Source organism: Thalassolituus sp. UBA675, assembly GCF_002297765.1.
Classification (GTDB): Bacteria; Pseudomonadota; Gammaproteobacteria; order Pseudomonadales; family Oceanobacteraceae; genus Thalassolituus.
Map to the genome: position 1 here is coordinate 1 of NZ_DBNJ01000020.1, position 56,860 is coordinate 56,860.

The 56,860-nt window shown below is 51.7% G+C and carries 61 protein-coding genes and 4 tRNA genes (1 of these 65 cut by a window edge); 25 read left to right on the forward strand and 40 right to left on the reverse strand.

Annotated features, from left to right (window positions below; translation table 11 throughout):
* On the forward strand, positions 1-220 hold a 220-nt coding region (locus B3007_RS08230; RefSeq protein ID WP_301378723.1), incomplete at its 5' end, for a YnfA family protein.
* Positions 221-232: 12 nt separating this feature from the next.
* Here B3007_RS08230 and B3007_RS08235 read toward each other — a convergent pair.
* A complete protein-coding gene (locus B3007_RS08235) occupies positions 233-1,261 on the reverse strand; it encodes a site-specific integrase (protein ID WP_035458165.1) in 1,029 nt (342 codons plus the stop codon).
* On the opposite strand from B3007_RS08235, the gene B3007_RS08240 reads away from it, so the two are divergent.
* Entirely contained in the window at positions 1,256-2,515 is a 1,260-nt protein-coding gene (locus B3007_RS08240; RefSeq protein ID WP_245820078.1) for a DNA-binding protein, read from the forward strand. The two genes, B3007_RS08235 and B3007_RS08240, sit on opposite strands and share 6 nt — an antisense overlap.
* Before the next feature lie 126 nt (positions 2,516-2,641).
* Here B3007_RS08240 and gorA read toward each other — a convergent pair whose 3' ends face one another.
* The 13 genes from gorA to B3007_RS08305 form a co-directional block, all read right to left on the reverse strand.
* Complete coding sequence (gene gorA, locus B3007_RS08245; protein ID WP_297533561.1) at positions 2,642-4,000, reverse strand: glutathione-disulfide reductase; 1,359 nt, start codon at positions 3,998-4,000, stop codon at positions 2,642-2,644.
* A 121-nt stretch (positions 4,001-4,121) separates the two neighbouring features.
* Complete coding sequence (locus B3007_RS08250) at positions 4,122-4,640, reverse strand: type II secretion system protein M (RefSeq protein ID WP_301378725.1); 519 nt, start codon at positions 4,638-4,640, stop codon at positions 4,122-4,124.
* Positions 4,637-5,821 carry a type II secretion system protein GspL gene (gene gspL / locus B3007_RS08255; RefSeq protein WP_297533558.1) on the reverse strand — a complete coding sequence of 395 codons (1,185 nt, stop codon included), beginning with the start codon at positions 5,819-5,821 and terminating at the stop codon, positions 4,637-4,639. The genes B3007_RS08250 and gspL overlap by 4 nt, the downstream gene beginning before the upstream one ends.
* Before the next feature lie 22 nt (positions 5,822-5,843).
* On the reverse strand, positions 5,844-6,833 hold the full coding sequence (gene gspK / locus B3007_RS08260; RefSeq protein ID WP_297533556.1) for a type II secretion system minor pseudopilin GspK: 990 nt from the start codon (positions 6,831-6,833) through the stop codon (positions 5,844-5,846).
* Positions 6,826-7,530, reverse strand: a complete 705-nt coding sequence (gene gspJ / locus B3007_RS08265) for a type II secretion system minor pseudopilin GspJ (protein WP_297533555.1) — start codon at positions 7,528-7,530, stop codon at positions 6,826-6,828. The genes gspK and gspJ overlap by 8 nt, the downstream gene beginning before the upstream one ends.
* Complete coding sequence (gene gspI / locus B3007_RS08270; protein WP_297533554.1) at positions 7,530-7,916, reverse strand: type II secretion system minor pseudopilin GspI; 387 nt, start codon at positions 7,914-7,916, stop codon at positions 7,530-7,532. The genes gspJ and gspI overlap by 1 nt, the downstream gene beginning before the upstream one ends.
* Complete coding sequence (gene gspH / locus B3007_RS08275; protein ID WP_068438698.1) at positions 7,909-8,478, reverse strand: type II secretion system minor pseudopilin GspH; 570 nt, start codon at positions 8,476-8,478, stop codon at positions 7,909-7,911. Before gspH ends, gspI begins: the two co-directional genes overlap by 8 nt.
* A gap of 5 nt (positions 8,479-8,483) precedes the next feature.
* Positions 8,484-8,927 (reverse strand): type II secretion system major pseudopilin GspG, encoded by a 444-nt coding sequence (gene gspG, locus B3007_RS08280; RefSeq protein WP_068438701.1) that lies wholly within the window; start codon positions 8,925-8,927, stop codon positions 8,484-8,486.
* Between the two features lie 10 nt (positions 8,928-8,937).
* Positions 8,938-10,155: a type II secretion system inner membrane protein GspF gene (gene gspF, locus B3007_RS08285; RefSeq protein ID WP_301378730.1), complete on the reverse strand. Its 1,218-nt coding sequence runs from the start codon at positions 10,153-10,155 to the stop codon at positions 8,938-8,940.
* Between the two features lie 3 nt (positions 10,156-10,158).
* The gene (gspE, locus tag B3007_RS08290) at positions 10,159-11,682 is read right to left on the reverse strand and encodes a type II secretion system ATPase GspE (protein WP_297533552.1); all 1,524 of its coding nucleotides are present in this window, start codon (positions 11,680-11,682) and stop codon (positions 10,159-10,161) included.
* An 8-nt stretch (positions 11,683-11,690) separates the two neighbouring features.
* Positions 11,691-12,971, reverse strand: coding sequence for a UDP-glucose dehydrogenase family protein (locus B3007_RS08295; RefSeq protein WP_068438707.1), 1,281 nt, complete (start codon positions 12,969-12,971; stop codon positions 11,691-11,693).
* A 174-nt stretch (positions 12,972-13,145) separates the two neighbouring features.
* Complete coding sequence (locus B3007_RS08300; protein WP_068438710.1) at positions 13,146-14,075, reverse strand: FAD-binding protein; 930 nt, start codon at positions 14,073-14,075, stop codon at positions 13,146-13,148.
* A gap of 14 nt (positions 14,076-14,089) precedes the next feature.
* Positions 14,090-14,839, reverse strand: coding sequence for an electron transfer flavoprotein subunit beta/FixA family protein (locus B3007_RS08305; protein WP_297533550.1), 750 nt, complete (start codon positions 14,837-14,839; stop codon positions 14,090-14,092).
* Positions 14,840-15,123: 284 nt separating this feature from the next.
* On the opposite strand from B3007_RS08305, the gene B3007_RS08310 reads away from it, so the two are divergent.
* The gene (locus B3007_RS08310; RefSeq protein ID WP_301378733.1) at positions 15,124-16,764 is read left to right on the forward strand and encodes an electron transfer flavoprotein-ubiquinone oxidoreductase; all 1,641 of its coding nucleotides are present in this window, start codon (positions 15,124-15,126) and stop codon (positions 16,762-16,764) included.
* A 104-nt stretch (positions 16,765-16,868) separates the two neighbouring features.
* Here the strand turns inward: B3007_RS08310 and B3007_RS08315 are convergent, their stop codons facing one another.
* The 10 genes from B3007_RS08315 to B3007_RS08360 form a co-directional block, all read right to left on the reverse strand.
* Complete coding sequence (locus tag B3007_RS08315) at positions 16,869-17,729, reverse strand: DUF6160 family protein (RefSeq protein ID WP_301378735.1); 861 nt, start codon at positions 17,727-17,729, stop codon at positions 16,869-16,871.
* Between the two features lie 164 nt (positions 17,730-17,893).
* The gene (locus B3007_RS08320) at positions 17,894-18,412 is read right to left on the reverse strand and encodes a DUF1285 domain-containing protein (RefSeq protein ID WP_068439443.1); all 519 of its coding nucleotides are present in this window, start codon (positions 18,410-18,412) and stop codon (positions 17,894-17,896) included.
* 9 nt (positions 18,413-18,421) lie between these two features.
* Positions 18,422-19,264, reverse strand: coding sequence for a radical SAM protein (locus B3007_RS08325; RefSeq protein ID WP_301378737.1), 843 nt, complete (start codon positions 19,262-19,264; stop codon positions 18,422-18,424).
* Between the two features lie 101 nt (positions 19,265-19,365).
* Positions 19,366-19,452: transfer RNA gene (locus B3007_RS08330), tRNA-Leu, on the reverse strand.
* Positions 19,453-19,486: 34 nt separating this feature from the next.
* Positions 19,487-19,560: transfer RNA gene (locus tag B3007_RS08335), tRNA-Cys, on the reverse strand.
* 106 nt (positions 19,561-19,666) lie between these two features.
* Positions 19,667-19,742 (reverse strand) — tRNA-Gly (locus B3007_RS08340).
* Positions 19,743-19,833: 91 nt separating this feature from the next.
* On the reverse strand, positions 19,834-20,376 hold the full coding sequence (pgsA, locus tag B3007_RS08345; protein WP_068439446.1) for a CDP-diacylglycerol--glycerol-3-phosphate 3-phosphatidyltransferase: 543 nt from the start codon (positions 20,374-20,376) through the stop codon (positions 19,834-19,836).
* Between the two features lie 8 nt (positions 20,377-20,384).
* Positions 20,385-22,211, reverse strand: a complete 1,827-nt coding sequence (gene uvrC / locus B3007_RS08350) for an excinuclease ABC subunit UvrC (RefSeq protein ID WP_301378739.1) — start codon at positions 22,209-22,211, stop codon at positions 20,385-20,387.
* Entirely contained in the window at positions 22,211-22,861 is a 651-nt protein-coding gene (gene uvrY, locus B3007_RS08355) for a UvrY/SirA/GacA family response regulator transcription factor (protein ID WP_068440446.1), read from the reverse strand. Before uvrY ends, uvrC begins: the two co-directional genes overlap by 1 nt.
* 55 nt (positions 22,862-22,916) lie before the next feature.
* Positions 22,917-25,631, reverse strand: a complete 2,715-nt coding sequence (locus tag B3007_RS08360; RefSeq protein ID WP_068440442.1) for a GNAT family N-acetyltransferase — start codon at positions 25,629-25,631, stop codon at positions 22,917-22,919.
* Positions 25,632-25,704: 73 nt separating this feature from the next.
* On the opposite strand from B3007_RS08360, the gene B3007_RS08365 reads away from it, so the two are divergent.
* Complete coding sequence (locus B3007_RS08365) at positions 25,705-26,628, forward strand: histone deacetylase family protein (RefSeq protein ID WP_068439816.1); 924 nt, start codon at positions 25,705-25,707, stop codon at positions 26,626-26,628.
* Between the two features lie 138 nt (positions 26,629-26,766).
* Entirely contained in the window at positions 26,767-26,919 is a 153-nt protein-coding gene (locus tag B3007_RS08370) for a hypothetical protein (RefSeq protein WP_301378740.1), read from the forward strand.
* Positions 26,920-27,004: 85 nt separating this feature from the next.
* Here the strand turns inward: B3007_RS08370 and B3007_RS08375 are convergent.
* A tRNA-Ser gene (locus B3007_RS08375) sits at positions 27,005-27,095 on the reverse strand.
* A 134-nt stretch (positions 27,096-27,229) separates the two neighbouring features.
* Between B3007_RS08375 and tusD the strand changes: the two genes are divergently transcribed.
* From tusD to B3007_RS08400, 5 genes are read left to right on the forward strand one after another with little or no spacing between them, the layout of a single operon-like run.
* Entirely contained in the window at positions 27,230-27,616 is a 387-nt protein-coding gene (gene tusD / locus B3007_RS08380) for a sulfurtransferase complex subunit TusD (RefSeq protein WP_068439949.1), read from the forward strand.
* On the forward strand, positions 27,616-27,960 hold the full coding sequence (locus B3007_RS08385; protein WP_068439947.1) for a DsrE family protein: 345 nt from the start codon (positions 27,616-27,618) through the stop codon (positions 27,958-27,960). The genes tusD and B3007_RS08385 overlap by 1 nt, the downstream gene beginning before the upstream one ends.
* A 2-nt stretch (positions 27,961-27,962) precedes the next feature.
* Positions 27,963-28,229, forward strand: coding sequence for a DsrH/TusB family sulfur metabolism protein (locus B3007_RS08390; protein WP_068440393.1), 267 nt, complete (start codon positions 27,963-27,965; stop codon positions 28,227-28,229).
* Position 28,230: 1 nt separating this feature from the next.
* Entirely contained in the window at positions 28,231-28,554 is a 324-nt protein-coding gene (locus B3007_RS08395) for a TusE/DsrC/DsvC family sulfur relay protein (protein ID WP_068438666.1), read from the forward strand.
* Complete coding sequence (locus B3007_RS08400) at positions 28,551-29,519, forward strand: glycosyl transferase family protein (RefSeq protein WP_068440390.1); 969 nt, start codon at positions 28,551-28,553, stop codon at positions 29,517-29,519. The genes B3007_RS08395 and B3007_RS08400 overlap by 4 nt, the downstream gene beginning before the upstream one ends.
* On the opposite strand, the gene cysG is transcribed toward B3007_RS08400, so the two are convergent.
* Genes cysG through B3007_RS15580 form a run of 6 tightly spaced genes read right to left on the reverse strand, consistent with a single transcriptional unit; the run spans position 29,508 to position 37,229 of the window.
* Positions 29,508-30,887, reverse strand: coding sequence for a siroheme synthase CysG (cysG, locus tag B3007_RS08405; protein WP_301378745.1), 1,380 nt, complete (start codon positions 30,885-30,887; stop codon positions 29,508-29,510). The two genes, B3007_RS08400 and cysG, sit on opposite strands and share 12 nt — an antisense overlap.
* Positions 30,884-32,197, reverse strand: a complete 1,314-nt coding sequence (gene serS, locus B3007_RS08410; RefSeq protein ID WP_301378747.1) for a serine--tRNA ligase — start codon at positions 32,195-32,197, stop codon at positions 30,884-30,886. Before serS ends, cysG begins: the two co-directional genes overlap by 4 nt.
* Before the next feature lie 8 nt (positions 32,198-32,205).
* Positions 32,206-32,580 carry a fluoride efflux transporter CrcB gene (gene crcB, locus B3007_RS08415; protein ID WP_076517717.1) on the reverse strand — a complete coding sequence of 125 codons (375 nt, stop codon included), beginning with the start codon at positions 32,578-32,580 and terminating at the stop codon, positions 32,206-32,208.
* Between the two features lie 2 nt (positions 32,581-32,582).
* The gene (locus B3007_RS08420; RefSeq protein ID WP_301378749.1) at positions 32,583-33,902 is read right to left on the reverse strand and encodes a replication-associated recombination protein A; all 1,320 of its coding nucleotides are present in this window, start codon (positions 33,900-33,902) and stop codon (positions 32,583-32,585) included.
* Positions 33,892-34,530 (reverse strand): outer membrane lipoprotein chaperone LolA, encoded by a 639-nt coding sequence (lolA, locus tag B3007_RS08425; RefSeq protein WP_301378751.1) that lies wholly within the window; start codon positions 34,528-34,530, stop codon positions 33,892-33,894. The genes B3007_RS08420 and lolA overlap by 11 nt, the downstream gene beginning before the upstream one ends.
* 23 nt (positions 34,531-34,553) lie before the next feature.
* On the reverse strand, positions 34,554-37,229 hold the full coding sequence (locus B3007_RS15580) for a DNA translocase FtsK (RefSeq protein ID WP_414716220.1): 2,676 nt from the start codon (positions 37,227-37,229) through the stop codon (positions 34,554-34,556).
* Positions 37,230-37,294: 65 nt separating this feature from the next.
* Here B3007_RS15580 and aat point away from each other — a divergent pair, with 65 nt between their 5' ends.
* From aat to infA, 3 genes are all read left to right on the forward strand, one after another.
* Positions 37,295-37,990: a leucyl/phenylalanyl-tRNA--protein transferase gene (gene aat / locus B3007_RS08440; RefSeq protein WP_301378753.1), complete on the forward strand. Its 696-nt coding sequence runs from the start codon at positions 37,295-37,297 to the stop codon at positions 37,988-37,990.
* Positions 37,987-38,694, forward strand: coding sequence for an arginyltransferase (locus B3007_RS08445; RefSeq protein ID WP_297533531.1), 708 nt, complete (start codon positions 37,987-37,989; stop codon positions 38,692-38,694). Before aat ends, B3007_RS08445 begins: the two co-directional genes overlap by 4 nt.
* Positions 38,695-38,761: 67 nt before the next feature.
* Positions 38,762-38,980, forward strand: coding sequence for a translation initiation factor IF-1 (gene infA, locus B3007_RS08450; protein WP_028292799.1), 219 nt, complete (start codon positions 38,762-38,764; stop codon positions 38,978-38,980).
* A gap of 27 nt (positions 38,981-39,007) precedes the next feature.
* Here infA and clpA read toward each other — a convergent pair whose 3' ends face one another.
* Positions 39,008-41,266 (reverse strand): ATP-dependent Clp protease ATP-binding subunit ClpA, encoded by a 2,259-nt coding sequence (gene clpA, locus B3007_RS08455; RefSeq protein ID WP_301378763.1) that lies wholly within the window; start codon positions 41,264-41,266, stop codon positions 39,008-39,010.
* A 14-nt stretch (positions 41,267-41,280) separates the two neighbouring features.
* Entirely contained in the window at positions 41,281-41,631 is a 351-nt protein-coding gene (gene clpS, locus B3007_RS08460) for an ATP-dependent Clp protease adapter ClpS (RefSeq protein WP_297533607.1), read from the reverse strand.
* A gap of 221 nt (positions 41,632-41,852) precedes the next feature.
* Here clpS and cspD point away from each other — a divergent pair, with 221 nt between their 5' ends.
* Positions 41,853-42,110: a cold shock domain-containing protein CspD gene (cspD, locus tag B3007_RS08465; protein ID WP_301378765.1), complete on the forward strand. Its 258-nt coding sequence runs from the start codon at positions 41,853-41,855 to the stop codon at positions 42,108-42,110.
* A gap of 66 nt (positions 42,111-42,176) precedes the next feature.
* On the opposite strand, the gene B3007_RS08470 is transcribed toward cspD, so the two are convergent.
* Complete coding sequence (locus B3007_RS08470) at positions 42,177-44,405, reverse strand: NADP-dependent isocitrate dehydrogenase (protein ID WP_297533528.1); 2,229 nt, start codon at positions 44,403-44,405, stop codon at positions 42,177-42,179.
* 215 nt (positions 44,406-44,620) lie between these two features.
* On the opposite strand from B3007_RS08470, the gene B3007_RS08475 reads away from it, so the two are divergent.
* From B3007_RS08475 to dusA, 5 genes are all read left to right on the forward strand, one after another.
* A complete protein-coding gene (locus tag B3007_RS08475) occupies positions 44,621-45,250 on the forward strand; it encodes a pseudouridine synthase (RefSeq protein WP_297533527.1) in 630 nt (209 codons plus the stop codon).
* Positions 45,251-45,343: 93 nt separating this feature from the next.
* The gene (locus tag B3007_RS08480) at positions 45,344-45,796 is read left to right on the forward strand and encodes an NUDIX hydrolase (protein WP_297533526.1); all 453 of its coding nucleotides are present in this window, start codon (positions 45,344-45,346) and stop codon (positions 45,794-45,796) included.
* A complete protein-coding gene (mnmA, locus tag B3007_RS08485) occupies positions 45,797-46,891 on the forward strand; it encodes a tRNA 2-thiouridine(34) synthase MnmA (protein WP_297533525.1) in 1,095 nt (364 codons plus the stop codon).
* The gene (gene hflD / locus B3007_RS08490; protein WP_297533524.1) at positions 46,891-47,526 is read left to right on the forward strand and encodes a high frequency lysogenization protein HflD; all 636 of its coding nucleotides are present in this window, start codon (positions 46,891-46,893) and stop codon (positions 47,524-47,526) included. Before mnmA ends, hflD begins: the two co-directional genes overlap by 1 nt.
* Positions 47,526-48,491: a tRNA dihydrouridine(20/20a) synthase DusA gene (dusA, locus tag B3007_RS08495; protein WP_301378769.1), complete on the forward strand. Its 966-nt coding sequence runs from the start codon at positions 47,526-47,528 to the stop codon at positions 48,489-48,491. The genes hflD and dusA overlap by 1 nt, the downstream gene beginning before the upstream one ends.
* Position 48,492: 1 nt before the next feature.
* On the opposite strand, the gene B3007_RS08500 is transcribed toward dusA, so the two are convergent.
* On the reverse strand, positions 48,493-48,813 hold the full coding sequence (locus B3007_RS08500; RefSeq protein WP_301378771.1) for a rhodanese-like domain-containing protein: 321 nt from the start codon (positions 48,811-48,813) through the stop codon (positions 48,493-48,495).
* Between the two features lie 131 nt (positions 48,814-48,944).
* On the opposite strand from B3007_RS08500, the gene tal reads away from it, so the two are divergent.
* From tal to B3007_RS08515, 3 genes are read left to right on the forward strand one after another with little or no spacing between them, the layout of a single operon-like run.
* Positions 48,945-49,892, forward strand: a complete 948-nt coding sequence (tal, locus tag B3007_RS08505) for a transaldolase (protein ID WP_301378772.1) — start codon at positions 48,945-48,947, stop codon at positions 49,890-49,892.
* Entirely contained in the window at positions 49,889-50,317 is a 429-nt protein-coding gene (locus B3007_RS08510; protein WP_301378774.1) for a TerB family tellurite resistance protein, read from the forward strand. The genes tal and B3007_RS08510 overlap by 4 nt, the downstream gene beginning before the upstream one ends.
* On the forward strand, positions 50,307-51,161 hold the full coding sequence (locus B3007_RS08515; protein ID WP_301378776.1) for a DNA replication terminus site-binding protein: 855 nt from the start codon (positions 50,307-50,309) through the stop codon (positions 51,159-51,161). The genes B3007_RS08510 and B3007_RS08515 overlap by 11 nt, the downstream gene beginning before the upstream one ends.
* A gap of 87 nt (positions 51,162-51,248) precedes the next feature.
* Here the strand turns inward: B3007_RS08515 and sthA are convergent, their stop codons facing one another.
* The 3 genes from sthA to B3007_RS08530 all read right to left on the reverse strand — a co-directional run bounded on the left by sthA (position 51,249) and on the right by B3007_RS08530 (position 53,999).
* Entirely contained in the window at positions 51,249-52,640 is a 1,392-nt protein-coding gene (sthA, locus tag B3007_RS08520) for a Si-specific NAD(P)(+) transhydrogenase (protein ID WP_068441039.1), read from the reverse strand.
* A gap of 66 nt (positions 52,641-52,706) precedes the next feature.
* Positions 52,707-52,940, reverse strand: a complete 234-nt coding sequence (gene nqrM / locus B3007_RS08525; protein ID WP_068435307.1) for a (Na+)-NQR maturation NqrM — start codon at positions 52,938-52,940, stop codon at positions 52,707-52,709.
* A gap of 27 nt (positions 52,941-52,967) precedes the next feature.
* A complete protein-coding gene (locus B3007_RS08530) occupies positions 52,968-53,999 on the reverse strand; it encodes an FAD:protein FMN transferase (RefSeq protein ID WP_297532709.1) in 1,032 nt (343 codons plus the stop codon).
* Between the two features lie 217 nt (positions 54,000-54,216).
* Here B3007_RS08530 and B3007_RS08535 point away from each other — a divergent pair, with 217 nt between their 5' ends.
* Positions 54,217-54,552, forward strand: a complete 336-nt coding sequence (locus B3007_RS08535; protein WP_084189078.1) for an ArsR/SmtB family transcription factor — start codon at positions 54,217-54,219, stop codon at positions 54,550-54,552.
* 8 nt (positions 54,553-54,560) lie between these two features.
* Here the strand turns inward: B3007_RS08535 and B3007_RS08540 are convergent, their stop codons facing one another.
* Positions 54,561-55,457, reverse strand: coding sequence for a DUF4062 domain-containing protein (locus B3007_RS08540; protein WP_301378779.1), 897 nt, complete (start codon positions 55,455-55,457; stop codon positions 54,561-54,563).
* 24 nt (positions 55,458-55,481) lie between these two features.
* Positions 55,482-56,423 (reverse strand): AEC family transporter, encoded by a 942-nt coding sequence (locus B3007_RS08545; protein WP_068441050.1) that lies wholly within the window; start codon positions 56,421-56,423, stop codon positions 55,482-55,484.
* Between the two features lie 77 nt (positions 56,424-56,500).
* On the opposite strand from B3007_RS08545, the gene B3007_RS08550 reads away from it, so the two are divergent.
* Together B3007_RS08550 and B3007_RS08555 are read left to right on the forward strand one after the other, a co-directional pair.
* Entirely contained in the window at positions 56,501-56,839 is a 339-nt protein-coding gene (locus B3007_RS08550; RefSeq protein ID WP_068441053.1) for a hypothetical protein, read from the forward strand.
* Positions 56,839-56,860 carry the 5' end (the start) of a class I SAM-dependent methyltransferase gene (locus B3007_RS08555; protein WP_068441056.1) on the forward strand. Its footprint extends 1,067 nt past the window's final position, so only the first 22 of its 1,089 coding nucleotides appear in the window; the start codon lies at positions 56,839-56,841; its stop codon lies off the right edge, out of view. The genes B3007_RS08550 and B3007_RS08555 overlap by 1 nt, the downstream gene beginning before the upstream one ends.

Consider the following 56,860-nt stretch of genomic DNA (forward strand, 5'->3'; position numbering starts at 1 on the left):
TTTGCTGCCGGCAGCGTTCAGCCTGGCGCTGTTTGCCTGGCTACTGTCTCTTCATCCAACCACCGCGGGCCGGGTTTATGCCGCCTATGGCGGCGTCTATGTTTCGACAGCCATGCTGTGGCTATGGGGTGTGGATGGGATTCGCCCGCACCTATGGGATTTTGTTGGCGTGGCCGTCACTCTGGTAGGGATGGGCATTATCATGTTCGCACCGAGATGATTTCGATCCTGTTTACTTTCCCTTTTTTGGAGATTCAGCGTTCAGCAGCAAACTCATTTTTTCCATCAGAATGACTGACGCGTTATTGTTGAACTGCTGTCCTTCCTCAATGTACTCCCAAACGGTAGCATCACTTTTCCAACCTCCTTGCTTTTTAATCAGTTCATAGTCCACGCGTTCCCGAGCCGCCGAGGTAGAGAGGCCGCGACGAAAACTGTGACTGCTCAGTTCGGGGACAAAATCGAACTGACAGGCTTTACCAAGGGTTTTGAGCACATCATTGATTGCCCCAGGATTCAATTGCCTGGCTTGAACCTGATCCCAGCGATTGACCGGCCGAAACAGCGGACCAATCGCTATATCAGCGGTATCCATCCATTGCTTTATTGCTCTGGCTGGACAACAGGTTGGATTCCCTGCAAAAGGCAGGGCTCGCACTAAGCCAGTAGCTTGCTGATCGGTCTTGGAACGGGGCAGCCGAATGATCAAGCCCTCAGGCTCCCACACCAGGTCCGTGACTTGTATTGCGAGCAACTCGCTGCGACGAAACGCCCCGAAGAAGCCCGTTAGCACCAGTGCGATATCCCGATACTTCTTCTTGCTATCTGGTAGTTGCTGGAGATGCTTTACCATCTGTGCGATGTGCTCCAGGCGCAGCGCCTTGGCTTTGCGTTTGGGTTGGCCGTGAGTGCGGCGGATGCCTTCCATCGTTTTGCGCACGAGAGGATCTTTTACTGGATCAGCGACTCCCTGGTAGTAGTGCCATTGGCCGATGGCCGTCAGGTGGAGATCCAGTGTCCGAGGGTTGAGAGATTCAGCTTTGATCAGTAGATAGCGCACGACAGTATCCCTGTCGGTAGGCAGTCGGCCACCCCATTTTTCGAATTGGCGAATGGCCGAGCGATACGCTTTGCGCGTGTTGTCAGAGGTGGCTGCCTGGAGATAGTGACGCAGCGCTTCGGATTCCCGATGGGCAATCTGATATGATCGCTCATTACGTAATGATAAGTCAGTGGTCAATTTGGGTGGTTTGCTGTGCATGAATCGAATTCCTATCGCGGTCGCTCAAAAGGCGGCTATGTACCGGCGTTACAAGTGAAAAAATTATGCCTGATTATCATAACCAACGATAATGGTCATTATCGTTGGTTAGAATTTGAAATTCAATCGTATTTGAAAAACATCAATATAATGTTATTTTACGTGTTACATAATACGTTATTAAATAATCTGAGAGGAATCCACATGGCCCGTGCCGGTGTCACTTACCACGACGTTGCCAAAGCCGCTGAAGCGATCAAAAGTCAGCGCCAAGAACCTACTGTAGACCGGGTGCGTGAACACCTCGGAACCGGCAGCAAAAGCACCATCGCACCACTGCTCAAACGTTGGCGATCAGATAACGGAGAGGCGGCCGATATCGGCGGGCTACCGAACGACTTAATCGAAGTGGTAAAGTCGCTGTATGAGCGGGTACAACAAATGGCCGACCATCGTATCGAGCAGGCCCGTCAGGAATTTGAAGGTTTCAATAACGAGCTTCGTAAAGAGTTGACCGATTCCAAAAACACAATCGCGCAGCTTACTGCTCGACAACAAGATCTTGAAAGCCAGATTGAGCGGCAAAACAAAGAAAAAGGTGAGGAAAAAAAGTTTCTGGAAGGTGCGCGTATCAGCCTGGTTAAAGCCGAGTCCCAACGAGACGAAGCGATTGCGAGGACTACTGAACTGAAGGGAAGCGTTGCTGAACTCAAGCAGGAAAACAAGGATATTCGAGAGCACTTTGAACACTATCAGCAGCGCACAGCGGAAGACCGTCAGCAGGAGCGCGAACAGTTTCGCACTGTTATTCAGGGATTAAAAGATCAGATTCGTGATCTGCAACACCGGCTCACCCAAGCCGAGTCCAAAGCGTCTGAGTTATTTGATGCTAATGCACAGTTACAAAGCAACGCCGGTAAACTTGAACAAGCCAATGCAACGCTAAACAGGGAGCTAAACGGAAAGATAGAAGATATCCAGGGTCTGAAGCGCGAGCTTGAAGACGCCGTGACGAAGTATCGGGATTCCCAGCATAAAAATGAACAAATGGCGGAAAACATGGCAGTGATCACCACCCAAAAAGCAGATGTGAGCAAGGAATTGGCTGTGTCAGCTCAAGTATTGGAGACCACCAAAGCCGAACTAAAAGCCTGCCAGGACAAGATTGCATTTCTGACTGACGAGAACAAGGTAATACTTCAGGAAAAGGCGATGATCCAGGGGCAGTTTAAGCAACTCCAGGGCTCGCTATGATCGTGTTAGAGCCAAACTTGTCAAATTTGTCGGTTCTTCCACAGAACCCCTTGAAGGGTTGGGGGCTTCGTTGTAGCAGACGGGACTGGGATGTCCCGGCTTGAGATAACGCAAGCCCGGATACGATCAAAGCTCTCTAGTGACAGACCTCATCGTTACAAACTCTTCCGCTCCGGTTGGATGAATGCCCAGGGTGGCGTCAAACTGAGATTTAGTTGCGCCAGCCTGCATTGCAATCGCGATTCCCTGTATGATTTCACCTGCTTCATCGCCAACCATGTGGGCGCCGAGAATACGGTCTTCAGAACGTTTAACGACAAGCTTCATGAGTGTGCGCTCAGACGAGCCGCTCAGGGTATGCTTAAGTGCCCGGAACTCAGACGTGTAAACGTCGATATCACCAGGATAGCGCTCCCCTGCTTCCTCTTCAGAAACGCCGACAGTACCGATGTTGGGCTGGCAGAATACCGCCGTAGGAATCAGCTCGTAATTCAGAGTGCGTTTACCTTCTCCGAACTGCTGGTCAACAAAGATCATGCCCTGTTCAAGAGCAACCGGAGTGAGAGCGGGTGTGTCGATCACATCTCCTAAGGCGAAGATGCCGGGTACGCTGGTTTCAAATCGCTCATTGGCGACGATGCTGCCGTTCTTGCGAAGCTCAACACCGGCTTCCTCAAGGCCAAGATTTGACGTCTTTGCCTTGCGCCCAGTTGCCATCATCACCAGGTCGCAACGGAGTATTGAGCCATCAGAGAGGTGGCAGATTTTTTCATCACCATCTTCTTCGATTCTTTCTACATCCGTCTGGGTGCGGATTTTTACGCCAGCCTTGGCGACTTCCTGTGTGACAAAGCGCCTGACCTCATTGTCAAAACCCCGAAGTATCTGGTCACCACGATACAGCAGCTGAGTGTCACAGCCGAGGCCGTTAAAAATACCGGCGAACTCGACGGCGATATAGCCACCCCCAACAACGACAATGCGCTTTGGCAGCGTGTCCATGGCGAAGACGTCGTTTGAATCCATGGCCAGATCGCCGCCCGGAATCTCCGGTTTGAATGGCCAGCCGCCGGTAGCGATCAGAATTCTCTTTGTCTCGAGTATTTTGCCGTTAACTTCGACCTTTCCCGGACCGGCAACCCTACCCCTCCCGCGAATAATTTCAACGCCAGGGCCTTCAAGAATATTTTTATATATCCCGTTTAAGCGATTGATTTCATTATCTTTATTGGATTTTAGTGTCGACCAGTCAAAACCGTTGAAACTGGCATCGACACCGAAGCCGCTCGCGTGCTCAATATGCCCTTTGAATTGACTCGCATAGACAAACAGCTTCTTAGGCACACACCCGACATTGACGCAGGTGCCGCCAAGGAACATATCTTCAATGACCGCGACTTTTGCTCCTGTTGCAGCAGCCATCCGGCTTGCCCGAACGCCTCCAGAACCCGCCCCAATAACCACCAGGTCATATTGTTCAGACATGTTTTGTACCCTTGTTTAAATACCTTGGTTGCTCTTACTTCGAGCGGTTCATTCTGTGTGTTCCTCTCAGTAGTAACTACTGAGAGCGAGACGCCCGAACGGCAGCTGTGTTCTGAAGCATCTACTTAGAAAAGGTTGCACGAATATTTACGCGGCCAGCATCGCCTATCCGATCAATGTTGACCTGTGTCGCTCTGACGCCAAACTGACGTCCGAGTTCTTCCATCCAGGTTATCGCCTCATCAAAAGCTGCACCGTCGACCCAGACACGTAGAGAATCCCCGTCCTGCTCGTATCGGGTCAGTGTCACACCGCTTTTGCGAGCCTGCTGGCTTACGAGGGCAAGAAGTGGCGTGTTCGAAGCCGCTGCACTGGCACCTCGCCCCTGCGCAAACCGCCCCGCATTATCAGCCATGGTATTGTAAAAACTCATTTTGGCATTCAGTGTCGTCGAGAGCTGAGTATTCTGCTGTATGAGGGGCAGCACCAGAATCAGGAATACCAGGCTAAGAGCAAACAGGATCGCCACGCCTCGAACAATAAGCTGGTCGCGAGGTGTTTGGGTGTGATACCAGTCCTTTGCCTGCTGAATCCGCGGGTCGCTTTCGAATGATGAACGTAATTTGTCGAGTGCTTTCATGCGGCACCTCCCACCTTAACGCGTCCTTTGACAATGTCCTTGTCTGCCTTCGCTGACGAAATTTCAGCCGTTAGCCCGCGTGCCTCGATAGCCGCCTTAAATGCCTGTAGGTCAGACTGCTGCTGTGCATCTATATCGATTAAAAACTCTCCAATCCGCTCAGAGTAACGAATGCTCTGAATGGATATGCTGCCTTTGCTCTGATCCAGGCCTGCCCATGCGGCTGCAACATTACCCATCAAACTATCAAAGCCCGCACTGTCCGTTGCGTCACCATCACTGCGTAATTTTCGTCTGAAGCGCGATTCGTAATTGCTAGTGGACTCTCCCGGGAACCATTGCTTATAAAGTTTCTGACTGCTGTTTGAAACCATATCAATCTGTTCAGCGGTACGGTGGTTGTCGACAATAAGAAAACCACACGCGAATACAGCGAAGATCGCTGCGAAGCTGGCAATGCCTGTCCACCATGGCGCAGGCTTCTTCTCACGTCCGGCGCTGGCTGCCTTACCCTGAAGAAGAGATATCGCGTTCTCTTTGGTTTCTGGCTTGGATGTGCTGACAGAGATGCTGTCAAAGGAATCTGGGTAGCCGCTTGATATGGTGGTCTTGAGCAGATTGCCCTCATCCATAGAGGATGCGCTGATAGTGAGTTCTTCACCCTGGACTTTATCGCTGACGCCCTCAAGTACGGCTGGCAGAGCAGCATCTGGAACCCAGCCTTCGAACACACCCTCGAGACTGACAATCCATCCTGACTTTGAGCGTACGATCTGGCTTCCGGCATATCCTGCGGTTTCAGGATGCAGAGCACTTAAACGCAAATGGTGAATTGCCAGCAATTCGATCAATCGATCGACCAGATCAGATTCCACGACATAGGCTTTATGCTTACCACCCAGGCTACCACCAGGCACGACGGTGTAGTCGCTGACGTCTCTGATCAATACTTCCTCAAGAGCGAAAGGCAGTGCACGATTCAGGTGGCGCCCCTTGACTCCAGGTAATGACACCCAGTGCGTTGCATAGTTGGTCGCAGAAAGCACCAGCGAGACGCTGCTCATCTCCGCCTGCTCTTCCGCCCAGTCTTCAAGGTTACGTGGTGGGTTGCCTGCGGTTTCTGTGATTAGCCAGATACCTTGATCTGCAGCCCACTCAACCCGGTTATTTTTGCTATTCATCGGTCACTCTTACGCGTGCATATCACCAGGCTTCGCGTGCAGCCCGGCGTGAAAAATCTCTTCTGATGGTATCCATCTTACCATCGGCTATATTTCGCCGTATCAAGGCCTCTACAGTACCTATGCGACCGTTAAGATCAATACGTGCGAACATCTCAAAATACTCTGTAGTGACAGAGAAATCAGTTTCAACTAACGGAGTCACCGCATCCTGCCTGCCTGTTCCATCATCAGCTGGCGACTCTGTACGGAGGTTGCTGACCGGAGCGGACCCCAGAAAATCCTGAACACTCCGGTAACCTTCGCCGCCTCGCCCTGCAATGATCTGTTCCGCATCAGTTAACGTCAGGCGACTGTCCAGTGCAGCAAGAACAAAATCAGGCGCTGTATTTACGTTGAGCTGAACCGCTGCAGGCAAACACGTTATATAGGGCTCAAGCTTGGCGTAGACATCCAGATCAACGCCTTCAATAAGCATTAGCTCACTGCTATGGCTACAGGCCTGGTAAGCGGGCCTGTAGCCGGGGTCCATCGACAGGTACTTGCTGTCGACGTTGCTTTCCTGATTCAGCCACTTGGCCCAGTCGCTGGCGATGCTTACCTCGAGACCCAGCAAGCTAAGCAGGTTGCGGAAGCGCTGTTCGTAAACAGTGGCATTGCCCCCCGGCAGAAGACTGTTGAGGTTAAACCGCCCTTGCGCATCCTGTATTCGGATGGTGATCACGCCCGGATCAAGCGGAAACGTCCTTTCAATGTTCCACTCTTCGGCTGCGTGGTCAATTCCGCTATCGGCCTCCCAGTCCATAAACAGGCCAGTGCGCGTTGCCGATTCTGCACCCAGGGCGTACAGGCGCGCCTGTTGTTGGGTAAAAAGAGTCTGAGAGCGTTCAATATCAATCGCCTGCCGCTCTATCATCGAGGTCGCAAGGATGGCGACAACCGAGAATATAAGGAGCACCATCAGCAGTACCATACCGCCCTGACCGGATCGCAGAGTAGGATAACTATTCATGACTGACCGGCCACTGTCGCATTATTTCTCCATACCCGGGCGCCGTGTAGAATACCTTGATCGCAGCGATGCGAGCGTCTTCTACCTCTGTGACCGGGGGCCAGTAGTCGACGGAGTTGAGTTCTGGAATGTCGGTGGTGGACGGTGTCGCCACAACGGCTTCGAACCGAACGTCTTCGATCAGGTCGTAAACGACTTGAGACAGTGGATCTGACACATCGCCGCGGTCGAGGACTTTCCAGTAATAACGAACCAGACACTCGCCCTCAACGTCAGCATCATCCGGATCCAGGCCCTGCTCGTACGCAATTCTCTCCAGTGCGGGTTCGCAGGGCTCAGAAAAAATGTCTTCGCTCCGATAGGCTATGCGTTGCAGAGTGGCTCTCGGGTCTTCTGTCACCGGATTGTTTCTCCAGCCTGCAATCGTCAACTCTATTGGGTAATCACCCGAACCGACCATGAGTGCTGGGATAGTGTCTCCGTACTCGTCGCGTATTGAGCGATTGATGTATTGGCCCAGATCGCGACCCATTACCTGGTTCAGTCGCTGAAGAGCAGCCAGATCATCGGCCTTCTCAATAGATGCTTTATTTACACCTGATATGTTGCTGAGAAGCTGCACAGCTGCAATGCCGACGGTTGCAGATATGGCGACAGCAACCAATACCTCAAGGAGCGTAAAACCGCGGGAATTCATCAGTTCGGCCCCATGATCGTCGACAGAGTAATGACGGGGTTGTCCGGACTGATCTCTGGTGCGACCGCAACATCAATGCGCACCAGTCCGGGGAACTGAGTCTTAGTGACTTCAGTAAAAAGGTGCCATTCCTGGCCTGCCATCTCGACGATATCGTTGGTTTCCCCAGCTTGCGGTGGCACACCCGCAAGGCGTATATCGGTCAGGCGGTTTTCAGCAACGAAAGACGCCAGTGTCATGGTTCGCATGCTCAACAGGTTGTTTACGCGCATGCTTGCTGTATCGGAAATCGTAATCGCAATACCAGCGAAGATGGCGACCGCGACCATAACTTCGAGCAGCGTGAATCCGGATTGACGTGACCCTGAACGATGAAAATCAGACATCCAGACGCTCCATCCGGCGCCTGATGGGGCCGATCCCGTCTCCGATGAGCCGTATTACAAAACTTTCATCATCAGGGTGCGTGAGCTCAACAACGAAAGGAATGTATTCGTCTGAAGACAGAAAGATCAGAGCAGGAATTGCTCCGTTCTCATCGGGCTCTTCTGGCGGATCAAGTTCCTCATCGTTAACCAGAATGCGGATCTCTACTGTTTCAGGAATGCTCATGGATTGAGCCAGAGCGGCATCAATGGGAGCCCATGGATTTTCTGAGAGTCGTGATAGTTCTTCTTCGGTCAGGCCTTCGGCAACACTCTTCAGTCGGAGATCGTAAAACCCCACCAAATTGAACTCGCCAGGAACCCAGGCAACACCGAGATCCAGATTCTGAAAGACAGCTTCTTCTCTGTATCTGTTGAAAGCAACATCCAGCTTCTGGGCAAACTGTTCGGTTTCCTGCTGAGCAGCGCGGTCACTGAAATTAAGGTTCACCATGGAAAGGAGCAGGCCAACAATGACCAGCACCACCATAACCTCAACCAGTGTAAAACCGCGCTGCCTCATGCCAATCAGATATCCAGATTGCTGATGTCTGCAGCATCGCCTTCGCCGCCTTCAGCCTGATCCGAACCCAATGAAATGATTTCGTACTTGCCTTTGTCTTCGAAGTACAGGAATTCGTTATCCCACGCATCGACAGGCATTTTGCCACCTTTCAGGTAGCCGCCATTCTGGTAATTCTTTGGTTCTGGCGATGAGGACGGTTTCTGCACAAGTGCTTCAAGACCCTGCTCTGTGGTTGGGTAACGGAAGTTATGTAGCTTGTACATATCCAGCGCACCTTCAATGAGCTTAATCTGGTTCTTGGTGGTATCCACACGAGCCTGATCAGCCGAGCCGATAATGTTGGTGGCAACCATGGCGAGGATGCCGCCGATGATGGCGATTACGACCATCACCTCAATCAGGGTGAAGCCGCCTTGTTTTTGTTTCTTAGCTAGAGACTGACGCATGAATTAACTCCTATTGCACCATTTGTTGTAATTCGAGAATCGGTAACATGATCGCAGCAACAATGAGCGCCACGACACCACCCATAAATAAAAGCATGATAGGTTCAAAGATCGATACCAGTCCTGAGACTGTGCTCTCCAGGGCCTTTTCCTGCTGTTCTGCGGTACGGGCCAGCATGCTGTCCAGTTCACCACTGCTTTCGCCGCTGGCAATCATGTGCAGCATGATGGGTGAAAAGTATCGTGTTTCCTGAAGCGACTTATGCAAGCTCCCCCCTTCGCTAACGCGAACCGTCGCCTCACTCAGTGAGCGGTTAATAGGGAGATTCAGCACGACGTCACTGGCTATCCGCATGGCTTCAACAAGAGGCAAACCACTGCTGGTAAGAATGGCGAGAGTACTGCCGAAACGCGCGGTGTTTACATCACGCACAAATCGCCCGATGAGGGGGGGTTTCAGAATGAGGTGATGTACTTTGCTTCTGAAATTCTCTTGTCGCATCAGCTGTGCAAACGTAACTAATGCCAGCACCATAGCCGCAGCGAGATAGATGCCGTAGTTGCTGAGAAAATAACTGGCGTCCAGCATGGCTTGCGTCAGACCGGGTAGTTCCTGCCCGTTCTTCACAAAGACTTCGACAATATCGGGAACGACATAGGTAAGCAGGCCAATAACCAATGCGGTGGCTACGAACGTAAGCAGCACTGGATAGATCGCCGCATTGCGGATGTTCTGGGCAGACTCATGTGAGCGCTCGGAATAATCTGCAAGACGAATCAATACGGGCGCAAGATTGCCTGAATGCTCACCGGCACTGACCGTTGAACGGAACAGCAGAGGAAAAGCACGAGGATACTCCTCAAGTGCCTTCGCAAGTGTGTAGCCTTCCAGAACCTTTGCGCGAATGGCCAATACCATGGCTTTGGTTTTCTGGCGTTCGGTCTGATCGGCAAGCGCTTTCAGTGACTCATCAATCGGCAAGCCTGCGCCAATAAGGGTGGCCAACTGTCGGGTAAGCAACGCACGATCCGAAACGGATAACGAGGGCCCTCGATTAAACAGGCTGAAGCCCGTACTGGCCTGCTTCTCTGTTGTGGGTGACACCTCGAGCGGCATCCACCCCTTTTCGCGCAACTGCTGGCGAATCTGGCGCGCACTATCGCCCTCCAGAACGCCCTTCTTCTGGCGACCCTTAACGTCCAGAGCCTGATATTCAAACGCTGCCATGCATTAACCTTTTGCTACCCGCAGAAGTTCTTCAATTGTGGTGTGACCACCCAGAACTTTGCGTATGCCATCCTGGCGAATGCTTGGCCCAAGGCGTCGAGCATGGGCTTCGAGCTCCTGCTCGCCGACCTGGTCGTGAATTCGGGTCTTCATACCTTCATCCACTTCAATGATCTCGTAGATCCCCTGACGACCGCGATAACCGAGTTGATTGCACTTGTCGCAGCCCTTTGCGTGATAAATAACGGGGGCTTCGGATTCCGGTATACCGAGCAGTTCACACTCTGCACTATCCGCTACTGCAGGTACTTTGCAGTCGTCACACAGAACACGAACGAGGCGCTGAGCAATAACGCCGATTACAGAAGATGACAGCAGGAAAGGTTCCACGCCCATGTCCTGTAGTCGGGTGATGGCGCCTACAGCGGTGTTTGTGTGTAGCGTCGACAATACAAGGTGACCGGTAAGAGAAGCCTGAATGGCAATCTCAACGGTTTCCAGGTCACGTATTTCACCAATCATTACGACATCAGGGTCCTGGCGCAGTATCGCACGCAGCCCCTTCGCAAAGGTCATATCGGCCTTCAGGTTTACCTGAGTCTGTCCAATACCCGGAAGACTGTACTCTACCGGATCTTCTACAGTCAGGATGTTGCGACTGGTATCGTTAAGGTCGCTGAGTGCTCCGTACAGCGTCGTGGTCTTACCCGAGCCCGTGGGGCCAGTCACCAGAATAATGCCGTGAGGCTTGCTGATGATGTTACGCATCGTCTGAAGATCACGGGACGACATGCCAAGCTGACCAAGACTCAGTCGTCCTGCCTGCTTATCCAACAGACGCATAACTACACGTTCGCCATGACTTGAAGGCATGGTAGAAACACGAACATCGACTTCCCGTCCGCCAATGCGAAGCGCGATCCGACCGTCCTGAGGGACACGCTTCTCGGCAATATCGAGTTTTGCCATGACTTTGATCCGGGAGACGAGCAAGGCGGCCAGTGCTCTCTTCGGTTGAACCACCTCACGTAATACGCCATCCACACGGAAGCGCACAACAAGGCGTTTTTCGTAGGTTTCGACGTGAATATCTGAGGCGCTTTCTTTGACGGCTTCAGTAAGCAAAGCATTAATCAGGCGCTTGATCGGCGCGTCGCCTTCCTGCTCAAGCAGATCTTCCGTTTCAGGGACCGAGTCTGCAAGGCTGGCGAGGTCCATATCATCACCGAGGCCTTCAACCATCTCCATCGCTTCGGAGGAGTCGCTCTGATAAGCAAGCCCTAGTCTACGATCGAATTCGTCGTCTGGAATTGCTTCAAGGTTGTAAGGACGGCCCAGATGTCGCTGAACTTCCATTAACGCTTGGGGGTTCAACCCCTCCTTGTGAAGTACGTGCAATGTATCGCTGCTGGCGTCGACCAGAACGCCATAACGTTTTGCAAAACTGAAAGGCAGGCGCACTGCCAGGCTACCGCCTGATACAGCCTGACTCTGTTCCGGTTGTGTTTCTTCTGGTACTGCAGTCATGTCTCTAATTATTCTCTGTTACCACGGCCAACGCCGCGGTAAGTAAAGCCAGCTTGTTTCAGTGCGGCAGAATCATATTGATTGCGGCCATCAATAATAACCGGTTGTTTCAGAAGCTTTCCGATCGCATTGAAATCTGGTTGGCGGAACGGTTTCCACTCTGTCATCAGTACCAGCGCATCGGAATCCGTCAGCGCATCGTATTGGTGGCTGCAGAAGGTCACGCCAGCTTGCTCTCCGAGAACCTTATTCGCGGCCTCCATTGCCATGGGATCATACGCCGCGACAGTCGCGCCAGCATCAAGCAGTTGACGAATCAATACAATGGCAGCCGATCCGGACACATCTGCGGTTTCCGGACGGAATGCCAGCCCCCAGACAGCAATCTGTTTACCGCGCAGATTGCCGAGGCAGTCTCTCAGAGCAGATGCAGCCCATTCCTGCTGCATGCTGTTCCGCTGTAATACGGCATTAAGCAAAACGGGTTGTATGTCTTTGCTGGCCGCTTCATTGACGAGCTCGTTAATATCGCCAGGAAGGCAAACCCCGCCGTAGCCTACACCAGGATACAGGTAAGAATAGCCGATCCGTGAATCTGCTCCTATACCACTGCGAACAGCCTCAATATCAGCTCCAAATGACTCAGCGATCGCAGCAATTTCGTTCATCAATGAAATCCTGGTCGCCAGCATCGCACTGGCCGCAAGGCGGGTCAGTTCCGCATCACGGATACTCATGGGTGTAACCCGATCCTTTTGACGGCTGAACGGTCTCAGGAGCGACACCATGACAGATCGGGCTTCGTAGCTCTCTGTGCCAAGAATAATGCGGTCAGGTCTCATGAAATCTTCGACCCCTTCCCCTTCTTTCAGAAAGACGGGATAGCAGACGATGCTCACCGTGTTTCCTGAAGACTGAGCGGCTTCGAGCATTTTCTCTGTTACTCCCAGCGACGTCGGGCTTGAATTTACCAGAATCGTTTCGCTGTTAAGTGCAGCCCCAAACTCAGTAGCAAAGTCTAATGCCTGTTCGTCAACGGTGTCGGCGTGCCCCAAAGCAAGGATGCATAGGTCACAGTCACTTGCGAGGGAGATGTCATCTGAGAACGAAAGCCGTCGAGCAGAAACGTTACTTTCGAGCATGGCCGGCAAGCCTGGTTCATGGAAACTCAGGTCGTGAACGTTAGTCGGGGGAGTCTGAGAATAATGGGTGATGACATTGCCCATTTCAGCGAGACAGGCGCTGATGACAAATGACTCGTAACCCGAGCCAGCAACGGTGACTTTCAAAGGGACATCCTATGTAATTGTCAGTAAAACACGACCAACTCTCTCCGAGCGGTTGTGTAAAGTACCCTATTACAGATAAATGACAAGAGCATGACAAGACACTTGTTCAGCTGAATATGGCCAAAACGAAAAAGCCCGGCAATAGCCGGGCTTTTTTCTAAGGCTTAATAAACCTTAGAGAGCAGATTCCAGTTCAGGAATCGCGTCGAACAGGTCAGCAACCAGACCGTAGTCTGCAACCTGGAAGATAGGAGCCTCTTCGTCTTTGTTGATAGCAACAATGACTTTAGAGTCCTTCATACCTGCAAGGTGCTGAATAGCACCAGAGATGCCGACTGCAACGTACAGATCTGGAGCAACGATTTTACCCGTCTGACCAACCTGCATGTCGTTTGGAACGAAGCCAGCATCAACTGCAGCACGAGATGCACCAACAGCAGCGCCGATCTTGTCTGCAACTTTGTACAGCATTTCGAAGTTGTCGCCATTGCCCATGCCGCGACCACCAGAAATAACTACGCTTGCCGCAGTCAGTTCAGGACGGTCAGACTTGGCCAGTTCTTCGCTTGCGAAAGCAGAAACGCCAGCGTCTTTTGCAACATCAACAGACTCAGTCGCAGCTGAACCACCTTCTGCAGCGGCTGCATCAAATGCAGTGCCACGAACAGTCATCACTTTGATGCTGTCAGAAGACTTAACAGTAGCGATTGCGTTACCAGCGTAGATTGGGCGAACGAATGTATCTTCACCTTCAACACCAATAACTTCAGAGATCATGTTCACGTCCAGCAGCGCTGCTGCGCGTGGCAGGAAGTCTTTGCCTGTCGTGGTAGCAGCTGCCAGGATGTGGCTGTAGCCTTTGCCAAGCTCAGCAACCAGTTCGCCCATATTTTCAGCAAGCTGATATTCGTAAGCAGCGTTGTCCGCTACCAGTACTTTTGCAACACCAGCTACTTTTGCCGCAGCTTCTGCAGCAGCACCACAACCAGAGCCTGCAACCAGAACTTCAACATCGCCACCAATCTTGGTGGCAGCAGTGATAGTGTTCAGGGTAGCGCCTTTCAGAGTGGCGTTATCGTGTTCTGCGATTACTAAAATTGCCATTACACCAACCTCTCTCAGAGCACTTTCGCGTCGTTTTTCAGTTTATCAACCAGCGTAGCAACGCTGTCGACCTTGATACCAGCAGAGCGTTCGGCTGGTGGAGTCACTTTAACCAGAGACAGGGTTGATTTAACTTCAACACCGAGATCTGCAGGCGTAGTGGTATCCAGCGGCTTGCGCTTAGCTTTCATGATGTTAGGCAGTGACGCGTAACGTGGTTCGTTCAGACGCAGGTCAGTCGTAACGATTGCTGGCAGGTTCAGAGCTACAGTACGCAGACCGCCGTCAATTTCACGAGTAACGTTTACTTTATCGCCATCTACAGCAACTTCTGAAGCGAACGTGCCTTGCGGCATGCCAGTCAGAGCGCCCAGCATCTGGCCAGTCTGGTTGTTATCGCTGTCAATGGTCTGTTTACCCATCAAAACGATCTGTGGCTGTTCTTTCTCAATAACGCCTTTCAGCAGCTTAGCAACTGTCAGCGGCTCGAGCTTCTCTTCTGTTTCGATCAGAATGCCGCGGTCAGCACCCAGTGCCAGAGCAGTACGGATTTGCTCCTGAGCTACTTTAGGACCGATAGATACAACAACGATCTCAGAAGCAATGCCCTTTTCTTTCAGGCGAACCGCTTCTTCTACGGCAATTTCACAAAATGGATTCATAGCCATTTTGACGTTAGTCAGATCAACATCAGAGTTGTCTGCTTTTACGCGTACTTTGACGTTGTAGTCGATAACGCGTTTTACAGCGACAAGAACCTTCATAGATTCCTCGTATTCTCTAGTGGATGATTAAAGGGTGATTTGCAGCTAAAACATTGCCCGATACCCTTTCCAGCGGGCCACATTATTGGGATTGTGACACTTGAGGTCAAGTGTGAGCTATTCTCAATACTGATTCAGGCCAGTAATTACGGCACGTCTGCCTTTAAATAAGTTGCCTGACTGTCTTCTGGCCGTATAATGGCCACCATTTTTTCGAACCGGGCAATCCGGTGAAGCAACGACCGCGAATGCGGCACTCCCATCGTGATTTGAGGAGATCATCTATGCAACGTGACGTAATGGAATACGACGTAATCATCGTCGGCGGCGGCCCTTCCGGCCTGTCGGCAGCTTGTCGTATCAAACAACTGGCAGAAGAAGCAGGCCAGGAAATCTCAGTGTGCCTGGTTGAAAAGGGTTCTGAGATTGGTGCACACATTCTTTCTGGTGCGGTCATTGAAGATCGCGCACTGACTGAACTCTTTCCGAACTGGAAAGAGATGGGTGCTCCGCTGAATACGCCAGTCAAAGGTGATGAGGTTTACTTCCTTACTTCCGATGAAAAATCTGTCAAAACTCCACACTGGGCGATTCCTAAGCCGATGCACAACGATGGAAACTACATCGTATCTCTCGGTAATGTGTGCCGCTGGCTGGGCGAACAAGCCGAAGCTCTCGGTGTAGAAATCTATCCGGGCTTCCCAGCAGCTTCCCTGATCATTGAAAATGATGCCGTTAAAGGTGTTGTTACGGGCGATATGGGCGTTGCAGAAGATGGCTCACAAAAAGATAGCTACATGCCTGGTATGGAGCTGCGTGCGAAATACACCGTATTTGCAGAAGGTTGCCGCGGGCATCTTGGTAAGGAACTGATCGCTAAGTTCAACCTTGACGCTGGTAAAGACCCTCAGCATTACGGCATTGGTATCAAAGAGCTGTGGGATATTGATCCTGCCAAACATCAGGAAGGCCTCGTTCTTCACGGCGCAGGCTGGCCACTCAGTGAGTCCGGCTCAACCGGTGGTTTCTTCCTGTATCACACTGAAAACAACCAGGTTGTTGTCGGCCTGATTACGGATCTGTCGTACAGCAACCCACACGTCAGCCCGTTTGATGAATTCCAGCGCATGAAGCACCACCCAGTACTGAAGCAGTACCTTGAAGGTGGTAAGCGTGTTTCTTATGGCGCGCGCGCGATCGCCAAAGGCGGCCTGAATTGCCTGCCTAAGATGACCTTTCCGGGCGGTCTGGTGATTGGTTGTGACGCGGGCACGCTGAACTTCGCCAAAATCAAGGGTACTCACACCGCGATGAAGAGTGGCCTCGTGGCAGCAGAAGAAATGTTCAAGGCGCTTCAGGCTGATCGTGCCAATGACGAAATCAACGAATACACTGCAGCCTTTGAGGCATCATGGGCATGGGAAGAACTGCATCGCAGCCGTAACTTTGGCCCTGCAATGCACAAGTTCGGTACATTCGGTGGTGCAGCCTTCAACTTTATCGATCAGAACATTTTCCCGATTCCTGTCACGTTGCATGACAAGACGGCGGATCATGAAATGCTCAAGCCAGCAGCTGATTGCAAGAAGATCGACTACCCGAAACCAGACGGCAAGCTCAGTTTTGATAAGCTCGGCTCTGTCTTCGTGGGTAACGTAAACCACGCAGAAGACCAGCCTTGCCACCTGAAGTTGACGGATGCGTCGATTCCTTTATCTCAGAACCTGCCTAAGTACAATGAACCTGCGCAGCGCTACTGCCCTGCCGGTGTTTATGAAGTGGTGGAGGATGAGAATGGTCAGCGCTTCCAGATCAACTCTCAGAACTGCGTGCACTGCAAGACCTGTGATATTAAAGATCCTGCCCAGAACATCACCTGGGTTACGCCAGAAGGCGGCGGCGGTCCAAACTATCCAAATATGTAAGACAATAAAAAGGGCCGAAAGGCCCTTTTTTATTGTCTTGATAGTGACGTTTTAACCAAAAGGGCCCGATAGCCCTTTCTTGTTTAGGGGCGCCATATTGCGACTCAGCGGCCCGACACAACCATCGATACGCCACGGAACTGAAAGTCATCAATTACAATGCTGCCCAGTTGACTGCCTCCAACACTGACGCTAGGCATGCGAACGTCGATAACATTCTCATCATCAAACGGAGATGCAAAATCAAACCTTACACCATCTGCAACATCTGTACTCATGTTCACATACAGTTTGGCGACACGGTCGCTAGCATCAGGCGTGCGATTTGCAGCCAACTTTTCATTGTATGAATTACCTGCAACAACAGCATCTTCAATAACAATTCCGAAAGAAGACGACATGTCGATATCGAGATCCTCAATGCCAATTGCAGTGTAAAACTCGATGTCGTTAGTTGCACCATCGACGCGCATTTCAAGAGCAAGCGCGCCACCGTACATGCTAATACTATCAACGAGAACATGTCGGTTGATGCCGCCTGCACCTTCAACAGCTATCTCACCGGTGGTCAAGAGGATGTCAACAACCCCTACACCGCCAGAGGTGGGCTCACCAAGAACAAGTAAGGAGCCATCCTGGTCGATGTCAATCTTAAATCTGAGATTGTTCAGGTTGGCGGTGTTGCCAGGATTGCTGAAGCCAAAGAGAGTGTTACGATCCTCCCCGCCACCGATGTAAACGTCTGAAATAGTCAAGCTGCCTCCGTCGCCATCGCTGACGCCGCCAACGACCTCCTCCGTATCGGTGTAGCGAATCTCTCCAACTTGCACACCAACATCTAGCTCGATGTCTACACCGGCCTGGCCAGTAACGTTATGCAGCTCAAACTCAGACATAGGCGAGAGTTCAGCCTGAGTACCTGCGGTAGCGAGTGCTATGCAGCCCGCGAGTAGTGATTTCTTCATGATAGGCGATCCATCAAGTTTTTATTGTAGTTACATCAGTTTACGTCCGGCACCATACTTGTGCAACTGACACTCAGTAGCAAACTACCTTGTTACAGCCAATACACAAGGGTTTATGAGGCCCTCAATAGCAACGTGGCACAATATGACGTATCAGCCTTCGCTTACAAAGTGAAGGAAACCGAGCTCTGACCCGAGCGCATCGAAAAACCGCCCTCTGTAAGCTCGCCCATTTCTAAGAGCTGGTAATAGGCTGACCTCAAAAAGCGTGCAGTTAGTCCTTGCGCTGTCGTTATAACTGGAATGTCATTCTCATCCAGTTTGGTCAATGTAATCCCGCTATTGCTATCGAGAAGCTCCACCTGGCCATTCGATAAAACCGCACTAACCCCAGCATCAGGCTCCCCAACCAGTGAAATCACATGAAGGGGCGTGTCTTCTACTTTTATGCGCCACTTCTCAACCGGCGTAACGAGGAAAAATTCATTGCCTTCTTGTTTTACAAGAGATGCAAAGAGCCTCAGCAAAGGCTTGCGGCTGATTTCGCCACCTTCGTGAAACCACCTGCCATCTTTCGCTACCCGGATGTCTATATCCCCAGACAAATCGGGAGTCCATTTGTCTAATGGGTATGCCTGCACTTTGTCGAGATCGAAAGCCTTGCTTATATCATCTAAGTTCATCGGCCTGCCTTAAAGTCCTCTTTGCCACTCCTGTCGCAACCTGATGGAGTCTGGTTTATTGATCGCAGTATCAAGCTGGGCGAGTAATGCCTGCTTATCCGCCCCGAGATTCCCCTTGAGAGGGAGGTAGTTAGACGCGTGATCACTACGGAATACTGTATCTTTCAAATCCAGACTGTCGATAAAGGTACGGAGTTCAACAAAAAGTTCGTGCTGGTCCGGCAATTCGTAGTCGAAACCTGCTTCTTCGAAACCCTGTTCGACACGTTTCTGGCCAAGCGGGTAGCTCACTACCAGGGTTGAAAGAAACTCCGGCTGAGCCTCTGTCATCAGCTTTGCTGTGTTGACTGCATGCTGGTGACTCAGTGAGCGCCCTCCCATACCATTTAGTACCATGACTGATGAGCTGATGCCGGCTGCTTTCAGCTTAAGGAGCGCCTCCAGGGTGGACTGGTATGTCTCCCCCTTTGCGATGGCCTTAAGAACGTCGTCGTCTCCACTTTCAGCTCCAACGTAAGCGATGCCAAGCCCCAGCTCTCTCAGGTGCTGCAAATCCTCAACAGACTTCTTTCTGATGTTCCGCGGCAGGCAATAGGCACCTACACGCTTAACCCAGGGGAGACTCTCTCTGATCTGCTGAAGAATGTTTTCGAGGCGCCGAACAGGGAGGACAAGTGCATCGCCATCTGCCAGAAACACCTTTTCAAATCTCGGGCCGACCGCTGCCGCATTTTTAATTTCTGCGAGCACCTCATCCTCGTTGCGGGCCCTGAACTTCTTCTGAGGCTGAGTGTACATATCGCAGAAGGTGCAGTTGTTCCAGGAACACCCGTTGGTAACCTGAAAAATCATAGATCGCCCTTCTGAGGGCGGGCGAAAAACCGGCTCGATATAATCTGGGAACATAGTTATTGGATACGATTGCTTTACGTAGAGGGTGTGGGGCTATGATATGGTGCCCGGAGCCGGAATTGAACCGGCACGACCATAAGGTCGGGAGATTTTAAATCTCCTGTGTCTACCAATTCCACCACCCGGGCGAACGGGCTTCTGACAGAGGTGTCAGAAAGTAAGTGGAGGCGCGAGCCGGAGTCGAACCGGCCTACGTGGATTTGCAATCCAGTGCATAACCGCTTTGCTATCGCGCCGTATTCTGCCAAACAGGAGCTTGGCGGTTGCACTGGAGCCAGTGCACTTACATAAACAGCGCTCTAGTGACGCGCTTTGATATTCATTTCTTAGGGTAAGAAAGAATGGAGCGGGAAAGGAGGCTCGAACTCCCGACCCCAACCTTGGCAAGGTTGTGCTCTACCAACTGAGCTATTCCCGCTTAAGTGCTGCGCATTTTAAATAATACGTGTAACCAGTCAAGCCTTTTTTCTTACTTTTTAACAACTTAGAGAATTATTTTCCCGAAATTGTTAGCGTCTCAGCTCAGGCCACGCGGCCTTAAGATAGATCAGCATGGACCAGAGAGTCAGAATCGCCGCTCCGTAAAGTGCGTAAATCCCAAGAACCTCCAGCAGGCTTCCCTCTGATGCACCCAGCAGCACGGTTATAGAGACCATCTGGAGTGCAGTTTTTATCTTACCCAACTGACTGACAGCGACATTGGCCCGCTTTCCAAGCTCTGCCATCCACTCACGAAGTGCCGAAATTACGATTTCTCTGCCAACGATCACCATTGCCGGAATCGTTAACCAAGGGTGTGCAAAATGCTCCACGAGCAGTACCAGAGCAACCGAGACAATCAGCTTATCTGCGACCGGATCAAGAAACGCACCTAGCGCCGACGTCTGGTCAAGTTTTCGTGCGAGATAACCATCCAGCCAGTCAGTGACCGCAGCCGCCGCGAATAACAGGGATGCCCAGACGCGGCCACTCTCCCCTAACCAGTAAAAACATACCACCATCAGCGGAATCACCAATATCCGCCCCATAGTCAGTATATTAGGTATGTTCATTGCCGGTACTACTCCTGTTCTTCACCATGGAGCGCAGCGAAAATCTGCCCTGCCAATGCTTTACTGATACCCGGGACTTTTTCGAACTCAGCCCGCGGCGCACCGCGCATATTACGCAGACTGCCGAAGTGAAGCAAAAGCTCTCTTCGCCTTTTTGGTCCCACTCCGGGTAATTTCTCAAGATCCGACTGCCCGCGCTTCTTAGCCCGCTCTTTTCTATGGCCGGTTATAGCAAAGCGGTGCGCCTCGTCGCGAACGTACTGCAGAAGGCGAAAGCCTGCATCATGAGCATCGGGAAGAATAGGTTTCGCGGTCTGCGGTCGCCACAAGTATTCCCACCCTGACTTTCGGGTCGCCCCCTTTGATATGCCAAGTAAGTACACATCGGCAATCTGTAGCTCATCCAGGACCTGATCAATCCTTGAGACCTGACCTTTGCCGCCATCAATCAAAAGAATATCCGGGAGGTCATTCTGCTCAAGCATGCGCGTGAGATGCCTGCGGACAGAATCTTCAAGTGCTGCGTAGTCATCCCCTGCAGTGACGTTTTTCACCGAGAAACGCCGATAGCGTGACTTGTCCAACCCTTCTTTGCCATAGACAACGCAAGATGCGTACGCAGCCTCACCCTGAGCATGACTGATATCGAAACACTCTATCCGGGCCGGAACAAAATTCAGTTTCAGAAGATCAGCGACTGCATCGAGCTTGCTTTGCGCTGCCTGTCGGCCCGACATGACAGACTGTATACCCGCTCTGGCGTTCTCTTCAGCCATTGCCAGCCATTGTCGACCGTCGCCTCGCACACCTCTCTGGTGCTGCAACGAGAGGCCTTGCTCTTTAAGTGCTGACAGCATAGGTGCAAGCACATCGGATTCTATGTCAGCAATGAGAACTTCGGGCAAGGTATCACTCGCATGACCTCCCAGATAGAACTGCTCGATATAGGAAACAAACAACTCCTCAAGTGGCACCCCAATTTTATCTTCCGGAAAAAAACTCTGGGAGTTGGTGAGGCGCCCTTTACGAAAGGTGAGGCGTTGAACGCAGATCATTGCCTGCCACTCAATTGCGACCCAGACGTCCGCATTTTTCTCTCCAGACTCTGCCATCTGGCGTTCCTGGATACGCCTCAGTAGCTCTACTCTATCTCTGAACTCAGCTGCCTTCTCAAATTGAAGATCCTCCGCTGCCTGCTCCATTCCAGCCTGAAGGTCAGAGATAAGTTCGCGGGATTTACCCTCGAGAAACATTCTTGCGCGCTGAATGTCCCGCTCATACTCTTCTTTCGATATATGACCGACACAAGGAGCCGAGCAACGATGAATCTCATACTGCAAACAAGGGCGGCTACGGTGATTAAAGTAGCTATCTTCACAGTTGCGGAGAAGAAACAGTCGCTGCAGATAGTTCTGCGCCTCACGAGCAGCACCGGGGTTCGGATAAGGACCAAAATACAGGCCCTTTTTCCTGCGTCGCCCCCGGGCGTATGATAGAAGCGGATAAGGGTGATCTGAGATGTGCAGGTAAGGATATGACTTATCATCCTTGAGCAGGATATTGTACGGCGGGCGATGCTTCTTGATCAGAGTCTGCTCAAGAATGAGCGCTTCGACTTCACTGCCCGTGACTGTGACATCGATATGATCAATCCGACTGACCAAAGCGACGGTCTTTGCGTTAAGACCTCGGGCGCGGAAGTAACTCGAAACCCGGTTCTTCAGGTTTTTTGCCTTTCCTACGTAGAGTAACGACTTGTCTTTGTCGTACATCCTGTAGACACCAGCCCTCTGGGTAAGCGACTTCAGGAATGCCTTAATATCGAAGTCAGGCATTAATTCACTTCGTTGGCGTCAATCAGTCCGTGCCGTAAGGCTAAATGGGTTAACTGCACGTCACTCTTTTCTATACCGAGCTTTTCAAAGATGCGATAGCGATAACTATTGACCGTTTTAGGGCTCAGAAACAGTGCTTCACCAATTAATGGGACACGTTGGCCTTTCGCAATCATGATGGAGATCTGGAGCTCTCTTTCAGACAAGGTCTCGAAGGGTGATCCAGCATCATCCTGAAATGGGCGTAATGCCAACTTCTGAGCAATTTCAGGACTGATATATTTCTGGCCGGAATTCACTTTAACGATCGCTCTCAGCATTTCATCAAAATGTGCACCTTTGGTCAGGTAACCAGAGGCACCAATTTTCAGGAGTCGCGATGTGTAGGGGTCGCCGTCGTAAACAGTCAGCGCAATAATCTGAATCTCGGGCTGACGCTGAAGAATCTTCTGGGTAGCCTCAAGGCCACCGATGCCCGGCATGTTAATATCCATAAGGACAACATCAGGCTCCAGGTCGCGCGCTTTCTGCACGGCCTCTTCGCCACTGGCAGCATCGCCGACAACCTCAACCTGCTCAGCATCGGCAAGCAAGCGACAAATACCTGATCGAACCAGATCCTGATCATCAACTACTAGGACTCGAATCAAAAAAACATCTCCAGAATTGGCTGGCTGCGATAAGGTGTGAAATATACCAAAGCAACTACACCGGGTACATGCGCTTCGATTGCCACGCGTACTTTTCACTGTTCAACATCATTGCCACCTCAACAACACCGTCAGCAGTATTCAACCGGTTCGAGAAGCCGAGACGCTGAGCCAGTTTCAGCATTGGCCCGTTCTCGGGCAGAACTGATCCGTAGATCTGCAGAACGCCGCGATCTTTCAGGTACTCGATAATACGGCTCATCAGGTGGAATCCAAGACGCTCGCCCCTGGAATTATCATCAACGATTACAGAGAACTCAGCGGTTACGTCGTCAGGATCGATCCAGACTCTCACGACGCCGAATATTTTACCGTCACACCAGGCTACGAAAGCCATTTCCCGGTCGTAATCTATCTGTGTAAGGCGAGCCAACTCGGTATGATCAAAGCGCCGGCGAGCAGAGAAAAAACGCAACCTGAGACTTTCTGCGCTCAGTCGATGATAAAAGGCATCAAGCTGCGGCTCATCCTCTCCGCGGATAGGCCGAACAAGATATTCAATGTTATTTGGCGAGGTGTAGCTGCCTGACAATTCTGTCGGGTAAGGAAGGATTGCACATTTAACTGGCTCTCCGACTTCAGCAGCCACACCAATCACGCGGTACCGACCAATCTGCTGGCGGATTGCATTCACTTCAAGCCCCGAGAGCCATGGGTGATTCAGAGCGAGATGAGACAATGCGACCAGCCAACGTTCGAGTGTCAGTAAGTCTTTTTCAGGGTATTCCGAGCGTTCCTGAAGAACCTCATAAAAATGGGATTTGCGGATCAACTTTTCGGCAAGGTTTGCATTCAGAGGCGGGAGCGCCACCTGGCGATCGACGAGAATATCGGCGGTACTGCCCCCGCCGCCAAAGAAGATGAACGGGCCAACCTCGTTGTCACGACCAATGCCGAACGAAAACTGAAGATTATCCAGTGCCCGGTGCATGGTCTGTACCGTGTATCCCAATATCGGACTCTCCGGGAATCGCTCAGTAATAACCTGAGAAAGCGAGTCGATCGCTGGCAATAGCTCCTTCTCGTTGTGCAGATCGCGAACCACGCTGCGAATACGCTCACGAGGGTTCGTGCCGTAGGCAAAAGGATACAAATAATCCTTGTGATGGACTCGCAGAACCCAGGGCTTGGGAATTGCTTGAGCGTCCTTAATCAGCTTATTTGGGGTGGTCCTGAAAATGCTATCAGCGCAGGAGTAGCCGTACGCTTTGAGTAATTTGTAGGCATCCGGTGGCGATAGATAGTCCCCTGCCTTGTAAGAGCTACGAATCTCTTCATCCAGTCCGGCGTGCTGCGCAGAGACAGGGATCTCGATACTTTCCGGGGTTTCGCGTAACAGGTCCTGTGTCCTCTGGTGCTGAACCATGTACATGTAGGACTTGATAGCATTGTCCGGCGTATCAAATGTCGGGATTTTTGCGCGATCAAAACTGGCCCTCGCGCCTTCTACCGAATATTCACCGACCCAGCTCGTGAGCACCATTTTCTGGGTATGAGCAGCGACCTCTATCAGGGCCTCTGCGTTTGCTTGTGCGTCTGTTCCCAATCCTGGTGTGAATATAACCAGCAGTGCGTCGACATTACGATCCGTGAGAACTGTTTTAGCAACAGCGCTCAACTGCTCGGGCTTCAGCTCAGGATTAAGAAGCAACGGATTTTCGGCTTTGACATAGTCTGGAAGCTGGCTCTTCAGTACCTGCGATCCATCCTTCGTAAAGGTCGCAAGCTCACCACCGTCGTGTAGTAGTCGATCCATCGCGATAATCGCAGGGCCTCGACCGTTCGCAATAACGGCAAGCCGGGGTCCGAAGCGTTCGCGGCGATTACTCAGGGCGTCCACGCAATCAAACAGTTCATCCGTTGCATTTACCCTGAGAACCCCTGCTCTGGCTAAAACCTCATCAATCAGGTCGTCGCGGCGAGACAATCCTTTAGGAGAAGACACAGGATTGAGAGGGCTGTCAGAAAAACGGTTATTCTTTACTGCCAATACAAGCCTGTGCCTGGAAGCTGCGCGCAGAGACCGAACCAGCGCCCGGCCTGAGCGAATTTCATCAAGCTGGATGAGCAATGTCCGGGCCTTAGGTTCCTGAGATATGTAATCGATCAGATCCGGAAGTGTCACGTCCTCGCTGCGACCCAGCGTTGCGACATGAGAGAACCCAATTCCCCTGCTGTAAGCCCAGTCCATTACGCCAGAGGCGAGCGTTCCCGACTGCCCTATGTAGGCAATACTACCCTGCCTGACAGGGACATGAAGGAAGCTTGCATTGAGCTTCCTGTGTGGGATAACGATACCAAGACAGTCAGGGCCCAGAATCCGCATCCGGGTCTGTTTAACGATGCGGTCGATTTTTTCCGAGTTAGGCCGGAACTGCCGCGAACGTGTGCGCGCCATCCCGCCCGTGAGCACCATGGCGGCCTCGACACCAATAGCGTGCAGCTGCTTTATTACACGCGCAACGGAGTCCGCAGGGGTACAGATAATAGCCAGGTCGGGAGGGTTCTTCAGCTGACTTATTTTTGCCACCGCCGGCAAGCCATAAATCTCTTTATAGCCCTTGCTGTTAACAGGCTGGATTTTGCCTTCGTACCCTGCCTCCAGGAGGTTTCTGACAATTGCACCGCCAAGACTGCCCTGCCTGTCAGATGCACCAATCACAGCGATCGACTCGGGCTGCACAAAGCGTTCAAGAGATCGGGTACCCATCAAACCTCCATTGGTTTTTTGTGTTTGTGCCAGTCGAGAGTACACTGAGCAAAAACAAGACGGTCAGGAACAGATGCCATTAGCGTATTACACGTCGGAAGAGCACTTCTCGCACTTTACGGATGAAGACCATCCCGAACACGCCATGCGAATCATGGCCATAGAGCAGGAGCTTAAATCTCAGGGCATCTGGGAGCAACTGATTCATGTCAATGGTCGGTCGGCTGATATGCCAGACATCCTTCGGGCGCACAGCAAAGGCTATGTTGAACAGCTCCACCTGATACAACCTAAGCATGGCCATATCTACGTTGACGAAGATACCGCCATGTCACCCGGCTCACTCAATGCCGCCTTGTGGTCGGCAGGGTCCTGTACAGCAGCATTGGATGACCTTGCAAAAGGCGAACAGTCGCGTGCCTTCGTTGCAACGCGCCCGCCGGGTCATCATGCAGAACACCGCAAGGCCATGGGGTTCTGCTTTTTCAATAACGTTGCCATATCAGCGCTCAGGGCTGCTGACGTCCACCACTTTCAGCGGATAGCCCTTCTCGACTTCGATGCCCATCAGGGCAATGGCACTATAGATATTCTTGGGAATGATCAGCGTTTTCTCATCTGCTCCAGTTTTCAGCACCCTTTTTACCCATACACTCACTACGAGCAGTCAAAGTTCAATAACCTGATCAATGTTCCGCTTGAGTCTGGCACCGGCAGTGCAACCTTCAGGGCTATGATCGAAGAGCACTGGCTGCCAGCGCTGAAGTCGTATGCGCCTGAGCTTATTATCGTTTCCGCGGGTTTTGATGGCCACAAAGATGACCCAATGGCGGAATTGAATTTACTGGATTCAGACTATAACTGGCTTGGCTGTTTGATTGATAACATTGCAGCAACAAGAAACACTCCCGTACTGAGTATTCTGGAAGGTGGATACGACCTCAACGCCCTGGGTCGTTCCGTCGCTGCATACCTGACAGGCCTGCAGTCAAACTAGCGCGCTTTATTTTCACAATCCCTGTCACACTCTGGAGTGCAAAACTTACCGTCTGTCACAGAAAGCCACAGAGGTACGCACGATTTTCCCGATTGCAGATGGCATGATTTCAGCAGTTCCAACAAACAGGATACTGCTATGAGACCAAAGCAAGAAACTGGAGTTATTTACGCAATTGTTGCTACACCAGAATCGCTGTCACGCGTAACAAAGGCAGAGATGGCGCTGATTGCATTGACGGCATGTGTGAGCACATCCGTCCTGATCGCTGCAGCCCGATCTTTGTTTTAGAACGGTATCTGTACAGATCAATACGAAAACATGAATTCAAAAACAAAAAAGCCCAGCAATATGCTGGGCTTTTTTATGAAATAAGTGGCGGAGGGATAGGGATTCGAACCCTAGATAGGCTATTAACCTATGCCGGTTTTCAAGACCGGTGCTTTCAACCGCTCAGCCATCCCTCCGAACGGCGCTTATATTACCTCTCTCATTTTCCACGTCAACTTCTTTTTTAAAATCAATTCGTTACCGCCTTACCTTTAGAGCTGACAGTACTCAACCACAGGGCTATCATGGGTGGTAAATCTTGGGGGCTTCAGTGAACTACACCATACTCATATCCAGCTCACCTTTTCAGGGAAGCCAGCATCAATTGGCCATGCGGTTTATACGTGCGACTCTGGAAAGTGATCATTCGATAAAGAGGATATTTTTCTACGGCGATGCTGTACTCGCTGCAAATCGCCTTCAGACCCCACCGCAGGGGCAGAAATCGATTGCGCAAAGCTGGGCGGAGCTTGCAGAAGAAATCTCTATCCCTTTACACGCCTGCATTGCTAACAGCGTACGCAGAGGGATTGTTGATGAGCGGGAAGCTGAGCGCTATAACCTTGGCGTATCATCGATACACCCCTCATTCACGCTCACCGGGCTTGGGGAAATGGCCGAGGTTGTTCATGACAGTGAGAAAATGGTGCAATTCTGATGAGCTCTTCCATTCTGATTAACATCACTCGTCCACCGACGCCTGACTGCGAGGCGCTGGAGTATGCACTGGCTATGGCGGCTTTTGATATCGAAGTGAAAATTCTTTTCTCAGGTCGCGGCATTGATTGGCTTAACGCGGGCCAGGCTTCGCGCAAACCCGGAGGAAAGTCCCCGGCTAAGCTACTTGCGGCACTCCCGATGTACGGTATTGATGACATTGCTGTAGCTGGCGGACCGGCAACCTCAGACGAAAGCCCGAAAACTTTCGATACCTGCCAGACTATTTCGCAGCAGGAAGCGGCAAACTGGGCCAGAGATGCCCATCATGTGGTATCTTTCTGATCATGATTGTTCACACCCTATTTTCAGATTCGCCTGACACACTGAGCCAGGTCAAAGCCGCACTATTGCCGGGGGATGCAGTCCTGCTCGCAGGAGACGGCTGCTACCAGATCGAGAGAGCAAAGCAGATCAGCTCAGACGCTGATCTTTTTATGCTGACAGAGGACGCTCAGGTCCGCGGAATCAATGAGACTAATGCTCGTCTGATCAGCGATCCCGAGTGGGTAACCCTGACGGCAGATAGCCAGCAAGTAATAAGTTGGTTCTGAGATGGCGTCCCTCAATGACCTGACACTGGATAAAGACGGCTTTCTGGTTGAACTTAACGACTGGAATGCGGATGTTGCTGCAGTGCTTGCGCAAGATGAAGGTATCATCCTTACAGACGCTCATTGGGAAATCATCAATGCCATTCGCGCCTTCTACGCCGAGTTTGACCTCGCGCCAGCGATGAGACCCCTCTCCCGCTATATTAAGCAGACACTCGGTGCTGACAAAGCAGGGAGTATTTACCTGATGACATTATTTCCTGAAAGTCCGGCGAAAAAAGCCGCAAGAATAGCTGGCCTTCCAAGACCGGAGAATTGCCTGTGACACAACACGCCCTGGCTGATTACGTGCGCATCCTTGCCAGAGGAAAGAACGCCAGCCGAAATATGACGTTCGAAGAAGCGCGATTTACGATGGGCGAGATGCTCGCAGGTCGTTATGAAGATGTTCAACTCGGTGCAATATTTATGCTGCTGCGGGTACTTGAAGAAACCCCTGATGAAATAGCCGGGTTTGCGTCTGCAGTTAATGAGTACTGGCCCGAGCCAGCTGGACATTTTGACCTGGTCTGGTCGAGTTATGCAGGCAAACGGCGCCAGCCGATGTGGTGGGTGCTAGCTGCGCTACTGCTTGGTCAGATGGGGCATCGTATCCTTGTACACGGCACTTTGGCTCACACTCTGGGTCGGGTTTATGCCCATGAAGTTTTTCAGGAGCTTGGCTTACCTGCCGCAACCAGAGATTCCCTGGGTACGATTACCGCTCCATTAGTCTACCTGCCCTGCTCTGAGGTGCACCCAACGCTACAACAGTGGCTTAGTCTTAAGTCAGTCCTGGGGGTGCGTTCACCGATCAATACGGTGCTTAAAACAATCGCTCCGGCAGGCGTGCCTTCTGTGCAGGGCATATTCCACCCGGATTACCGGACGACTCACTCTATGGCGGCAAGTATTAATCAGGATACGGCTGCCATCATCAAGGGTGAAGGTGGCGAATTTGAGGTAAATCCTGAGCGTCCCTGTCAGGTGACAGTGGTTGTTGAGGGTGAAGAAGCCCAGTTTCGGATTGCCAATGATTCATCCCACTATGATGATAAAGCCGCAAGCCCGAACACCGAACATCTCATCAAACTCTGGCAAGGCCAGGACCACTCGCAATATGGTCACGATGCCGTGCTACGTACAGCCGCCCTGGCCCTGTGTGCCATGCTCAAGTCAACAGACTACGTATCCGCTTTATCGCAATGCAGCAAAGCCTGGGCAGAGCGGGATAAAAGCTTACTGGCCTGAGCGCCAGTTAAGCGTAGAGTGAAGGCTGACAACGCTCCCCACAATCGTGAGCGTAGGGGCTTGAATCTTCCGGCCAGCGACGTATTCAGGCATGGAAGCGAGCGTACCCGTGTGCACTTGCTGGTCCGGTAAGGTGCCCTTCTCGATCAACGCAATCGGTGTTTCTGCAGGCATGCCGTGCGCGATCAGCTGATTGCAGATCTCCGGCAAACCAACCAATCCCATATAGATTACAAGTGTCTGCTGTGGATGAATCAGTTCATCCCATGGCAGATTACAGGTGCCGTCCTTCAAATGCCCTGTTACGAAACGTACGCTTTGTGCATGATCTCGATGAGTAAGCGGGATGCCAGCATACGATGAGCAGCCGCTTGCAGCGGTAATTCCGGGCACAACCTGAAATGGAATACCTGCCTCTGCTAACTGTTGAATTTCCTCACCGCCACGACCAAAAATAAAGGGATCTCCACCCTTGAGCCGCAGCACTCTTCGACCTTTCAGAGCTTCATCAACCAATCGCTGATTGATTTGATCCTGAGGGACAGCATGGTCGCTCCTCGCCTTGCCAACGTAATGCCGCTCGCAATCATCGGGTAATAGGCTGAGTATGGCTGGACTGACCAAACGATCGTAGAAGACAACGTCTGACATCTGAATCAAACGCAGAGCCCGAAAGGTCAACAAGTCAGGATCACCGGGGCCCGCGCCTACAAGAAATGCCTCTCCGGCAGAGATATTCTCACCAGAGAGCAATCCCTCGACTATCTTATCGGCTGATGCTTCTTGTCTTGCCAACACCTGATCGGGGGCCTGAGATTGCATCAGTCTTCGCCAGAACACCCCCCGTTCCTTAGGTGTGCCCTCGCTGCGCAACCTTAGCCTCAGCGACTCCAGCCACTGGCCAAGCCGCGAGTAATCTGTGGGGATAAATGCTTCGATGCGGTCTCTGACGAGCCGCGTCAGTGCAGGGGTTGCCCCACCGGTGGAGATCGCAACCTTCAGCGGTGAACGATCGACAACCGCGGGAAAGGAAAAATCGTTGTCTTCAGGCTCATCAGTACGACAAACCCACGCGCCAGAGCTTCTGGCGAGACGAGCCTGATGTTCGTTTGTCGCCTTGTCATCCGTCGCCAGAACAACATAGTCGCCCGCTCGGTAATCTTCTTCTCCGGCGACACGCTCGTGGCAAGTCAGTCTGTCACCAGCCAGATCAAGGATCGCATTATCGATATTGGGCGCAATAACGTAAATCATCGCACCGGTATCGATCAGAGTTTTCACTTTTCTCGCAGCAACCGCTCCCCCGCCGATGATATAAAAGCGAGCTCGCGATGCATTAATTACGAGGGGTAGATGACTGTTGCTCACGCACCTTTCCGCTCAGAGGCAACCTTCTCAGTACTGATCCGCTCAGTACCACCCATGTATGGACGAAGCGCCTCTGGTACAGAAACCGAACCATCTTCTTCCTGATAGTTTTCAAGAATAGCGACCAGTGTCCGGCCGACGGCCAAACCTGAGCCGTTCAGTGTGTGGAGCAGTTCGGGTTTGCCTGTCTGAGGATTACGCCAGCGCGCCTGCATCCGACGAGCCTGATAATCGCCAAAAGTACTGCAGCTGGAGATTTCACGGTACTTCTGCTGACCGGGGAGCCAGACTTCAAGATCGTAGGTTTTGGCTGCGGAAAAGCCCAGGTCACCACCACACAGAATCACCTTGCGGTATGGGAGATTCAGTTTCTGAAGGATAGCTTCAGCATGACCGGTCAATTCTTCAAGAGTCTTCTCTGAATCTTCCGCCTTAACAAACTGAACCAGCTCGACTTTGTCGAACTGATGTTGGCGAATCATGCCTCGGGTGTCACGACCATAACTACCCGCTTCACTACGGAAGCATGGGGTATGGGCAACTTTTTTCACCGGCAGCTCGACATCATTGACTGTGTCACGCAGCAGGTTGGTTACAGGAACCTCAGCGGTAGGAATCATATACAGATCTTTATCACCCTGAGCCTGCGGAATTTTAAAGAGATCTTCTTCAAACTTAGGCAGCTGGCCTGTGCCCTCGAGCGCCTGACGGTTAACCAGGTACGGCACGTAAGTTTCTTCGTAACCATGCTCGAGTGTGTGCGTATCAAGCATGAACTGGGTCAGTGCCCTGTGCATTCTGGCGATAGGACCGCTCATGACGGCAAAACGAGAGCCTGCAACCACAGCACCGGCATCGAAATTAAGGCCGTGCGGCTCGCCTACATCTACGTGATCTTTCGGCACGAATGAAAACTCGCGCGGCTCACCCCATTTCAGGACTTCAACATTGTCGTCCTCATCGCTGCCCGCAGGCACTTCCGCCAGGGGCACATTCGGAATCGCCATCAGCATTTCGCGAAGATCAGACTCAACCTGCTTAGCAGCTTGCTCTGCGCGCGTAATATCGGCATCCAGACCACTCATTACCTGAGCCTTCGCCTCTTCTGGCGACATGCCCTGTCCGATCAGCTGGCCAATCTGTTTGGATGCTTTCTTCTTTTCTGCCTGCAGCGACTGAGCTTCAGTCAGTGCTTTTTTACGTGCATCGTCAAGTCGACCGAATTCCACATCATCAAATGAAAAGCCCTTCTTGGCGAGGGCATCTTTAACATCATCTATGTTGTCGCGAATGTACTTAATATCGAGCATTGTTCTTCTTAAACCAGAGATTTTGAGAGCCACATTCCTGCGGCCGTAGCAGCAAGACACCCCAGCAGACTGACACCTATGTAGGCCAGAAACGCTTCATATCGCGCCTGCTGAAGTAGAGAAATACTTTCTAATGAGAAGGTAGAAAAGGTAGTAAATGCACCTAAAAAACCCACCATCGCCAATTGACGGTGGTGATCGCCACCAAACCCATTTTCGACGAGCCAGATATAGGCGACGCCAATGGCGAAGGAGCCTAACAGGTTCACTGAAAGCGTGCCATAGGGGAAAGGCCGGTCAAACCACTTAAATACCGCCGTTGCCATGCTGAATCTCGCGACCGCGCCCAGCGCTCCTCCCAGAGCGATCCATAAATACGCCAAAGTTAACTACCGCCGTCTGTATATCGTTTCTTATCGCTCAGGCGATTGAGTTCACGAAGGTGATCCAGTTTGGCACCAATCTTCTGCTCAAGGCCGCGAGCTACCGGTGAGTAAAAACGCTCATCCGCCAGGGCTTCAGGGAAATAGTTTTCACCCGCGGCAAATGCTTCAGGCTCGTCATGAGCATAGCGGTACTCGGCACCGTAACTCATGTCAGACATCATCTGAGTGGGAGCGTTTCTGAGGTGTAATGGTACCTCATAGCCCGGTGTTGACTGCACCAGTTTCCTCGCCGCTTTGTACGCTGTGTAAACTGCGTTGCTCTTTGGGGCGCATGCTAAGTAAACAACGGCTTGGGCCAGATTGAGCTCTCCCTCAGGGCTGCCCAGGCGCTCCTGAGCCTCCCATGCGGCAGTACAGACAGAGAGTGCGCGAGGATCGGCATTGCCAATATCCTCGCTCGCCATACGGACAAGTCGCCTTGCTATATAGAGCGGATCGCAACCTCCGTCGAGCATACGACTGAACCAGTAGAGGGAGGCATCCGGATCAGAACCCCGGACCGATTTGTGCAAAGCTGATATCTGCTCATAAAAGGCATCGCCGCCTTTATCGAACCTGCGCAGACTACTAACTAATACCGCCCTAACATCGTCGTCACTGAGAGAAGACCCGCCATTCAGCTGCAGCGCTTGCTCTAACAGATTCAGGGCGCGGCGAGCATCGCCATCCGCGGCAGCGGCAAGAACAGAAAGCGGAGATTGATCTTTCTGCTCAACTCCTTCCGATTCAAGTCCACGCCGAATGACCTTAACAAGGTCATCGTCCGTAAGAGACTTAAGAATGTAGACCTGCGCTCGCGAGAGAAGTGCATTATTCAGCTCAAACGACGGGTTTTCTGTCGTTGCCCCAACAAAGATAAAGGTTCCGTCCTCAACGTATGGCAGGAAGGCGTCCTGTTGTGACTTATTGAAGCGATGAACTTCGTCGATAAAAAGCAGTGATTTGCGGCCACTCCCCGCTGCCTGACGCGCCTGTTCAACAGCCGCCCGGATCTCTTTGACCCCAGCCATGACCGCACTCAGTGACAGAAACTGAGCATCGACGTAGCTGGCGATAAGGCGGGCTAGCGTGGTTTTACCGACACCCGGAGGCCCCCACAGAATAAGAGAGTGAATCTGCCCTGCATTCAACGCATTCCGAAGAGGTGCCCCTTCTCCGACCACATGCTCCTGTCCGATGTAATCGTCGAGCGAGCCTGGCCTGAGCCGCGAAGCCAACGGCTCGTATGGTTTATCCTGCGAAAATAAATCAGCTGCCATGGCGCCCGTCGATTACGTCAACATCATCAGGCGCAACAAAGGTGAAAGCAGCTGGATCAAGCTCAGGGTTTACTTGCTGACCAGTAAAGCGAATTTCGGTGATTTGTCCGGCAGCGTCGAATATACGCATAAACTCAACTTCATCATTGACGTAGTCAAACTCAAGCGCTTCAAACAACTGACTGGCATCCTGAGGCCTTAACCTGTAACGCACGGCTTTACCAGCCTGCTCTCTTGTTGCTGTGTAGCTGTCAGAAATATTGCTGACATCACCACTCAGAAGCAGTGCTGGGGTTTCCTGAAGCTTCGACTCAAGATTACGAATAGTGACCTGCTCCAGATCCATATCGTAAACCCATACAGATTCGCCATCGGAGACGACCAGTTGCTCGTAAGGTGGGTTTGTTTGCCAACGCATTTTTCCTGGTCGCTGAACCGAGAGTGTCCCTGATAAACTCTGCAATACTTCCCCATTCTGATCCATGGTCACCTGCGAGAACTCGGTTTCCATCGAGTTGAGGGATGTCAGCATTGAGGTAAATTCCTCCAGCGCCTCACCTGCCTGGATACCCAATGACACTACAGAAAAAATAATCCCGCCTGCGAATGCGGTCAGCTTTGAAATCATAAAAAACTCTACTTTTATTTGAGTTAAGCAGGAGGCGGCGCAATAACTTCACGGCTACCGTTATGAGCTGGTGGTGAAACGACACCCGCTGCCTCCATTGTCTCGACGAGCCTTGCGGCCCGGTTGTAGCCAATACGTAATTTACGCTGCACTGATGAGATCGAGCATTTACCGGATTCGGTCACAAAGGCAACCGCCTGATCGTACAGGTCGTCTTTTTCACCGTCGGCGTCATCGCCGCCCATCCCGGGCACCGAACCATCCTCACCCACTTGTGTGATTTCTTCGATGTAGTCAGGTTCCCCGCGTTGCTTCCATTCTGCAACGACGCGATGCACTTCGTCATCGTCAACGAAAGCCCCATGAACCCTTTCTGGCAGGGCGTTCCCTGGAGGCATAAACAGCATATCGCCATGCCCCAACAGTTGCTCAGCCCCACCCTGATCAAGAATGGTCCGCGAGTCGATTTTTGATGACACCTGGAATGCGATCCGGGTCGGCACGTTTGCTTTGATCAAGCCGGTAATAACATCCACAGAGGGGCGCTGGGTCGCCAGAATCATATGAATGCCTGCCGCACGTGCTTTTTGAGCGATTCGAGCGATGAGTTCTTCTACTTTCTTGCCAACCATCATCATCATGTCGGCGAACTCGTCCACGACAATCACAATGTATGGCAAGGGTTCAAGCGTCGGCGGAGTCGTATCGAATGATTGATCAATCTGCCAAAGCGGATCAGCCAGTGGCGTACCCGCCTCAATGGCGTCCTTAACCTTCTTGTTATAACCGGCAATATTACGAACACCCATCGCCGCCATTAACTGATAGCGGCGTTCCATTTCAGCGACCGACCAACGAAGGCCACTGGCGGCCTCTTTCATATCAGTGATAACAGGTGTCAGCAGATGAGGAATCCCTTCATAGACGGATAATTCCAGCATCTTCGGATCGACCAGAATCAACCTTAGCTCTTCGGGCGTAGACTTGAATAGCAGTGAAAGCAGCATTGCATTCACACCCACCGATTTACCCGAGCCTGTCGTACCTGCAACGAGTAGATGCGGCATCTTGGCAAGGTCAGTAATCACGGGATTGCCCGCAATATCATGACCCAGCGCGAGCGTAAGCGGTGATTTCGACTTGTCGTAATCTTCGGACGACAAGACCTCACCCAGCGTAACCATGGCGCGATTTTCGTTAGGGACTTCAATCCCCATGACCGACTTGCCCGGTATGACCTCTACAACACGTACCGCAACCATGGCCATCGAGCGTGCGAGATCCTTCGCCAGGTTCGATATCTTACTGGCCTTCACGCCCGGTGCCGGCTGGATCTCAAATCGCGTAATAACCGGGCCCGGTGCCACAGCAGTCACTTCAATCTTTACACCGAAGTCGGCAAGTTTCTGCACCAGCAGCTCGGATAAGTCGTGCAGACGTTCCTCCGAGAAGCCGGCCTTGCCATCGCTTTTGGGAGGGTCCAGCAAAGCAATTGAAGGTAACGGGTCGTTACCTTTGAATAACTTGCCTTGCAGGTCTCGTTTGGCCCGGTCGCTTGGGCGCGACTCGCGCTTTTCGAGCGGCTCAATTTTAAAAGACTTAACATCGGCAACAGCGTTTTCGATGATGTCAGTATTGGGTGCCGTCTTGGGCACTTCGCGAGCGGCCACAGCCTTTACCGGGATGGCATCTTCGTTTCTTGCCTCTTCGTTTCTTGCCTGGGCGGCAGGTGCGGGTTTGGGCTCGGCTTCAGGGCCAGGTTCAGACTTAGAGACATCCCAGGGCAGATCACTTACGAGCGAATCGTCACCTTGGTCATCCAATGCACTAAAACCTGCGAAGCTGTCGAGCGGGTCCTTGTCTGCATCGGATGCCGCACCGACTGATGGCGGATCGAACCGGCTATTCTTAGGTGAACCTGAGTTCGAGGCGGTGATTTCAGGCTTATTGGCAGAGTCAGGCTCTTGGGTGCCAGTCGCACGTTTCCTGGCGATAAAGGCTAATGCCTTGTGAAGGATGCTGTCACCGGTCGTTTCTTGGTCGTGGGCAGTAGTACCGGCTTTCTCCACGTTTTGAGAGTCAGCTTTCTTGTTTCCGGAAATGCGCCCAACAAAAGAAAGAGCAGCACCACCGACCCGCTCGAAAAACATCAGCCAGGAGAACTCAAGAAACAACACAAGGCCGAGTGCCAGTGCGACAATCAGAATTGAGACGGACCCGATAAAGCCGAACAGCGGCACCATCAGCGCTATAGCGCCCTCGCCTATGATGCCGCCGGCACCAGCTGGCAGGAGCTCACCGCGCCAGATACTGACATCTGCCAGAGCGGCAAGTGAGATAAGAATGAGTAACAGGCCGCTGGCCCTGAGCACCCAGACCCGCCCTTCTACGGCTGGCGCCTTGCGGAACAACAACCAGGTCTTAGCCATGATCAGAGCAGGAAAAGCGAATGCGAGATATCCCAGGCCGTGGAGCAGAAAGTCGGCCAGGTAGGCTCCGACGCGCCCGATGGAGTTATCTGCCGTGCCGCTGCCGACGACTGACCATGCGACATCTTCCGGATCATAGGAAAAGAGAGCCAGAAACAGCAATACACAGCCAAGCGTAAGCAGAAGAAACCCTATGTCGTGGCGCTTACGCCAGCCGTCGTCCGACATATTTTTCTGTTTATTGTCGATTTCAGAGTGCTGCGATGACAAAATATCGTCCTGCTAATGGTCAAACGTCCACAGTCTAACACGGCTAAACGAGCCTGTTCATAACTATGATTGATTGGTTAGATGAGTTCCGCCCGCCGGAATTCCCAGATACAAGTAGAGCACTCGAAGAGCCCGAAGGACTTCTTGCCGCTGGCGGCCATCTGAGCCCCGCCTGGCTGGATTGCGCCTACCGGAAAGGAATCTTTCCATGGAATGACCCTGAGGAGGCACGACTCTGGTGGACTCCTATGCCTCGGGCAGTCATTCTTCCGGAAACCTTCAGAATTCCTAAAAGGATTGCCCGCGAGGTTCGTAATACCGATCTTCGCGTCACAGCGAGCCTTGATTTCAAAGGAGTAATAAAGGGCTGTATGGCTCCCCGGGCCGACAGCGAAGGTACCTGGATAGACGATGAGATTATTGATAACTACCCCAGACTCCATAACGCAGGTCGGGCGATATCAATAGAGTGCTGGGATAAGTCCGGGGCCTTGTGTGGTGGTTTCTATGGGCTATCCATAGGACGTATTCTCTTTGGAGAAAGTATGTTTACCCAACACAGCGGAGCATCAAAGGTGGCCTTTGCTACCGCCGCCCCACTCCTGTTTGAACTTGGTTTTGAGATGATTGATTGCCAGATGCGAACCTCACATCTGGAGCGATTCGGTATTATTGAGCTGGATCGCCCTGAATTTGAGAGCCGACTTCTCGCGGGAGTAAACAAGCCTGCGCCTTCACCACTTCCCGGCGTTCTGAAATGAGATCAATCCCCTTATTTACACCTGCCGAGACACACGACTGTCCATACCTTGAAGACAGACAAGCGCAGAGTCAGTACGTCGACCCCAGGATAGTACCGGACTTGGATACCATGAGCGCACTGAGTCGACTGGGCTTCCGGCGCAGCGGAAAGCTCATTTACCGGCCCTCCTGCCCGTCGTGCCGCGAATGCCAGTCCATCAGAATCCCAACTGCACAGTTTGCCCCGAGCAGAAACATGAAGCGCGTACTTAATCGCACTCGCCACTGGCGGGTGTCGGTGCGCCCTCTGTCGGATAGTCCTGAGTTCTTCGATCTCTACTGCAGATATATCAATGCGAGGCATCAGGATGGCGACATGTATCCCCCCTCCCGACAGACCTACGATGAGTTTATTGGCGAAAGCCTCGGCAACACACAGTTTCTCGTGGCCGAGGATGGCGAGGGGGTAATTGGTGTTCTGGTTTTCGACAGATTCAATGATGGGCTCTCGGCTGTGTATTGCTTCTACGAGCCGGACCGCGAAAGCGAATCAGTGGGCACATCTATGATTATTCGTCTGACGCTGTTAGCCCGAAGCGTCGGACTTCCCTACAACTACCTCGGCTATTACGTCGAGAACTGTCGGAAAATGAGCTACAAAGCCCGCTTCACTCCTCTTGAAGTTCTGAGTGATAACGACTGGATACGCCTAAATCCCGCCTAAGCTTTGCCATAGCGAGTGTTTTAGGGCAGAATGCGCGCGCATTGAACAAGTTTCAGACAGGTGACGAATGGCAAAAGACGATCACATTGAAATGGAAGGCGAAGTCATCGACACGCTTCCTAATACAATGTTCCGGGTTAAACTGGAAAACGGTCACGTAGTGACCGCTCATATTTCCGGCAAAATGCGTAAGAATTACATCCGTATTCTTACTGGCGACAAAGTTAAAGTGGAACTGACACCTTACGATCTTAGTAAGGGACGCATCACTTACCGCGCTCGCTGATCCTCGCCTTCGGCAATCTGCCGGCCATCAGGCCGGCATTGCCTCAGGTAATTCCAACGAAAGCTCGCCGTCGACGACGGTAATCTCAATCTCGCCACCCTTAGAAAGATCACCAAACAGGATCTTCTCTGCCAGCGGTTTCTTGATCTTATCCTGAACCAAACGAGCCATTGGGCGAGCACCCATTTTCTCGTCATAGCCGTGCTCAGCAAGCCAGTTGCGGGCTTCATCATCGACATTTAACAGTACGCCTTTGTCGTCCAACTGCCCCTGAAGCTCAGCCAGGAACTTATCGACAACATGTAGCGTGGTATCCGGCGTAAGAGGCGCGAACTGAATGACACTGTCGAGACGGTTGCGGAACTCAGGTGTGAACAGCTTCTTAAGCTCCTCGGCACCATCCGTTGTATGATCCTGCTGGGTGAAACCAATACTCGCACGACTCATCTGAGCAGCACCGGCATTGGTCGTCATAACCAGAATCACGTTACGGAAATCCGTCTTGCGACCGTTGTTATCCGTCAGCGTACCGTGGTCCATAACCTGAAGCAGAATATTGAACACCTCAGGGTGAGCCTTCTCTATTTCATCCAGAAGCAGAACGCAATGAGGCGTCTTATTTACCGCTTCTGTCAGTAAGCCGCCCTGGTCGTAACCCACATAACCCGGAGGCGCACCAATCAGGCGGGATACCGTGTGGCGCTCCATGTACTCAGACATATCGAAGCGGACAAGCTCCATGCCCATGACAGACGCCAGCTGCTTCGTAACCTCAGTTTTACCAACACCGGTTGGGCCAGCAAAGAGGAAAGAGCCAATCGGCTTCTGCGGGCTGTTCAACCCGGCACGAGACATCTTAATGGCAGTTGAGAGTGTCTGAATAGCTTCATTCTGACCAAACACTACCATCTCAAGCTTATCTTCGAGACCAAAGAGCAGTTCTTTGTCAGACGCAGAAACAGACTTCGGTGGGATTCGTGCTATCGCTGCGACCACCTCTTCTACTTCTCCGACATTGATGGTCTTTTTACGTTTGCTTGGTGGAACCATCTGCTGCAAAGCACCTACCTCATCAATCACATCAATGGCCTTGTCGGGCATATTGCGGTCATTGATATAGCGATCAGCCAGCTCTGCAGCGGCTTTAAGGGCTTTGTCCGTGTACTTAACTTTGTGGTGCTCTTCAAAGCGGGACTTGAGGCCTTTGAGGATTTTGTAAGTATCCTCAACAGACGGCTCTGCAACATCGATCTTCTGGAAGCGACGAGTCAGAGCACTGTCTTTCTCGAAAATGCCACGGAACTCTGTGAACGTGGTAGAGCCAATGCAGCGCACCTCACCTGAGCTCAGTAGCGGCTTCAGCAGGTTGCTCGCATCCATAACGCCACCAGAGGCGGCACCCGCACCGATAATGGTGTGAATTTCATCGATAAACAGTATGCCGTGAGGCTGACGCTTCAACTCTGCCAGCAATGCTTTAAAACGTTTTTCGAAGTCACCCCGGTATTTGGTACCAGCCAGAAGTGCGCCCATGTCGAGACTGTAGACAACAGCATCGCTGATCACATCTGGCACTTCTTCATCGACAATGCGCTTAGCCAGACCTTCAATAATGGCGGTTTTACCGACACCAGAGTCACCCACCAGAAGCGGATTATTCTTACGTCGACGCGCCAGAATCTGCACAAGACGATTAACTTCAAACTCGCGTCCGATCAATGGGTCGATTTTACCCTCGCGCGCCAGGCGATTGAGGTTAGTCGCATACCCTTCAAGAGCGGACTTCGAACCCGTCTCCGCTTCTTCATCGAGATTGTCTGCCGCCTGATCAGCGCCCTCTTCAGGGCCGCTGACTTTCGAAATGCCGTGAGAGATGTAATTAACCACATCAATACGAGCAATATTCTGCTGCTTCAGGAAATAAACAGCCTGGCTTTCCTGCTCACTGAATATGGCGACAAGGACATTCGCACCGGAGACTTCAGTTTTGCCCGATGACTGAACGTGGAATACGGCCCGCTGCAGGACGCGCTGAAAACCCAACGTTGGTTGAGTTTCCTGCTCGCCATTAGATTCCGGGATAAGGGGAGTTGTGGAATCGACGAAGTCATCCAGATCTTTGCGGAGTTTGACAATATCGGCTCCGCAAGCCTGAAGTACGGTCGAAGCCGCATCATTGTCTAGCAGCGCCAACAGCAGATGTTCGACTGTCATAAATTCGTGACGCTTAGAACGAGCCTCCTTGAATGCTTCATTCAGGGTTTGCTCGAGTTCTCTATTCAGCATAAAGCCTCCTGGTTTCAGTCGTCTGCCGGGGCTATCTCACACATCAACGGATGTTGGCAGTCCTTGGAGTATTGATTCACAATTTCTGCTTTAGTTTCAGCAATGTCTTTAGTATAGACGCCACACACGGCACTGCCTTTCATGTGGACCGCGAGCATAATCTCTGTTGCCTGCTCCGGTGTTTTGCTGAAAAACTGTTGTAAAACCTCTACAACAAATTCCATTGGCGTGTAGTCATCATTCATCATCACCACGCTGTACATCGACGGGCGCTTCAGCTCCGGCAGGGACTCCTGAACCGCAATATTTCCGTCTTCCTCGTGATGAGGATCCTGACCACTTAAGCTTAGTTGATATTTATACATGACGCGTCGATGGGATTCTGTGTTTGCCAAATTAGTCACATGATAACGCTGTCAGGCCAACCCGACCACTCAGGCATACCACCTTAGTCGAATATGTGATTAATTAGGTCAATTAGTGTCTTGACGGGCCACAATGGGCGGCGTAGGTTTTACACGACTAGGGTATACAAGCCCTATCCACGAAAAACGCACCTATATCTGTAGTTATAAGGAGATTTGCGATGAAAACAGGGACTGTAAAGTGGTTCAATAACGCCAAAGGTTACGGTTTTATCCTAAGTGACGAAACCAATGAAGATCTGTTTGCCCATTACTCAGTCATTGATATGGACGGATACCGCACACTGAAAGCAGGCCAATCTGTCCAATTCGACATCAAACCCAGCGATAAAGGACTGCACGCGATCAACATCCGTGCCCTTGCTGGTGCAGAGGCTTCGGCACCAGCAGCAAAGGCTGAACAAGCAGAGCCTGCCTGAGGCACAATCTTTTTCAGACGCGCATAAAAAAACCGCCGAAAGGCGGTTTTTTCTTTTAACCCAGTATTACTGCTGATCAATCAGAGTATTAAGGGTCTTGCTCGGACGCATGACTTCAGTCGCCTTCTCTGGGTTTGGCCAGTAGTACCCACCGATATCTACCGATGAGCCCTGAACAGATTTCAATTCTTCCAGGATCTGGGATTCATTGTCATTGAGAGCGTTTGCCAGCGGCTTAAAGTGCTCAGACAGCTCGGCGTCATCAGCCTGAGCAACCAGAGCCTCCGCCCAGAACTTCGCGAGGTAGAAATGACTGCCACGGTTGTCCAGATTACCCAGCTCGCGCCCTGGAGATTTCTGTTCCTGCAGAATTCGCCCTGTCGCGATATCCAATGTTTTGCCAAGCACTGCTGCTTTAGCATTGCCGGTTTTCTCTGCGAGGTGCTCCAGCGACGCTGAAAGCGCCATAAACTCGCCCAGAGAGTCCCAGCGCAGGAAGTTTTCTTCAAGTAGCTGCTGAACATGCTTTGGTGCAGAGCCGCCAGCGCCTGTTTCAAACAGACCACCGCCGTTCATCAGGGGGACAATTGAGAGCATCTTAGCGCTGGTGCCCAATTCAAGAATTGGAAACAGATCAGTCAGGTAGTCACGAAGCACATTACCAGTGACTGATATCGTGTCTTTGCCGTCTTTCATGCGAGCAAGCGTGAATCGAGTAGCTGCTTCCGGCGCCATGATGCTGATTTCCAGACCGTCAGTATCTGCTTCCGAAAGATACGCCTCGACCTTTTTAATCAGCTCAGCGTCATGGGAGCGATTTTCGTCAAGCCAGAATACGGCTGGAGTGGAAGTCGCACGAGCGCGGTTAACAGCAAGGTTTACCCAGTCACGAATAGGAGCATCCTTAGCCTGGCACATGCGCCAGATGTCGCCCTTGGCAACCTCGTGCTCAATTAACTGCTCGCCGGATTCGGTAATAACGCGCACTTTGCCGTCAGCTGGAATCTCAAAAGTTTTGTTATGCGAGCCGTACTCTTCTGCTTTCTGCGCCATCAGACCAACGTTAGGTACTGTGCCCATGGTGCGCGGGTCGAAAGCACCGTGCTCTTTACAGAAGTCGATGGTTTCCTGATAAACACCGGCGTAACAACGATCCGGAATGACTGCAATTGTGTCATGCAGATCACCATCCGAACCCCACATCTTGCCAGATGAGCGGATCATCGCAGGCATAGACGCATCTACGATTACGTCATTTGGTACATGAAGGTTGGTGATGCCCTTGTCCGAGTTGACCATCGCCAGATGCGGGCGCTTCTCATAACAGGCTGCGATATCAGCTTCGATAGCTTCACGCTCATCATCGGGCAGCTTCGCTATCTTCGCATAGACGTCGCCGAGACCGTTATTAACATCAACGCCCAGACGCTCGAAGGTTTCTGAATACTTTTCAAAGACTGGTGCAAAGAAAACAGACACCACGTGACCAAAGATAATCGGGTCAGAAACCTTCATCATGGTTGCTTTCAGGTGAACTGAGAACAATACGCCCTTCTCTTTTGCTTCCTGGATTGTCTTGTCGAGGAAAGCCCGAAGAGAGGCAGCACGCATGACAGATGCATCAATAACTTCACCATCAAGCAGCTTCAGACCTTCTTTGAGTGGCGTTACGTTGCCTTCAGCATCAACGAACTCAATATCAACAACGTCAGCATTCGACAGTGTGAGCGATTTTTCGCTACCGTAGAAGTCACCTTCTTCCATATGCGCTACAGAGCTCAGGGAATCAGACGACCACTCCCCCATTGAATGAGGATAGCTGCGTGCATACTCTTTTACTGACGCAGGTGCGCGACGGTCAGAGTTACCCTCACGCAGAACCGGGTTTACGGCACTGCCTTTAATACGGTCGTAACGAGCTTGTACGTCACGGTCTTCGTCCGTTGCCGGATTGGACGGATAAAGCGGAACATCAAAGCCCATACTGCGCAGCTCTTTAATTGCTTCGCGTAGCTGTGGCAGAGATGCACTGATATTCGGCAGCTTGATAATATTGGCTTCTGGCTGCCCTGCAAGGGTGCCCAGCTCTGCAAGCGCATCAGGAATACGTTGTTCTTTTTGGAGGAATTCCGGGAAGTTGGCCAGAATACGGCCCGCCAGAGAAATATCACGTGTCTCAACATCGACGCCGGCAGAGCGGGAAAACGCCTGAATAATCGGCAGAAGTGAGTGAGTTGCCAATGCTGGCGCCTCATCGGTTTCAGTATAAATAATCCTGGATTCGTTCGCGGACATTGTGTCTCCTGTTGCGTTACGCTATTGCTGTGTCGCATGAACCGGCTTCACTAACTTGTGGTAAGTGAAGGACTCCGATCCGGTATGGCTGCAAGCTGGTGATGCCAGATTGCATCTAAACCGATGCTGAGTAGCTTCTTAAGTGCCGCTAATTTGTAGTTTTTCTACAAAAAATGCAAGCTAGACAAAAGAATAAGTAATTTTCTTACAAAACCATGGCTCGCCTGATACTTCTTAACAAACCATTCAACGTTCTTTGCCAGTTCACTGACAAAGAAGGACGACCCACTCTGGCCGACTTCGTAACCACACCCGGGGTATATCCAGCCGGGCGGCTCGACTATGACTCCGAAGGCCTGGTTCTGCTTACCGACTCCGGACCTCTACAGGCAAGGATAGCTGACCCTCAGCATAAGATGACAAAAACCTATTGGGTGCAGGTTGAAGGACGTCCTGATGATAGCGAAATTGATGCGCTTCGGAGTGGGGTCACCCTCAAGGACGGCCCAACCCGCCCTGCCAAAGTTGCCATTATTGAGCCACCCAACGTTTGGGAGCGAAACCCTCCGATTCGCTACAGGGAAAACGACGTCACCACCTGGCTACAAATCGAAATTTCAGAGGGGCGTAACCGGCAGGTCAGACGCATGACAGCCCATATTGGCCACCCCACTCTTCGTTTGATCCGGGCATCTGTCGGCCCCTGGTCACTCAGTGACATAGGCAAGCCCGGAGAGTTCACGTCCGTCGAGGTTCACATGCCAAAGAACTCCGGATCTCGCCGGAAGCCAACGAAACATAGCAGCAAGCCGACTCGACGCAACAGCACTCAACGCAAACGCTGAACCTCCAGCGCGGTAGCCATTCGAGCAGCCGCCAAAGATGCCTCATGCGAGCATTTCAGGTAAACTTCGCAGCTTGATTTTACCGGAGGCCTCATGACTGCCGAACGCTGGACACCGCACGCTACCGTAGCCACTATCGTCACCCGCGGGGACGACTTTCTCATGGTGGAGGAAATGAGCAATGGAGCGCGCGTCATCAATCAGCCAGCCGGACACATCGAGAAAGATGAAGCTGTTATTGATGCAGCCGTGCGTGAGACCCTTGAAGAAACCGGGTGGGAAGTGAAACCTACAGCCCTGCTCGGGTTTTACACCTACACAGCGCCCGCTAACGGTGTTACTTACCATCGGTATTGTCTTATTGCTGAAGCTATCCGGGAAGTACCAGGCGCAGAGCTGGATGAAGGAATTATCGGCCCATCATGGATGTCTATTGAAGAACTGAGGGGCGCCACCAATCTGCGTAGCCCCATGGTACTGACCTGCGCTGAAGACTACCTCTCGCGTAAACATTATCCGTTAGACCTGATTGTTGAGCATCCCTGAATGACAGACATCTCCAATACCAAAGTCATCGTCGGCATGTCTGGCGGTGTTGATTCTTCCGTATCTGCCTACCTGCTGATTGAACAAGGCTACCAGGTGGAAGGCCTGTTCATGAAGAACTGGGACGAAGATGATGGGACGGAATACTGCACGGCAAAAGAAGATCTTGCAGACGCCCAACAGGTCTGCGACACGCTTGGTATAAAGCTTCATCAAGCTAACTTTGCTGCAGAGTACTGGGATAACGTATTCGAACACTTCCTCCATGAATACAAGGCAGGCCGCACGCCGAATCCGGATATCCTGTGCAATCGCGAGATCAAATTCAAAGCCTTTCTTGAGTACGCAAAAGTACTGGGCGCTGACCTTATTGCGACCGGACATTATGTGCGTCGGGGGCAGCGTGGCGACGATACGGTCTTATTGAAGGGGCTCGATGGCAACAAGGACCAGAGCTACTTCCTGCATGCCGTCGGCGGAAAAGAGATCGCTATGACACTCTTCCCTGTTGGTGAGCTGGAAAAGCCTGAAGTTCGCAGAATAGCCGAAGAGAACAACCTGGTAACGGCCACCAAGAAAGACTCGACTGGCATTTGCTTCATTGGCGAACGTCGTTTTAAAGACTTCCTGAAGCAATACCTTCCTGCGCAGCCTGGTCGCATAGAGACACCTGAAGGTGAAGACATTGGCCAGCACAGCGGCTTGATGTATCACACTCTTGGCCAGCGTCAGGGGCTTGGTATTGGTGGCCTGAAGAATCACCCGGACGCTCCCTGGTTTGTTGCTGGCAAGGACCTTGAGCGGAACGTACTGATTGCCGTGCAAGGAAAAAACCACCCTTTGCTGTTTACCGACTGGCTTACTACTACTGAGGTGTTCTGGGTGAATGCCGCTCCGGATACGCCTTTGCGCTGCAAGGCAAAAGTAAGATATCGCCAGGACGATCAGGACTGTGTCATTGAAGCAAGTGGCACAGGATTTCGGGTAACGTTCGATAAACCACAGCGTGCAGTCACTCCCGGTCAGTCGGTCGTGTTTTATCTTGAGGATCTGTGTCTGGGCGGAGGCATAATTGAGGCAACGGGAAACAACTGATGACGACACAACAAAAACAACAAGCAATCGCCCTTGCTGCCGTATTTCAGGCTGCGTCACTCGTAGAGGAACTCGCCCGCACCGGCGACGTCCCCAGCGAAGCCACGCAGCCTATGATCGATAGTCTTTTTGTTCAGAATCCCGACAACTTCGATAGCATTTATGGCGACCCTGCCGAAAGCCTTGGGCGGGGGTTGGAGACATTACTGACGGTCAGCGACCGCGATGCTGGCCAGGTCAGCCCTGATGTCACCCGCTATGCATTGAGCCTGCTCCACCTTGAGAGAAAACTAAGCAAGGCTCCTGGGATGCTGGACGCCCTCGGGCAAGGCATTCAGCAGGCGTCCCGTCAGGCTGAGCATTTTTCGAATGCGCATCCTAATACTATTGCGGCACTCGCTGATCTGTACAAACAGACACTCAGTCAGCTGAGTTTCCGGATTCGAGTAACAGGCAACCCAACGTACCTGCAGAATGCGGGTACAGCCGACAAGGTTCGAGCCATTCTCTTATCTGGTATTCGTGCTGCAATTCTGTGGCGCCAAGTCGGAGGGCGCCGTTGGCAGCTGCTTTTCAGCCGTCGTCGTTACTCAGAAATATGTCGCGACCTCCTGACTGAATCGGACCATTCCTGATGAGCATTAATCGCCGTTTCAGTACAGCTCCGATGATGGACTGGTCTGATAAACATTGCCGTTACTTCTGGCGGCAGCTGACCAAAGACACACTGCTCTACACAGAGATGGTGACGACTGGCGCGCTGATCCATGGCAATCGTGACCGTTTTCTCGAATACAACGATATTGAACACCCGATCGCGCTCCAGCTAGGCGGCAGCAATCCTTCAGAGCTCGCCACCTGTTCCAGGTACGCTGAGGAATGGGGCTACGATGAGGTCAACCTTAACGTGGGTTGCCCGAGCGATCGCGTTCAGAACAACATGATAGGCGCATGTCTGATGGCTCATCCGCAGCTGGTCGCTGACTGTATTAAGGCTATGCAGGACAGTACCAGTATTGATGTGACCATTAAGCACCGGATCGGTATTGATGATCAGGATAGCTACGAGCACATGCGTGATTTTGTCGCCACCGTTGCTGAAACCGGATGCAAAACTTTTATCGTGCATGCACGAAAAGCCATCCTTCAGGGGCTTTCTCCAAAAGAAAACCGGGAAGTACCTCCTCTGCGCTACGATGATGTATACCGGCTGAAGCAGGAATTTCCAGATCTTGAGATCATCATCAACGGTGGGATTAAGACTCACAAGCAGATCGCCGAAATCATGCCGCACGTCGATGGTGTTATGGTGGGGCGTGAGGCCTACCAGAATCCGTCAGTGCTGATTGATGCAGACGAGCTTTACTTTGGCAAGCCCGCCAACACAGAGTCAGCAAAGGATGCTGTGCGAGCACTCTACCCCTATATAGAGTCTCTTTTAGCTAAAGGAGCCCCGCTTCATTATGTCAGCCGACACATTCTGGGCCTCTTTAATGGTCAACGGGGCGCGAGATTATTTCGTCGCTACCTGAGCGAACGGGCTCACCTTCGGGAGTCCGGCACTCAAGTTTTAGAGGAAGCGCTGCAGCTGATTGACTGAATTACTCAGCCATCGCTGCATATTTCTCCCTGGCATCACTCAGGCCGCCAACATTCGTGATGTTGGTGTACCCTTCAGCCTCTAACGCTTTCTGAGCAATACCAGCGCGATTACCCGACCGACAGTAAAGATAGATAGGTGTATCCTTATCTTCAACAAGGGCAGAAATCTTAGCGGTAATCTCACCATGAGGAACATTGGTCGCAGCATCCAGGTGCCCTGAATTGAACTCCCCTTCACTTCTGACATCCAACCATACCGGTTCGGAAGCGAAAACAAGCGCCGAAGTAAACAACATCACGAGCGCAGTAATTACTTTCATAACTAACTCCAATTACCTGTTTTGTATCGTCTTTTACCTTTCTCAACGTTGTTGTCAATTGACCTTAACCTTGAGTTCCTACACTCTAAGATAAGTCAGACACATTCACATTACCAGCCTGGAATATAGAAATGAGCAAACTGGAAGCACTACGCGGAATGACGGTAGTGGTCGCCGATACAGGTGACATCGAGGCAATAAAAACTCACAAGCCGGAAGACGCCACCACAAATCCGTCGCTCATTCTGAAAGCTGCAGCGATACCTGCGTACCGCCCACTCCTCGAAAAAGCAGCGCAATGGGCGTCATCTGCAAACAACAATGATTCCATGATTGCCAACGCCTGCGACTATCTGGCCGTTGCGATCGGCAAAGAAATTCTCGGTATTATACCGGGGCTGATCTCGACCGAGGTCGACGCTCGCCTCTCTTTCGATACAGAAGCAACCATTGCCAAGGCAAAGAAGCTTATTTCTATGTACGAGGCAGAGGGCGTTCCGCGCGAGCGCGTTCTGATCAAAATAGCCTCTACCTGGGAGGGTATTCAGGCAGCGCGCAAACTTGAAGCGGAAGGCATTACCTGCAACCTCACCCTGCTGTTTAATTTTCACCAGGCAATTGCTTGTGCTGAAGCGGGCGCAACGCTGATTTCACCCTTTGTTGGCCGCATCCTCGACTGGCACAAATCTAAGCTCCCCGATGCTGATTTTTCCGGTGACAACGATCCTGGTGTTCAGTCGGTCGCCAGAATCTACCGCTATTACAAAACCTACGGGCATAAGACCGTCGTTATGGGGGCCAGCTTCCGTAATACCGGCGAAATTGAAGCCCTGGCAGGCTGTGACAAGCTAACAATCAGTCCTGACCTGTTAGCAGAGCTGGCATCTGACGCGACGCCCTTGGTTCGCCGTCTTGAGCCACAGCTGAGCAGTGCAGACGAGGAAATCAAGGTCGACGAGGCAACATTCCGTTGGGCCATGAATGAAGACGCCATGGCTACTGAAAAATTAGCTGACGGTATTCGTCGCTTTGCTGCAGACCAGCAATTACTTGAGCAACAACTGACAGAACTTCTATGATTCGCAAGTTTTTCGAAAAACTCACCGGTGAGCAGTATGTGCCCGAGCCTCAGGACTCGGCTATCGCTGCCGCGGTTCTTATGACAGAAATCATTCGTGCTGATCATGATGTGGACGACACAGAAAAAGACGCGATGCGAGCCGCCCTTAAGAGCCTGATTCCCGAACGGGACGTCGAAGCGTTACTTACAGAGGCTTTTGATACGGTCGACGTTTCAAATGATTTACAGCGTTTCACATCTGCGATTCACGATCAGTGGGAAGTCGAGCAAAAGATGGAGCTTCTGGTCTCGCTATGGAGAATCGCCTACGCCGACAACGATCTGGATAAATACGAGGAGCACATGATTCGCAGGATTGCCGATCTTTTGTATATTTCTCATTCCGATTTTATCAAGGCAAAGATAACTGCACGTGATCACTGAACTGAAGTCGTGCTTTGACGACCTCAAAGCGCGCCTCTCTGATTTAACCGGGCACCTCAATACAGAACGTCCACACCACTTCTACCCTCTGAGTGATACCGAGCAGGCGATAAATCCAGACCCAATCCATTGGGCAAACGACCATCTCGCCGATCTCTGGTATATGTCTCATGAGCAGGACGGAAGAACAACGCGCAGCCGTCACGGGCTTATTCTCGCAAGCCCGGAAACCCAGTTACTGATCAAAGAGGTAAATGACTGCAAAGAGGCTTTTGCACGGGTATCGAGAACACTCCGGGGCACCTCTGAAACGAGCCTGAAGAGTGCCCTCAGTGCGCTTGATGCGCGCGGCTCGTCGTTTCGGAATCTCATTGGCAACGCAAGCGGACTTCGCCGCATTCACCTGAAACAATGCACAAGAACCCTTCCTCTCCTTGATGAGTATCCGGTGAGCTGCCGTTTTACCTGGTATGCCCATGGCCGGAGTATCAAGCGCATTTCAGTCAAAGAAGCCGAGCAGGCTTTGCTGGATATAGGTGAAGAGAAAGCACATGTACAAGCTCAGCTAAAAATACTTGGCAATCTCCCCCCAAGCTCAAAACTTGCCCAGGTCCAGACACTTGCACCGACAGTCAGAGCCAACGTTGTATTTCAGAGCGGGCGAAAATCACTTAACTGTCCCGTGCCGATCTTTGTTGCTACCGATAATCCGCATAGTGAGCTACCGAAGATAAAGGACGTTCCTCTAACGCCGCCCGAGGGGCGTAGTAGGAAAAGTAGAGAAGATAATCTGATTAGCGAGGCTCCGATTCTGCCCAGCTTGAGAGTTCACACTTACGAATAAGTACCACAAGGAACAAACAGCACAAGGAATAAGTACCGGTACGAAAGAGTAAGCTGACTCTGCTACAGCAGAGCCAGCCTTGTCGCATCAGAGCCTGTTCAGGCCATTGAGCGCTGCAACCCGGTAAGCTTCTGCCATTGTCGGGTAGTTGAATGTCGTATTGACGAAGTAACGAAGAGTATTCCCCTCACCCTTCTGATTCATAATGGCCTGGCCGATGTGCACAATCTCAGCTGCCTGGTCACCAAAGCAATGAATACCTAAGAGCTCCAGCGTCTGACGATGAAACAGTATCTTGAGCATACCCACGCCTTCGCCAGTAATCTGTGCACGTGCGATGTTCTTGAAAAAAGCCTGCCCGACCTCGTACGGAATCTTCTCTTCCGTCAGCTGTCGCTCGTTCTTACCGACCGACGAAATCTCGGGAATCGTATAAATGCCCGTAGGTACTTCATCGACAAAACGGAACTCCTCTGGCGACGAAATAATTGCCGCCGCTGCCCGGCCCTGATCATAGGCTGCAGATGCAAGTGCCGGCCAGCCAATCACATCGCCAATGGCGTACACATGAGGCACCGCGGTACGGTATTCGCCATCCACATCGACCTGACCACGACTGTTTGTTTCAAGCCCTACGTTCTCCAGTCCAAGGCCGTCGGTGTTACCCGAGCGTCCTGCGGCCCAAAGGAAAGCATCCGCCTTCACTTTTTTACCCGAAACCATGGTCATAGTTACGTGACGCTCATTAGCTTCAACGGAAGAGAACTGTTCGCTGTGACGAATCAGAGCGCCCTTGTCACGCAAGTGATAGCTAAGCGCATCAGAAATTTCATCATCAAGGAAGTTGAGCAGGCGATCACCCGGGTGGATCAGGTCAACTTTAACCCCAAGGCCCGAGAATATTGACGCGTACTCACAACCAATCACACCTGCACCGTAAATAATAATGGTACGTGGCGTGTGCTCAAGGCTGAGAATGGTGTCTGAGTCATAAATACGTGGATGATCGAAATCGATCCCCTTCGGACGCCAGGGGCTTGAACCTGTCGCGATGACAAATTCATCGGCAGTCAGACGGGTATTGGCCTGAGCACCGGCCATAACGTCCAGCGTGTGCTCATCAACGAACTGAGCCTTGCCTGTATAAACGCTGACGCGATTGCGGCCATAAAACTCAGTCCGCAATTTCACCTGCTTGGCAATGACCTTCTCAGCGCTTTTCAGGACCTGAGGGAAAGAGAACCAGCGCGGCTCCCCGATTTCCCGGAACATTGGGTTGGTATTGAACTGAATGATCTGCTTAACCGCATGACGGAGGGCTTTGGATGGAATCGTCCCCCAGTGGGTACAGTTACCACCAACCATTTTCTTGTCTTCTACGACAGCGACTTTCTTGCCCTTTTTGGCTGCATTCATCGCAGCCCCTTCACCCGCAGGGCCTGCACCTATAATGACGACGTCGTAATGGTATTCCGCCATGAATCTGAAACTCCGTTATAGCAATCAGTTATGTCTATTGTAGGCAATAATCAATGAACTGCTGGATTAGCGCTTAGTTGCATCATAAAAATCGGCACCATCGGATGCCTTGGCTGCCTCTTTGCTCTCTTTTTCGCAACGCGACTTATCGCCACCACAGACATCACAGGCCTGTTCCATGCCGATAGCGCTCATGCCGCCGCACGAACCTGATATAGGTTTACGCCCCATAATCACACCAATAGCCATAGCAGCAACAATGGTGAGCATAACACCGAAGGCAACAAGAATTGTCGACATAATCAAACTCCAGAATGATATGGCTGATCAGTGGCCCGCAGAGCCAAACATCCGCTCAAATGCTGATGAAGAGGCTTCTTTGAAACCATCGCCATCACGAATAATAAAATAAGCCGGCAGGTCATTCGCTTCCGCCAGCGCCATGGCAGCCTCAGGCCCGGCCACGTTGAGTGCTGTAGCCCAGGCGTCTGCCAGAGAACAGGTTGGAAGAATCACACTGACCGACGCCAAAGCGTGACGAATCGGATAACCCGTCAGTGGATCAATTGTGTGTGAATACCGTTGACCATTTTCTTCAAAATAGTTCCGGTAATCACCCGATGTAGCGACCGCGTGATTTCCGGGTGCGATGATTTTCTGGGCTGAATGACCGACTTCCATTACGGGCCGCTCAATTGCGATACGCCAGTCACCCGAGGGTTTGGCACCTCGGATACGGACCTCTCCACCGATTTCAACAAGATAGTCGCTTATCTCCATGGCTTCCAGGAGTAGACCTATGTCATCAACAGCCCAACCTTTAGCAACCGCAGACAGATCGATGTACAGCGGCACGTCCATCAGAATCTCGTTTTTCTCCTTATCGAGAGCAAGCTTATTCATACCTGTCATCTCAAGAAGCTGATCTACCTCTGCCTGGCTTGGTACGCCCTCTCGCTCTTCTGGCCCGAACCCCCACAGATTCACCAAAGGCCCTACGGTTACATCAAGACGCCCCATACTGTATCGGTTGATGTAGCTGGCGTCCTGAAGCACCGACATTAATTCCGGGCTTACTTGCACGGGCTTTCCCGCCAGCGTCTCAGAATTGGAATTCAGGCGCGACAGTTCAGAGTTCTTTTCATACGTAGAGAAGACTGAAATCAAGTGGGCGAGCCTGTCCTCAACCTGCTCGTGTACCTCTGTCGGTGTCGCCTCGCCACCAAACCAACTGATGTGATACTGCGAACCCATAGTAAACCCAGAAATACGGCGTAGCTCTGGCTGAGGTTCAGAGCAGGAAGCCATGAAGACAACACTCAACAGGATTACTAAGACAGTCTGGAGGTTCTTATTCATTGAAACAAAAGCCTTTTTCATAATTGCACGAAGTATACAGAGTGACTGTAACTTCCACCACGATGGAGAGTTGCTTTTCCGTCTTATACCCAAAAGCATGGGAAGAATTACGAAATAGAATGACAAAATAACTTAACGGTTATATTTCAGATGCAAACCATACGATATAATGAGACTGAGAATTGCTTTTGAAACGATACATCGAGTACCGGACACCATGTCGAACAATGCAGAATCTATGTCAGACGAAATGCTTGAGCTGATTGCACAGAGATTCAGACTCCTGTCTGACCCAATGCGGCTGAAAATACTTCACCAACTACAGAGCGGCGAAAAGTCTGTCACTGAGCTGGTAGAGAACACCGGCGCATCCCAGCCTAATGTCTCCAAACACCTGTCGACTCTGCGCACTCACGGCCTCGTGAAACGTCGCCAGGAAGGCAATATGGCATTTTTCAGTATTGCTGCGCCTTTCATTTTCGATGTATGCAACACAGTATGCGACAGCATGAAGAGCGAGTGGGAACAGCGGTCGAGTCTGCTAGGTAGCTGAATCGCTCATTATGACGGGAGCGACCAGATCGTGCGCGCTCCCTGCCTCACATGCTCGACATACCCTTCTGATGACCAACCATCCAAAACTCTTCTGAATTGATTCCGCTCGATACGAACACCATCCACTGCATGACTTCCGGGGTTATCCGACAGCAATCTCGCCTTAACCTCAGCAGTCAAAACCTGTTCCATATGCGTTCTGAGACGATCTTCACTGGCACCGAGACGCAACAGCGGCAGAACGCTTCTCCAGATTCTGTCTGTCTTCATAGGTAGCTTAACCAGCTGGTGAGCAAGATTCCCTCCGCGATACACGTTAGCCTGAGCAATCAACTCAATGTCTTTCCGTGGTGGCGTGCCGAGTGGCGCAACTTTCGTTGGAAACGAGCGTTCTGCCATCCTGATACGATCACTGTCGTCGGCGATGCGCGCGAGCGCTTTGACATCGCGCTCCCAGTTCTTCAGGAGGGTTTTCACATGGACGCTTAACTCATCCAGCAAATGCCAGATTTTACCTGACACCTGGCTCCGCACTTGCTGACGTAATTCTTGCAACCTCACGTCACTGGTGCCACTGCCATCCATACCCGTCTGCATAAGGTAGTAAACAGGCTTGTGCAACGACTGCGCATAAACCAGCTCACGATGCTGAAAACTAATGCCGGTGGGCGTCGTTGGGCCGTAGTTTTCGCCCAACAGCAAAAGAAAAGCATCCGCCTGCGCAATCTGCTTTTTTACCAATTCCCAGTCATACTGAGCGTAACGTGCATCCCAGACAAGTCCTGCGCCCACAGCGCCAGCCAGGGCGACTTGTCGATCGACCTCGAATCGCGCTGCAACATCATCTGGCAGACTGGAGACGTAGACTAGGAGATATTCTTTGCTCGGCATTTCCGTACGCAAGATAGGGTTCTGTTAAGCTGACAACTATAACAGCCCAGACAGATTCAGAACATAGATAATCGTCGTCACCGTCACGCCTGACCCTAGCGTAGACAAAGCGATCACATCCGCCGTTAGACGGCTATCAGCATTCATACTCTTAGCCATAACAAACGCGGCAGCTGCGGTAGGAGAGGCAAACATAAGAGCAATCACTCCCAGCGCCGCCCCGGTTATCCCGATATAAACTGCGGAAATAATAATCAACGCGGGCAATGCAACCAGTTTAAGGGCAACGGCAGACCAGACCACCGAGTCCGCTACCAGCGCCCGACTCATTGTCAGTGACGCACCAATTCCTATAAGAGCCAGAGGGAGTGTTAATCCGGCAAGAATATCGCCGGTCTGAAGAAGCACCTGAGGCAGTTCCAGACCCAGACTGCGGACGACACCGGCAAGTGCAATGGCGATAATCAAGGGGTTACGGGCAGTCGTCATCAGCTGCTGCCCCCAGGAAATATCCCTGTCCCCGGACGCAAGTACCCAGACAGAAAGAAGATTATAAACCGGCGTAACCACAGCCAATACGAGCGCTCCCAGTATCGCGCCCTCTTCCGGGTATGCATTGAGGCACAGCGCAAGCCCGACAATCCCCAGGTTAGACCGGAAAGCCCCCTGAACAAAGGCCCCATGACGATACGGTGCGACCCCCATAATCTTCGATACGACAAAGACAAGCACGAAGGCACCCAGTGAAGCTGCCAGAGAAAACCACACCAGAGGCAGGTGCTGAGAAACCGCCATGTCAGCGGTAACAATCGCCAGAAACATGAGCACTGGCAACGACACATTGAACACAAGTCGCGATGAGGTCGCTACGAAAGCATCATCGATATGCTGTTTATGCCGGAGGTAAACACCCAACACGACAAGCAGCACGACGGGCACAGTAATGGATAGAGTCTGGATAAGCAGTGAGATATACATGGTGCGGAGTATACACCCGATGAAAACAGCATGTGAGTCAGGTAAAATGCGGTTTCACTTTTCCTGAAGCAGCCACCATGACCCGTAAAAAGAAAACCCGCTCGCTATCGCGCATCCATCAGGTGAAAACCGGAAGCATCAAAAAGCTAAAGCGAGAGGCTGGCACCGATCGTCAAAGCGGCAAGCGTACCAGCAAAAAAAATAAGTCTGTCTTCGAGAAGTTCCTTGAGTCGAATCCAGAAGCCAAAAAGCAACTGAAAGTCGACCAGGAAGCAGCAGCACGCAAGAAAGAAGCTACGCAGCGTGTGGATTCGCAAAAAGACCGTGAACACAAGCGCGAAGAAGAAACCAAAGAAAGAGATCCAGATCTGCTTAGCCTGCTGGACAACAATAAGCGCGACGAAGACCTGTACTGATGCCCCACTGGCCTAAAGCCG

Bases quoted from the DNA above. Each gene is read 5' to 3' on its own strand.
- B3007_RS08550 (WP_068441053.1), top strand. From the start codon at position 56,501: ATGACCCGTAAAAAGAAAACCCGCTCGCTATCGCGCATCCATCAGGTG.
- gspH (WP_068438698.1), bottom strand. From the start codon at position 8,478: ATGAGGCAGCGCGGTTTTACACTGGTTGAGGTTATGGTGGTGCTGGTC.
- B3007_RS08470 (WP_297533528.1), bottom strand. From the start codon at position 44,405: ATGTCCGCGAACGAATCCAGGATTATTTATACTGAAACCGATGAGGCG.
- B3007_RS08475 (WP_297533527.1), top strand. From the start codon at position 44,621: ATGGCTCGCCTGATACTTCTTAACAAACCATTCAACGTTCTTTGCCAG.
- B3007_RS08325 (WP_301378737.1), bottom strand. From the start codon at position 19,264: ATGATTTTTCAGGTTACCAACGGGTGTTCCTGGAACAACTGCACCTTC.
- lolA (WP_301378751.1), bottom strand. From the start codon at position 34,530: ATGATTTCAAAGCTGACCGCATTCGCAGGCGGGATTATTTTTTCTGTA.
- B3007_RS08310 (WP_301378733.1), top strand. From the start codon at position 15,124: ATGCAACGTGACGTAATGGAATACGACGTAATCATCGTCGGCGGCGGC.
- aat (WP_301378753.1), top strand. From the start codon at position 37,295: ATGATTGATTGGTTAGATGAGTTCCGCCCGCCGGAATTCCCAGATACA.
- sthA (WP_068441039.1), bottom strand. From the start codon at position 52,640: ATGGCGGAATACCATTACGACGTCGTCATTATAGGTGCAGGCCCTGCG.
- B3007_RS08420 (WP_301378749.1), bottom strand. From the start codon at position 33,902: ATGGCAGCTGATTTATTTTCGCAGGATAAACCATACGAGCCGTTGGCT.
- gspJ (WP_297533555.1), bottom strand. From the start codon at position 7,530: ATGAATTCCCGCGGTTTTACGCTCCTTGAGGTATTGGTTGCTGTCGCC.
- gspK (WP_297533556.1), bottom strand. From the start codon at position 6,833: ATGAATAGTTATCCTACTCTGCGATCCGGTCAGGGCGGTATGGTACTG.
- gorA (WP_297533561.1), bottom strand. From the start codon at position 4,000: ATGTCTGAACAATATGACCTGGTGGTTATTGGGGCGGGTTCTGGAGGC.
- B3007_RS08480 (WP_297533526.1), top strand. From the start codon at position 45,344: ATGACTGCCGAACGCTGGACACCGCACGCTACCGTAGCCACTATCGTC.
- dusA (WP_301378769.1), top strand. From the start codon at position 47,526: ATGAGCATTAATCGCCGTTTCAGTACAGCTCCGATGATGGACTGGTCT.
- uvrC (WP_301378739.1), bottom strand. From the start codon at position 22,211: ATGCCTGACTTCGATATTAAGGCATTCCTGAAGTCGCTTACCCAGAGG.
- B3007_RS08365 (WP_068439816.1), top strand. From the start codon at position 25,705: ATGCCATTAGCGTATTACACGTCGGAAGAGCACTTCTCGCACTTTACG.
- B3007_RS08385 (WP_068439947.1), top strand. From the start codon at position 27,616: ATGAGCTCTTCCATTCTGATTAACATCACTCGTCCACCGACGCCTGAC.
- B3007_RS08305 (WP_297533550.1), bottom strand. From the start codon at position 14,839: ATGAAGGTTCTTGTCGCTGTAAAACGCGTTATCGACTACAACGTCAAA.
- nqrM (WP_068435307.1), bottom strand. From the start codon at position 52,940: ATGTCGACAATTCTTGTTGCCTTCGGTGTTATGCTCACCATTGTTGCT.
- B3007_RS08445 (WP_297533531.1), top strand. From the start codon at position 37,987: ATGAGATCAATCCCCTTATTTACACCTGCCGAGACACACGACTGTCCA.
- B3007_RS08300 (WP_068438710.1), bottom strand. From the start codon at position 14,075: ATGGCAATTTTAGTAATCGCAGAACACGATAACGCCACTCTGAAAGGC.
- B3007_RS08235 (WP_035458165.1), bottom strand. From the start codon at position 1,261: ATGCACAGCAAACCACCCAAATTGACCACTGACTTATCATTACGTAAT.
- B3007_RS08360 (WP_068440442.1), bottom strand. From the start codon at position 25,631: ATGGGTACCCGATCTCTTGAACGCTTTGTGCAGCCCGAGTCGATCGCT.
- clpS (WP_297533607.1), bottom strand. From the start codon at position 41,631: ATGTATAAATATCAACTAAGCTTAAGTGGTCAGGATCCTCATCACGAG.
- B3007_RS08535 (WP_084189078.1), top strand. From the start codon at position 54,217: ATGTCGAACAATGCAGAATCTATGTCAGACGAAATGCTTGAGCTGATT.
- hflD (WP_297533524.1), top strand. From the start codon at position 46,891: ATGACGACACAACAAAAACAACAAGCAATCGCCCTTGCTGCCGTATTT.
- B3007_RS08530 (WP_297532709.1), bottom strand. From the start codon at position 53,999: ATGAATAAGAACCTCCAGACTGTCTTAGTAATCCTGTTGAGTGTTGTC.
- gspG (WP_068438701.1), bottom strand. From the start codon at position 8,927: ATGCGTCAGTCTCTAGCTAAGAAACAAAAACAAGGCGGCTTCACCCTG.
- infA (WP_028292799.1), top strand. From the start codon at position 38,762: ATGGCAAAAGACGATCACATTGAAATGGAAGGCGAAGTCATCGACACG.
- gspE (WP_297533552.1), bottom strand. From the start codon at position 11,682: ATGACTGCAGTACCAGAAGAAACACAACCGGAACAGAGTCAGGCTGTA.
- B3007_RS08395 (WP_068438666.1), top strand. From the start codon at position 28,231: ATGGCGTCCCTCAATGACCTGACACTGGATAAAGACGGCTTTCTGGTT.
- B3007_RS08545 (WP_068441050.1), bottom strand. From the start codon at position 56,423: ATGTATATCTCACTGCTTATCCAGACTCTATCCATTACTGTGCCCGTC.
- serS (WP_301378747.1), bottom strand. From the start codon at position 32,197: ATGCTCGATATTAAGTACATTCGCGACAACATAGATGATGTTAAAGAT.
- B3007_RS08250 (WP_301378725.1), bottom strand. From the start codon at position 4,640: ATGAAAGCACTCGACAAATTACGTTCATCATTCGAAAGCGACCCGCGG.
- gspL (WP_297533558.1), bottom strand. From the start codon at position 5,821: ATGAATAGCAAAAATAACCGGGTTGAGTGGGCTGCAGATCAAGGTATC.
- B3007_RS08390 (WP_068440393.1), top strand. From the start codon at position 27,963: ATGATTGTTCACACCCTATTTTCAGATTCGCCTGACACACTGAGCCAG.
- B3007_RS08320 (WP_068439443.1), bottom strand. From the start codon at position 18,412: ATGAACTTAGATGATATAAGCAAGGCTTTCGATCTCGACAAAGTGCAG.
- B3007_RS08510 (WP_301378774.1), top strand. From the start codon at position 49,889: ATGATTCGCAAGTTTTTCGAAAAACTCACCGGTGAGCAGTATGTGCCC.
- B3007_RS08500 (WP_301378771.1), bottom strand. From the start codon at position 48,813: ATGAAAGTAATTACTGCGCTCGTGATGTTGTTTACTTCGGCGCTTGTT.
- tal (WP_301378772.1), top strand. From the start codon at position 48,945: ATGAGCAAACTGGAAGCACTACGCGGAATGACGGTAGTGGTCGCCGAT.
- B3007_RS08370 (WP_301378740.1), top strand. From the start codon at position 26,767: ATGAGACCAAAGCAAGAAACTGGAGTTATTTACGCAATTGTTGCTACA.
- gspF (WP_301378730.1), bottom strand. From the start codon at position 10,155: ATGGCAGCGTTTGAATATCAGGCTCTGGACGTTAAGGGTCGCCAGAAG.
- gspI (WP_297533554.1), bottom strand. From the start codon at position 7,916: ATGTCTGATTTTCATCGTTCAGGGTCACGTCAATCCGGATTCACGCTG.
- mnmA (WP_297533525.1), top strand. From the start codon at position 45,797: ATGACAGACATCTCCAATACCAAAGTCATCGTCGGCATGTCTGGCGGT.
- clpA (WP_301378763.1), bottom strand. From the start codon at position 41,266: ATGCTGAATAGAGAACTCGAGCAAACCCTGAATGAAGCATTCAAGGAG.
- B3007_RS08315 (WP_301378735.1), bottom strand. From the start codon at position 17,729: ATGAAGAAATCACTACTCGCGGGCTGCATAGCACTCGCTACCGCAGGT.
- cspD (WP_301378765.1), top strand. From the start codon at position 41,853: ATGAAAACAGGGACTGTAAAGTGGTTCAATAACGCCAAAGGTTACGGT.
- pgsA (WP_068439446.1), bottom strand. From the start codon at position 20,376: ATGAACATACCTAATATACTGACTATGGGGCGGATATTGGTGATTCCG.